This is a genomic window from uncultured Plantibacter sp. (genome assembly GCF_963518075.1).
GTDB classification, from domain to species: domain Bacteria; phylum Actinomycetota; class Actinomycetes; order Actinomycetales; family Microbacteriaceae; genus Plantibacter; species Plantibacter flavus_A.
This window is the reverse complement of sequence record NZ_CAUQHZ010000002.1, coordinates 114,528-172,198: the sequence shown is the minus strand read 5'-3', so window position 1 is coordinate 172,198 and position 57,671 is coordinate 114,528. Positions and strand designations below refer to the sequence as shown.

The 57,671-nt window shown below is 69.5% G+C and carries 51 protein-coding genes and 2 tRNA genes (2 of these 53 cut by a window edge); 13 read left to right on the top strand and 40 right to left on the bottom strand.

Annotated elements, in window-relative coordinates:
- From RWN05_RS04550 to RWN05_RS04530, 5 genes are all read left to right on the top strand, one after another.
- A protein-coding gene (locus tag RWN05_RS04550; protein ID WP_314138713.1) for a helix-turn-helix domain-containing protein crosses the window boundary here: on the top strand, positions 1-1,019 show its 3' portion. The gene continues 226 nt to the left of window position 1, outside the view; the window shows 1,019 of its 1,245 coding nt (coding positions 227-1,245); its start codon lies off the left edge, out of view; its stop codon occupies positions 1,017-1,019.
- A gap of 112 nt (positions 1,020-1,131) precedes the next feature.
- Positions 1,132-2,055: an ACP S-malonyltransferase gene (locus RWN05_RS04545; protein WP_071260780.1), complete on the top strand. Its 924-nt coding sequence runs from the start codon at positions 1,132-1,134 to the stop codon at positions 2,053-2,055.
- A 20-nt stretch (positions 2,056-2,075) separates the two neighbouring features.
- A complete protein-coding gene (locus RWN05_RS04540) occupies positions 2,076-3,080 on the top strand; it encodes a beta-ketoacyl-ACP synthase III (protein WP_064293652.1) in 1,005 nt (334 codons plus the stop codon).
- 59 nt (positions 3,081-3,139) lie between these two features.
- Complete coding sequence (locus tag RWN05_RS04535) at positions 3,140-3,388, top strand: acyl carrier protein (protein ID WP_056006457.1); 249 nt, start codon at positions 3,140-3,142, stop codon at positions 3,386-3,388.
- 139 nt (positions 3,389-3,527) lie between these two features.
- Positions 3,528-4,766, top strand: coding sequence for a beta-ketoacyl synthase (locus tag RWN05_RS04530; RefSeq protein ID WP_071260783.1), 1,239 nt, complete (start codon positions 3,528-3,530; stop codon positions 4,764-4,766).
- 199 nt (positions 4,767-4,965) lie between these two features.
- Here RWN05_RS04530 and RWN05_RS04525 read toward each other — a convergent pair whose 3' ends face one another.
- A complete protein-coding gene (locus RWN05_RS04525; protein ID WP_064293650.1) occupies positions 4,966-5,469 on the bottom strand; it encodes a DUF3145 domain-containing protein in 504 nt (167 codons plus the stop codon).
- 216 nt (positions 5,470-5,685) lie between these two features.
- Here RWN05_RS04525 and RWN05_RS04520 point away from each other — a divergent pair, with 216 nt between their 5' ends.
- Complete coding sequence (locus RWN05_RS04520; protein WP_079002356.1) at positions 5,686-6,588, top strand: ROK family protein; 903 nt, start codon at positions 5,686-5,688, stop codon at positions 6,586-6,588.
- A 127-nt stretch (positions 6,589-6,715) separates the two neighbouring features.
- On the opposite strand, the gene RWN05_RS04515 is transcribed toward RWN05_RS04520, so the two are convergent.
- The 3 genes from RWN05_RS04515 to RWN05_RS04505 all read right to left on the bottom strand — a co-directional run bounded on the left by RWN05_RS04515 (position 6,716) and on the right by RWN05_RS04505 (position 9,214).
- A tRNA-Ile gene (locus RWN05_RS04515) sits at positions 6,716-6,790 on the bottom strand.
- A 40-nt stretch (positions 6,791-6,830) separates the two neighbouring features.
- Positions 6,831-8,111 (bottom strand): glycosyltransferase, encoded by a 1,281-nt coding sequence (locus RWN05_RS04510; protein WP_369821876.1) that lies wholly within the window; start codon positions 8,109-8,111, stop codon positions 6,831-6,833.
- 122 nt (positions 8,112-8,233) lie between these two features.
- Positions 8,234-9,214, bottom strand: coding sequence for a DMT family transporter (locus RWN05_RS04505; RefSeq protein WP_064293648.1), 981 nt, complete (start codon positions 9,212-9,214; stop codon positions 8,234-8,236).
- 70 nt (positions 9,215-9,284) lie between these two features.
- Here RWN05_RS04505 and def point away from each other — a divergent pair, with 70 nt between their 5' ends.
- Positions 9,285-9,851 (top strand): peptide deformylase, encoded by a 567-nt coding sequence (def, locus tag RWN05_RS04500; protein WP_064293647.1) that lies wholly within the window; start codon positions 9,285-9,287, stop codon positions 9,849-9,851.
- 201 nt (positions 9,852-10,052) lie between these two features.
- On the opposite strand, the gene RWN05_RS04495 is transcribed toward def, so the two are convergent.
- From RWN05_RS04495 to dusB, 5 genes are all read right to left on the bottom strand, one after another.
- A tRNA-Asn gene (locus RWN05_RS04495) sits at positions 10,053-10,125 on the bottom strand.
- 94 nt (positions 10,126-10,219) lie between these two features.
- Positions 10,220-11,068, bottom strand: a complete 849-nt coding sequence (locus tag RWN05_RS04490; protein ID WP_064293646.1) for an ATP-binding cassette domain-containing protein — start codon at positions 11,066-11,068, stop codon at positions 10,220-10,222.
- A 101-nt stretch (positions 11,069-11,169) separates the two neighbouring features.
- Positions 11,170-13,044 carry a DNA primase gene (dnaG, locus tag RWN05_RS04485; protein WP_079002354.1) on the bottom strand — a complete coding sequence of 625 codons (1,875 nt, stop codon included), beginning with the start codon at positions 13,042-13,044 and terminating at the stop codon, positions 11,170-11,172.
- Positions 13,045-13,132: 88 nt separating this feature from the next.
- On the bottom strand, positions 13,133-14,380 hold the full coding sequence (locus RWN05_RS04480; RefSeq protein ID WP_079003903.1) for a deoxyguanosinetriphosphate triphosphohydrolase: 1,248 nt from the start codon (positions 14,378-14,380) through the stop codon (positions 13,133-13,135).
- A gap of 25 nt (positions 14,381-14,405) precedes the next feature.
- Positions 14,406-15,566 (bottom strand): tRNA dihydrouridine synthase DusB, encoded by a 1,161-nt coding sequence (dusB, locus tag RWN05_RS04475; protein WP_064293643.1) that lies wholly within the window; start codon positions 15,564-15,566, stop codon positions 14,406-14,408.
- 51 nt (positions 15,567-15,617) lie between these two features.
- Here dusB and RWN05_RS04470 point away from each other — a divergent pair, with 51 nt between their 5' ends.
- Positions 15,618-16,136 (top strand): aminoacyl-tRNA deacylase, encoded by a 519-nt coding sequence (locus RWN05_RS04470; RefSeq protein ID WP_079003902.1) that lies wholly within the window; start codon positions 15,618-15,620, stop codon positions 16,134-16,136.
- Positions 16,137-16,272: 136 nt separating this feature from the next.
- Here the strand turns inward: RWN05_RS04470 and RWN05_RS04465 are convergent, their stop codons facing one another.
- The 3 genes from RWN05_RS04465 to recO are packed head-to-tail and all read right to left on the bottom strand — an operon-like array spanning position 16,273 to position 18,537.
- Positions 16,273-16,953, bottom strand: coding sequence for a DsbA family protein (locus RWN05_RS04465; RefSeq protein ID WP_079002353.1), 681 nt, complete (start codon positions 16,951-16,953; stop codon positions 16,273-16,275).
- A gap of 28 nt (positions 16,954-16,981) precedes the next feature.
- Complete coding sequence (locus tag RWN05_RS04460) at positions 16,982-17,803, bottom strand: isoprenyl transferase (protein WP_079002352.1); 822 nt, start codon at positions 17,801-17,803, stop codon at positions 16,982-16,984.
- Positions 17,800-18,537: a DNA repair protein RecO gene (gene recO / locus RWN05_RS04455; RefSeq protein WP_064293640.1), complete on the bottom strand. Its 738-nt coding sequence runs from the start codon at positions 18,535-18,537 to the stop codon at positions 17,800-17,802. Before recO ends, RWN05_RS04460 begins: the two co-directional genes overlap by 4 nt.
- A gap of 83 nt (positions 18,538-18,620) precedes the next feature.
- On the opposite strand from recO, the gene RWN05_RS04450 reads away from it, so the two are divergent.
- A complete protein-coding gene (locus RWN05_RS04450; RefSeq protein ID WP_064293639.1) occupies positions 18,621-19,289 on the top strand; it encodes a trimeric intracellular cation channel family protein in 669 nt (222 codons plus the stop codon).
- 6 nt (positions 19,290-19,295) lie between these two features.
- On the opposite strand, the gene RWN05_RS04445 is transcribed toward RWN05_RS04450, so the two are convergent.
- From RWN05_RS04445 to hrcA, 15 genes are all read right to left on the bottom strand, one after another.
- A complete protein-coding gene (locus tag RWN05_RS04445; protein ID WP_064293638.1) occupies positions 19,296-20,708 on the bottom strand; it encodes an ABC transporter permease in 1,413 nt (470 codons plus the stop codon).
- Positions 20,705-21,463 (bottom strand): ABC transporter ATP-binding protein, encoded by a 759-nt coding sequence (locus RWN05_RS04440; RefSeq protein ID WP_314138704.1) that lies wholly within the window; start codon positions 21,461-21,463, stop codon positions 20,705-20,707. The genes RWN05_RS04445 and RWN05_RS04440 overlap by 4 nt, the downstream gene beginning before the upstream one ends.
- Positions 21,464-21,572: 109 nt before the next feature.
- The gene (locus tag RWN05_RS04435; protein WP_071260804.1) at positions 21,573-22,262 is read right to left on the bottom strand and encodes a response regulator transcription factor; all 690 of its coding nucleotides are present in this window, start codon (positions 22,260-22,262) and stop codon (positions 21,573-21,575) included.
- Complete coding sequence (locus tag RWN05_RS04430) at positions 22,259-23,443, bottom strand: sensor histidine kinase (protein WP_079002350.1); 1,185 nt, start codon at positions 23,441-23,443, stop codon at positions 22,259-22,261. The genes RWN05_RS04435 and RWN05_RS04430 overlap by 4 nt, the downstream gene beginning before the upstream one ends.
- A gap of 128 nt (positions 23,444-23,571) precedes the next feature.
- Positions 23,572-25,332 carry a 2-isopropylmalate synthase gene (leuA, locus tag RWN05_RS04425; RefSeq protein ID WP_071260806.1) on the bottom strand — a complete coding sequence of 587 codons (1,761 nt, stop codon included), beginning with the start codon at positions 25,330-25,332 and terminating at the stop codon, positions 23,572-23,574.
- Between the two features lie 146 nt (positions 25,333-25,478).
- A complete protein-coding gene (locus RWN05_RS04420) occupies positions 25,479-28,004 on the bottom strand; it encodes a DUF2156 domain-containing protein (protein ID WP_314138700.1) in 2,526 nt (841 codons plus the stop codon).
- Positions 28,004-29,275, bottom strand: coding sequence for an alpha/beta hydrolase-fold protein (locus RWN05_RS04415; protein ID WP_314138699.1), 1,272 nt, complete (start codon positions 29,273-29,275; stop codon positions 28,004-28,006). Before RWN05_RS04415 ends, RWN05_RS04420 begins: the two co-directional genes overlap by 1 nt.
- A 176-nt stretch (positions 29,276-29,451) precedes the next feature.
- The gene (gene era, locus RWN05_RS04410; RefSeq protein ID WP_064293633.1) at positions 29,452-30,360 is read right to left on the bottom strand and encodes a GTPase Era; all 909 of its coding nucleotides are present in this window, start codon (positions 30,358-30,360) and stop codon (positions 29,452-29,454) included.
- Complete coding sequence (locus tag RWN05_RS04405; RefSeq protein ID WP_064293632.1) at positions 30,357-31,661, bottom strand: hemolysin family protein; 1,305 nt, start codon at positions 31,659-31,661, stop codon at positions 30,357-30,359. The genes era and RWN05_RS04405 overlap by 4 nt, the downstream gene beginning before the upstream one ends.
- The gene (gene ybeY / locus RWN05_RS04400; RefSeq protein ID WP_314138697.1) at positions 31,661-32,128 is read right to left on the bottom strand and encodes an rRNA maturation RNase YbeY; all 468 of its coding nucleotides are present in this window, start codon (positions 32,126-32,128) and stop codon (positions 31,661-31,663) included. Before ybeY ends, RWN05_RS04405 begins: the two co-directional genes overlap by 1 nt.
- Positions 32,125-33,138 (bottom strand): PhoH family protein, encoded by a 1,014-nt coding sequence (locus RWN05_RS04395; RefSeq protein ID WP_228501858.1) that lies wholly within the window; start codon positions 33,136-33,138, stop codon positions 32,125-32,127. Before RWN05_RS04395 ends, ybeY begins: the two co-directional genes overlap by 4 nt.
- 76 nt (positions 33,139-33,214) lie before the next feature.
- Positions 33,215-33,568, bottom strand: coding sequence for an HIT domain-containing protein (locus RWN05_RS04390; protein ID WP_064293856.1), 354 nt, complete (start codon positions 33,566-33,568; stop codon positions 33,215-33,217).
- A 50-nt stretch (positions 33,569-33,618) separates the two neighbouring features.
- The gene (locus tag RWN05_RS04385; protein ID WP_064293630.1) at positions 33,619-34,356 is read right to left on the bottom strand and encodes a 16S rRNA (uracil(1498)-N(3))-methyltransferase; all 738 of its coding nucleotides are present in this window, start codon (positions 34,354-34,356) and stop codon (positions 33,619-33,621) included.
- 1 nt (position 34,357) lies between these two features.
- A complete protein-coding gene (gene dnaJ, locus RWN05_RS04380; RefSeq protein WP_064293629.1) occupies positions 34,358-35,479 on the bottom strand; it encodes a molecular chaperone DnaJ in 1,122 nt (373 codons plus the stop codon).
- Positions 35,480-35,533: 54 nt separating this feature from the next.
- Complete coding sequence (gene hrcA / locus RWN05_RS04375; protein WP_064293628.1) at positions 35,534-36,556, bottom strand: heat-inducible transcriptional repressor HrcA; 1,023 nt, start codon at positions 36,554-36,556, stop codon at positions 35,534-35,536.
- 216 nt (positions 36,557-36,772) lie between these two features.
- Between hrcA and RWN05_RS04370 the strand changes: the two genes are divergently transcribed.
- Complete coding sequence (locus RWN05_RS04370; RefSeq protein ID WP_234993956.1) at positions 36,773-37,330, top strand: DUF4870 domain-containing protein; 558 nt, start codon at positions 36,773-36,775, stop codon at positions 37,328-37,330.
- Positions 37,331-37,396: 66 nt separating this feature from the next.
- Here the strand turns inward: RWN05_RS04370 and hemW are convergent, their stop codons facing one another.
- Genes hemW through lepA form a run of 3 tightly spaced genes read right to left on the bottom strand, consistent with a single transcriptional unit; the run spans position 37,397 to position 41,125 of the window.
- Positions 37,397-38,623, bottom strand: a complete 1,227-nt coding sequence (hemW, locus tag RWN05_RS04365) for a radical SAM family heme chaperone HemW (protein ID WP_064295568.1) — start codon at positions 38,621-38,623, stop codon at positions 37,397-37,399.
- A 10-nt stretch (positions 38,624-38,633) separates the two neighbouring features.
- Complete coding sequence (locus tag RWN05_RS04360) at positions 38,634-39,278, bottom strand: DUF1990 family protein (protein WP_229938518.1); 645 nt, start codon at positions 39,276-39,278, stop codon at positions 38,634-38,636.
- Positions 39,275-41,125: a translation elongation factor 4 gene (gene lepA / locus RWN05_RS04355; protein ID WP_064295570.1), complete on the bottom strand. Its 1,851-nt coding sequence runs from the start codon at positions 41,123-41,125 to the stop codon at positions 39,275-39,277. Before lepA ends, RWN05_RS04360 begins: the two co-directional genes overlap by 4 nt.
- A gap of 219 nt (positions 41,126-41,344) precedes the next feature.
- Here lepA and rpsT point away from each other — a divergent pair, with 219 nt between their 5' ends.
- A complete protein-coding gene (gene rpsT / locus RWN05_RS04350) occupies positions 41,345-41,605 on the top strand; it encodes a 30S ribosomal protein S20 (protein WP_064295571.1) in 261 nt (86 codons plus the stop codon).
- A gap of 191 nt (positions 41,606-41,796) precedes the next feature.
- On the opposite strand, the gene holA is transcribed toward rpsT, so the two are convergent.
- From holA to RWN05_RS04300, 10 genes are all read right to left on the bottom strand, one after another.
- Positions 41,797-42,852 (bottom strand): DNA polymerase III subunit delta, encoded by a 1,056-nt coding sequence (gene holA, locus RWN05_RS04345; protein WP_071260815.1) that lies wholly within the window; start codon positions 42,850-42,852, stop codon positions 41,797-41,799.
- A 65-nt stretch (positions 42,853-42,917) separates the two neighbouring features.
- The gene (locus RWN05_RS04340) at positions 42,918-45,290 is read right to left on the bottom strand and encodes a ComEC/Rec2 family competence protein (RefSeq protein ID WP_153303424.1); all 2,373 of its coding nucleotides are present in this window, start codon (positions 45,288-45,290) and stop codon (positions 42,918-42,920) included.
- A 47-nt stretch (positions 45,291-45,337) separates the two neighbouring features.
- Positions 45,338-46,039, bottom strand: a complete 702-nt coding sequence (locus RWN05_RS04335; protein ID WP_079002343.1) for a helix-hairpin-helix domain-containing protein — start codon at positions 46,037-46,039, stop codon at positions 45,338-45,340.
- Positions 46,040-46,202: 163 nt separating this feature from the next.
- On the bottom strand, positions 46,203-46,622 hold the full coding sequence (locus RWN05_RS04330; RefSeq protein ID WP_314138688.1) for a hypothetical protein: 420 nt from the start codon (positions 46,620-46,622) through the stop codon (positions 46,203-46,205).
- A gap of 125 nt (positions 46,623-46,747) precedes the next feature.
- Complete coding sequence (leuS, locus tag RWN05_RS04325; RefSeq protein ID WP_064295574.1) at positions 46,748-49,309, bottom strand: leucine--tRNA ligase; 2,562 nt, start codon at positions 49,307-49,309, stop codon at positions 46,748-46,750.
- Positions 49,310-49,425: 116 nt separating this feature from the next.
- Entirely contained in the window at positions 49,426-50,778 is a 1,353-nt protein-coding gene (locus RWN05_RS04320; protein WP_079002341.1) for an anthranilate synthase component I family protein, read from the bottom strand.
- The gene (gene cydC / locus RWN05_RS04315; protein ID WP_079002340.1) at positions 50,778-52,448 is read right to left on the bottom strand and encodes a thiol reductant ABC exporter subunit CydC; all 1,671 of its coding nucleotides are present in this window, start codon (positions 52,446-52,448) and stop codon (positions 50,778-50,780) included. The genes RWN05_RS04320 and cydC overlap by 1 nt, the downstream gene beginning before the upstream one ends.
- Positions 52,441-54,147, bottom strand: coding sequence for a thiol reductant ABC exporter subunit CydD (gene cydD, locus RWN05_RS04310; protein WP_314138683.1), 1,707 nt, complete (start codon positions 54,145-54,147; stop codon positions 52,441-52,443). Before cydD ends, cydC begins: the two co-directional genes overlap by 8 nt.
- Before the next feature lie 9 nt (positions 54,148-54,156).
- Positions 54,157-55,161, bottom strand: a complete 1,005-nt coding sequence (gene cydB, locus RWN05_RS04305; protein ID WP_064295578.1) for a cytochrome d ubiquinol oxidase subunit II — start codon at positions 55,159-55,161, stop codon at positions 54,157-54,159.
- 9 nt (positions 55,162-55,170) lie between these two features.
- Positions 55,171-56,592 (bottom strand): cytochrome ubiquinol oxidase subunit I, encoded by a 1,422-nt coding sequence (locus RWN05_RS04300; RefSeq protein WP_079003899.1) that lies wholly within the window; start codon positions 56,590-56,592, stop codon positions 55,171-55,173.
- 201 nt (positions 56,593-56,793) lie between these two features.
- Between RWN05_RS04300 and RWN05_RS04295 the strand changes: the two genes are divergently transcribed.
- Positions 56,794-57,474 carry a DedA family protein gene (locus RWN05_RS04295; protein WP_079002338.1) on the top strand — a complete coding sequence of 227 codons (681 nt, stop codon included), beginning with the start codon at positions 56,794-56,796 and terminating at the stop codon, positions 57,472-57,474.
- A gap of 133 nt (positions 57,475-57,607) precedes the next feature.
- On the top strand, positions 57,608-57,671 hold the beginning of the coding sequence (locus RWN05_RS04290) for an App1 family protein (protein ID WP_079003898.1). The gene runs 902 nt beyond the window's last position; 64 of the gene's 966 nt are visible here — the first part of the coding sequence; it begins with the start codon at positions 57,608-57,610; its stop codon lies off the right edge, out of view.

Below are 57,671 nucleotides of genomic sequence, written 5' to 3'. Positions count from 1 at the left end.
TCGGGGCGGCTCCTCGCGAGCTGCTCCGTTCCGTCAGCCTGCAGCAGACGCTGCAACTCATCAAGGTCACCGTCGAGGTGGTCGAGGAACGCGTCGCGTCCGGAAGCGTCGACCTCCGCGAGGCAATCCTCCTCTACTCGCGCGACATCGCGTTCGCCTCGGCCGATGTGTACGCCCGTGCGGCCGAAGCCCGCGGACTCTGGGACGCCCGCCTCGAGGCCCTCGTCGTCGACTCGATCCTCAGTGGCGAGGCCGACGACGAGTTGCCCAGCCGGATCGCCGCCCTCGGGTGGCACGGTCACGGGGAGGCCTGCGTCCTGGTCGGGACGACCCCACGGGTGCTCGATGTCGACATGCTCCGCCGGACCGCCCGACACCTCGACGCCGACGTCCTCATCGGCGTCCAGGGCAACCGGCTCGTGCTCGTCCTCGGTCGCGCCGAGCTGCCCAGCACCGACCCAGGAGACGGTGAGCCCGTCGAGGAGGCGGAACAGGCGGCCGCAGACGCCCGCACGAGCTCACAACTCACCTTCCTCGACATCGCCGCCAAGCTCGAGCACGGGTTCGGTCCGGGGCACCTGGTGCTCGGTCACGCCGTGCCCTCCCTCATCGAGGCGTCACGCAGCGCGAAGGCCGCCCTCGCCGGGTTCGCCGTGGCGAAGTCCTGGCGTCACGCACCTCGACCGGTCGCGGCGGACGACCTCCTTCCGGAGCGCGCCCTCGCCGGCGACAACCTCGCGAAGACCACGCTCATCGAGCGGGTCTACCGCCCGCTCAAGGACTACTCCGGCGAGCTCGTGACGACGCTCTGGTGCTACCTCGACAACGGCCGCTCGCTCGAAGCGACGGCACGCGAGCTGTTCGTGCACCCCAACACGGTCCGGTACCGCCTCAAGCGGGTCTCCGAGGTCATCGGGTGGGACGCGACGGGTGCCCGCGAGTCGCTCATCCTGCAGGCGGCCCTCATCCTCGGTGCCATCGCTGAGCCTGAGCCGTCCCGACGTCGGCTGACCTCCTGACGCTCGCTGGGCCGTTCGACCGGTCCATGTTGTGGAGTCCACACAACACATTTTCCAAAGGTTCGTGGTGTTTCTCCACTGCTCGGCGTCCTCCGGTTGGCAGACTAGAGCGGTGATCGTCATCGCCTGCCCTGGACAGGGCTCCCAAACCCCCGGCTTCCTCGACCCCTGGTTGCAGGACGCCTCCGCGAAGGACGCGCTCGCGCGCTTCTCCGACGAAGCCGGACTCGACCTCGTCAAGCACGGCACCGTCTCCGACGCCGACACCATCCGCGACACCGCGGTGGCCCAGCCACTCATCGTCGCGGCCGGCATCGTCGCCTTGGACGCCCTGCGGAAGGCCCTCCCCACCGACGCCGCGCCGTTCGGCGGCATCGCCGGACACTCCGTCGGCGAGATCACCGCTGCCTATGGCGCCGGCATCCTCTCGGACAGCGACGCCATGAGCTTCGTGAGCGAACGCGCCGTGGCCATGGCCGAAGCCGCAGCCACCACCCCGACGGGCATGAGTGCCGTCCTCGGTGGCGACCAGGACGCCGTCGTCGCGCACGTCCGTTCCTTCGGGCTGGAGCCCGCCAACTACAACGGCGGCGGCCAGATCGTCGTCGCCGGCGCGCACGACGCCCTCGCCCGCCTCGCCGACGAGCCGCTCAAGGGCACGCGGGTGATCCCACTGCAGGTCGCAGGCGCCTTCCACACGAGCTACATGCAGTCAGCTCGGGACTGGCTGGCCGGGGCGAGCCGCACGGTCGAGCCCCAGGACCCGACGCTCCGCATCTGGACGAACCACGACGGCACCGAGGTCACCTCGGGTACGGCGTTCTTCGACCTCCTCATCGGTCAGGTCGCCTCCCCGGTACGCTGGGACCTGTGCATGGACGCGTTCAGCGCCGCAGGGATCACCGGACTCATCGAGCTCGCCCCCGCCGGGGCGCTCACCGGACTCGCACGTCGCGGCCTGAAGGGCGTGCCGACGGTCGCCATCAAGACCCCCGACGACCTGCCGGCAGCCCTCGACCTCATCGCCCAGCAGTAGCGCAGACGGAGAACCAGTCAATGACCACCCCCACCCTCAAGCAGTCGCGCGGTCCCGAGTTCACCCGCATCCTCGGCCTCGGCGCAGCTCGCGGAGACCTCAGCGTCCCGAACGACGACCTCGTCGGTCCGATCAACTCGTCCGACGAGTGGATCCAGCAGCGCACCGGCATCGTCACCCGCACGCGGGCGTCCGCGGACGTCAGCGCCGTCGACCTCGCAGCCGAAGCCGGTGCGGAGGCCATCGCAGCCGCGGGCATCTCGGCCGAGCAGGTCGACCTCGTCCTCATCGCGACGATCAGCAACGTCCAGCAGTCCCCGTCGATGGCGGCCGTCGTGGCCGACCGCGTCGGAGCGAACCCTGCGGCCGCCTACGACCTCAACGCCGCGTGTGCCGGATACGCCTACGCGATCGCCCAGGCCGACGCACTCATCCGATCGGGCGCGGCCCACTACGCGCTCGTCATCGGCGCCGAGAAGCTGTCAGACATCGTCGATCCGACCGACCGGTCGATCTCGTTCCTCCTCGGTGACGGAGCAGGCGCGGCCGTCGTCGGGCCGAGCGACTTCCCCGGCATCTCCCCCACGGTGTGGGGATCCGACGGCTCGAAGGCCGACGCCGTCGGCATGAGCGGCACGCTCACCGAGTTCCGCGACGGCACCGCCGCCTGGCCGACCCTGCGCCAGGAGGGCCAGACGGTCTTCCGATGGGCGGTCTGGGAGATGGCCAAGGTCGCCAAGCAGGCCCTGGAGGAAGCGGGCGTCGAGGCCTCCGACCTCGCGGCCTTCATCCCCCACCAGGCCAACATGCGCATCGTCGACGAGTTCGCCAAGCAGCTCAAGCTGCCGGAGACCGTCGTCATCGCGCGCGACATCGAGACCACCGGCAACACCTCGGCGGCGTCCATCCCGCTCGCCACCCACCGGCTCCTCCAGGGGCACCCCGAGCTCAGCGGCGGTCTCGCCCTGCAGATCGGGTTCGGTGCCGGACTGGTCTTCGGCGCTCAGGTCGTCGTCCTGCCGTAGCAGGACGCCCGACGCGACTACACTCGACTACGGTCAAACCTCACCCAAGGAGTAGAACAATGGCACTGTCCACCGAAGAAGTCCTCGCCGGCCTGGCCGAGCTGATCAACGACGAGACCGGCATCGCGACCGACACCGTCGAGCTGGACAAGTCGTTCACCGATGACCTCGACATCGACTCGATCTCCATGATGACCATCGTCGTCAACGCGGAGGAGAAGTTCGACGTGAAGATCCCGGACGAAGAGGTCAAGAACCTGAAGACCGTCGGCGACGCCGTCGACTTCATCGTCAAGGCTCAGGGCTAGTCCCAGCGCAGTGCTGAAGGGTCGGCCGGCAGTTGGCCGACCGGCCCTTCGGCGTTCGAGGCGGCTCGTCCGTCCGGACACGGGCTCGACCGCCGCAGGGCTCGGATCCCCTCGTCGTCTCCACAGAAGGTTTGACTGAATGACCACCAAACGCATCGTCATCACCGGCATCGGTGCCACCACTCCCCTCGGCGGCAACGCCACCGACTCCTGGGACAACCTCCTCGCCGGCAAGAGCGGTGCGAGCCGTCTCGAGCAGCCGTGGGCTGAAGAACTCGAGCTGCCCGTACGCTTCGCCGCACAGGCCGCCGTCCCCACCGCGGACATCCTCGATCGCCGTGAGGTCAAGCGCCTCGACCCGTCGAGCCAGTTCGCCCTGATCGCCGCGCGCGAGGCCTGGCAGGACGCCGGCGCCCCCGAGGTCGACCCGGAGCGACTCCTCGTCGACTGGGCCACCGGCATCGGCGGCGTGTGGACGCTCCTCGACGCCTGGGACACCCTGCGCGAGAAGGGCCCCCGCCGCGTCCTCCCCATGACCGTCCCGATGCTCATGCCGAACGGCCCGGCGGCGGCGATCGGCATGGACCTCGGTGCCCGAGGCGGAGAGCGCACCGTCGTCTCGGCCTGCGCCTCCAGCACCGAGTCGCTCGCCAACGCCTACGACCACCTCCAGGCCGGCCTCGCCGACATCGTCGTGGCCGGTGGCTCCGAAGCCGCCATCCACCCGCTCCCGCTCGCGTCCTTCGCAGCGATGCAGGCATTGTCCAAGCGCAACGACGACCCCGCCATCGCCTCGCGTCCCTACGACGTCGACCGCGACGGCTTCGTCCTCGGTGAGGGCGCGGCAGCACTCATCGTCGAGACCGAGGAGCACGCCAAGGCCCGTGGCGCCCGCATCTACGCCGAGCTCCTCGGTGGTGCGGTGACGAGCGACGCGTACCACATCACCGCTCCCGACCCCGAGGGTTCGGCTGCGGCCCGCGCCATGCGTGCGGCCGTCGAGAACGGCGGCGCGTCGCTCGACGACGTCGTGCACGTCAACGCACACGCGACGAGCACGCCTGTCGGCGACATCGCGGAGTACAACGCGCTGCGTCGGGTCTTCGGTGCCCACCTCGACGACATCGCCGTGACGGCGACCAAGGCCTCGACCGGCCACCTCCTCGGCGGCGCGGGTGCCATCGAAGCGGCCTACACGGCGCTCGCCCTGCACCACCGGGTCATTCCACCGACCATCAACCTCGACAACCAGGACCCGGAGATCCCGCTCGACGTCGTCACGACGCCGCGTGAGCTCGGGTCCGGCGACCTGCTCGCCATCAGCAACTCGTTCGGGTTCGGCGGCCACAACGCGGTCGTCGCGTTCCGGAGCTACTGAGCCGTCCGCGACGGAGACGACGACGGGTCGTGGTGCATGCACCACTAACCGTCGTCGTCTACTGACCAGGGTGCCGCAGTTTCGTCACCTCGTGTCTGCCGGGAGTGTCACCGACCTCGCACGGTCCACGCCACGTGGGCACCCTGTCGTCTGTGCAGTTGTCTCGCGTGCGCGGTGCCGCCGCGCCGGCGGGGCCGGATCAGCCCACGTTGTGCAGCCAGATGACGGAGGACCCGTCGCCGGCGTGACGGAACGGCTCGAGTTCGTCGTCCCATGGCTGTCCGAGCGCGACGCGGAGTTCGCGCTGGAGTTCGGCGGCGTTCCCGGCGCCGACCTCCATGGCGTACCGGATGCGATCCTCCGGGACGACGACGTTGCCGATGCTGTCGGTCTGTGCGTAGAAGATCCCGAGGTCGGGCGTGTGCATCCACCGGGCACCGTCGACGCCCTGGGCCGGGTCTTCGCTCACCTCGTAGCGGAGGTGCTCCCAGCCGCGCAGGGCTGAGGCGAGTGCGGCTCCGGTGCCGTGCGGGCCTTCCCAGAAGACCTCGGCACGCTGCGCACCGCGGAGGATCGGCTGGTCTTCCCAGTCGAAACTGATGGCACGGCCAAGAGCGCGACCTGCCGCCCATTCGAGGTGCGGGCAGAGCGCGCGAGGCGACGAGTGCACGAACAGTACACCCTTCGTCATCGGTGTCGACATGATTCCTCCACTGCGTCCGGGTGCGTCTTCCCCAACGACCCATGCAGTGTGATCCATGTCGGTGTCCGGCTGACCGGACCTCCGTGTATGCAGTTGTTCGACTCGCGCCGATACGAGCATTATGCCCCATGACCTGGAGGAATGACAACCGTGTCGTTCCCAGTACGCTGGATCGGGAGCCGGCCCGGACCGAGGGCCATCCAGGATGGAGCGGTGATGCACGAGGCCCTGGCGATCGACATCGGCGGCACGAAGGTCGAAGCGGCCGTCGTCGACGCCGAGGGACGAATCATGCCGGGCACTCGGTTCCGCGGTCCGACGGGCGCCGCGGCCACCCGCGAGGAGCTCGCGGCGTCGATCCTCCGAACCGCCGAACGGAGCGTCTCGGCCCATGGCGGGCCGGTGTCCGGAGTCGGGATCGGTTCGGCCGGCCCCATCGGCAGGACCGACGGCACCGTCTCGCCGATCAACCTCCCCCGACTCGCCGACTTCCCCGTCGTGGCGGAACTCCGGCGCTTCACGTCCGGTCCGGTGGAACTCCGCCTCGACGGCACCTGCATCGCCCTGGCCGAGCACTGGCAGGGCGCACTCCGCGGAACCGAGAACAGTATGGGCATCGTCGTCTCCACCGGGATCGGTGGCGGGATCATCCTCGGATCCCGACTCGTCCCCGGCACCTCGGGCAACGCCGGCCACCTCGGACAGATGCAACTCCGCCGACGCGAGCCGGATGCCGTCGGCACACCCTGGACGTTGGAGGGCATCGCGTCAGGCACCGCGACGGTCGCCTGGGCGCGCGCCCAGGGATGGACCGGCGCGACGGGCGAACAGCTCGGGGCCGACTACGCGACGGGAACGGAGATCGCGATCCGCGCAGTCCGACGTTCCGCCGAGGCCGTCGGCGAAGCCCTTTGCAGCATCACCACCCTGCTCGACCTGGAACGCGTCGCGATCGGCGGCGGCTTCTCGCGGGTCTCGCCCGACTACCTCGACCTCGTCCAAGAGGCTGCGACCGCGGCTGCGCTGCACGCCTACGCCCGTGAGCTGCGCGTGGTCCCGGCCGGGCTCGACGCCGACGGGCCGCTCATCGGCGCTGCCGCCCTCGTCCTCGCGGACTGAACGCGCACGTCCCGATCCGGAACGCCACCGGTCCCCGAGCCGCCCCATCCCGGTCCCTGAGTAACCCCGCACCGGTCCCTGAGCTTGTCGAAGGGCCCCTTCGACAAGCTCATGGACCGGATATCGGTAGGGCGGGTGGGACTTGAACCCACGCATCGTTCGGTTATGAGCCGAATGCCTTCACCAGCTTGGCTACCGCCCCGTGCGGAACCCAGTGTACCGAGTGGCCCGCCGGGCGGGAGTCAGTCGCGGGATTCCTGGCGGTCTGCGGTCGCCGTGTGACGCTCGGTCGTCGGGTCGACGACCTGCTCGCCGCGGTAGAGCGCTTCGAAGGTGTCGAGCGTGCGCTCGATGTCGTGTGCGGAGACGAGCTCCAACGATGCGTCCTGCATCCGGCGGTACTCCTCGGGCGAGGCGCTGAGTACCGTGGCGAGCCGCTCGGCCAGGGCGTCGACGTTGCCCGGCTCGAACAGGTACCCGTTGACCTGATCGTGCACGAGGTGGGGCAGCGCCATGGCGTCGGCCGCGACCACCGGGAGACCGGAGGCCATGGCCTCCATCGTCGCGATGCTCTGCAGCTCGGCGATGGACGGCATCGCGAAGACGGTGGCGTTCGTGTAGGCCTGCTTCACCTCATCGTCGGACACCTTGCCGAGGAATCGGACGCGGTCACCGATGCCGAGCTGCTGGGTCAGCTGCTCGAGGTTCTTCGCCTGGTCGCCTCCACCGATGACGTCGACGTGGGCGTCGAGTTCCTTCGGGAGTTTCGTGAGCGCGCGCAGGAGCACGTCGATCTGCTTCTCGCTCGTGATGCGACCCACGAAGAGGATGGTGTTCCGCTTCCGCGGTTCGAACGACGGCGTGTACTGTCCGGCCTCGATCCCGCAGGAGATCGCGTGCACACCGGTCAGGCCCGTGAACTGCTCCAGGAAGTCGGCGGCCTTGCGCGTCGGGGTCGTCACGGCGAAGGCACGATCGAACACGCGTCGGGCGGCAGCCCACTGCGTCCGGACGAGCCACTCCTGGGTGCGCTTGGGGATGACGGTGAAGTCGAGGATGTTGTCGGGCATGATGTGGTTCGTCGCCACCATGCGGATGCCGCGTTGCTCGGCCTCGATCGAGAGACCACGGCCCACCACGATGTGCGACTGCAGGTGCACGACGTCGGGCTTCACGCGGTCGAGGATCTTCCGGGCGTTCCGTCGCATCGACCACGGCATCGCGAAGCGCAGCCAGTCGTGCGGGTACCACCGGAGACTGAAGAGGCGGTGCGCCGTCATCGTCTGACCCTCGTGGGTCTCCTTCCACGTGCCGAACTTGCGCGAGCCCGCGGGCGCGACGATGTGGACGTCGTGGCCTCGGCGGACGAGTCCGGCCGCGAGGCGCTCGGCGAAGCGTGCGGCGCCGTTCACGTCGGGCGAGAAGGTGTCGGCGCCGATGACCACCCGCAGCGGCTTGTGGGTGTCGGCGCTCGGCGTCGTGCTGGACGCCTTCGCGAGGTGCTGGTCGTCGGGAGAAGTCAAGGTATCGGTGATTCCTCTGTGCTTGGCCAGTGATGTGAGGGGTGCGGGCGGTCGCTCACGACCCTGATGCGGCGCGGAACGCCATGCTCAAGCATACCTGCAGCCCGTTCGGGCTCCAGGGCTCAGGCGGGCGCGTCGCCGGTCGCGAGGGCCTTCGCAGCTGCTGCGGCCGCCGGCGTCTGGCTCACCTGCGGGTGATGGCGAGCGAGCTGGAAGACGCCCCACACGGCGATCGCGCCGGCCACGACGAAGCCGAAGCCCGCCCAGAACGGTGCGTTGCTCGCCTCCCCCAGCACGATGATGCCGATGCCGACGGCGATCATCGGGTCGATGACCGTCAGACCCGCGATGACGAGGTCGGGAGGTCCCGAGGAGTAGGCGGTCTGCACGAAGTAGCCGCCGAGCGCACTCGCGGCGACGAGGCCGAGCCCGCAGAGGACCGTGAGCCAGTCGAACTCGCCCTGCTGCAGCCGTCCGATGATGACCTTGGCGAGCGTCGCGACGAAGCCGTAGAGCACGCCGGTCCCGACGATGTAGAAGATGGCCGTGAAGCGGGAGCGGAACACCATGAAGCCGAGCCCGAACACCAGGAGTACGACGCCGAGCATCACCAGGATCGTGACGAGCTCGGCCTCGGTGATCCGGTGCTCGCCCGTGAAGACCGCGGCGATCGTCACGAACAGGCCGACGCCGCCGACGCAGGCGACGATCGCGACGACCGATCGACGGTTCAACCGGACGCCGCTGATCCTGCTGTTCACCACCGCCGTGATGACGAGCGCGACCGCACCCAACGGCTGGACGAGGGTGATCGGTGCGAGGGACAGGCTGCCGAGCTGGAGCACGATCGCGAGCCCGAGCATCACCGTTCCGGTCACCCAGGACGGCCGACTGAGCAGCGCCAGGAGCTGAGCGACGTTGAGCCCCGATGTCGCGTCGGTGCCGCTCGACGACTCGACCTTCGCCACGCCCCGGTGCTGCAGCTGCGCGCCGAGCGAGAGGAAGACCGCGCCGAGGAGCGCGAACGGGATGCCGAGGAGCTGCGAGGGGTTGCGGGTGAAGTCGTCCGCGAGGTCGGCGATGTCGATGGCGGAGGGGATCACCCGTCGAGGGTACCCCGCAGCCCCGCCGATCCCGGCGCGGCAGGCCGAGCCCAGCGGATAGGCTCGAGCAATGGCAATTCTCGAGATCCACGTGACCGGTGACCCGGTGCTCCATTCCGTCGCCCGACCGGTCACCACCGTGGACGACGACCTCCGGCGCCTCGTCGCCGACATGTACGAGACCATGGATCTCGCTCCCGGGGTCGGACTCGCGGCTCCGCAGGTCGGGGTCCCGCTGCGCCTCTTCGTCTACAGCTACGAGGACGACGACGGCCAGCCGTGGCGTGGCGTCGCGATCAACCCGGTGCTGTGGATCAGTCCCCCGCCGGTGGGCGAGCTCGACGAGGAGGCCGAGTCGGAAGGCTGCCTCTCCGTCCCAGGCGAGCGGCACCCGCTCCGTCGCGCGGAAGCAGCCATGCTCATCGGGACCGACCTCGAGGGTGATCCGGTCGAGCTGCGGGTCGTCGGCTGGCGCGCACGCATCCTGCAGCACGAGTTCGACCACCTCAACGGCGTGCTCTACGTGGACCGCCTCGAACTGCCGCACTCGCGCCGAGCGGCGAAGGCGATCCGCAAGGCGGGCTGGGGCGTACCCGGGATCTCCTGGCTGCCGGGTCGCGACGACCTCGAGGGCTGAACCACCTCGACGGGGACACGACGCCGGCACGATCGATACGGCGTCACCTCGACAGGCGCAGGGTGTCCGGACATGCAACGAGGCCCGAAGAGTGGAGTCTTCGGGCCTCGTTGTCCAGTCTACGGCGTCCCCGTCGATTTCGTGAAACCGACCTCGAACGACGAATCCCCCGGTCCGTATGGACCGAGGGATTCTGTACAGCTCCTCGAGTTGGACTCGAACCAACAACCTATCGATTAACAGTCGATTGCTCTGCCAATTGAGCTATCGAGGAATACGAGCTTCGACCGGCCGGACGTATCCGGCCTCTGCGTTGCAGCGCGTATCTACTGTAGCAAAGGATTCGCAGACGCCAAATCGACACGCGATCAATCGATGCCGACGGCCTCGGGCGTCTCGTACTGGGTCTCGGTGCCGCCCGACTGGGCGAGCGCCGCGAGGAACTCGTGCGGCGGATCGGCGAGCATCGCGTCGATCGGGCCGTAGCCCACGACCCGCGACTGGTGGAGCGCCAGCACGTCGTCGGTCACCTCGCGGAGCATGGCGAGATCGTGTGTCACGACGATGACCGTACCGCCGTCGCGTCGGAACCCGTCGAGCAACTCGGTCACCGTGTGCCGGACCGTGATGTCGATCCCGGCCGTCGGTTCGTCGGCGATGAACACCTTCGGGCCGAGGACGAGGGCGCGCGCGATGGCGATCCGCTGCCGCTGACCACCACTCAGCTCGTACGGGTACTTGTCGAGGCTGGAGAGCGGCATCTGCACGGCGTCCAGCAATGTGGCGACCCGGACGCCGAGCGCCTGCTCGCTGAACTTCTTGTCGCGCGCCAGGACCGGTTCCGAGATGAGCTCCGTGACGGTGAGCTCGGGCTTCAGGTGCGCACCGGCCTCCTGCTCGAGCAGCGACACCTCGAACGTGAGCTTCGTGAGTTCTCTGCGGCCCACCTTGCGCATGGAGCGACCGAGCGTGCTCACGTCGCCGCCGGACACGAACGGACGGGAGTCCGCTCCGGTCAGGTGGCGTCCGGACAGCACCCGCAGGAGCGTGCTCTTCCCCGATCCCGAGCTGCCGATGACCCCGAGCGAGCCGCCGACGGGCAGCTCGAAGCTGATGCCGTCCAGGGCTCGGTTGCTCGGACTCACGCCGTGCGCGGCGTAGTCGACGCTCAGATCACTCGCCCGGACCGCGGGTCCGTCCTGCTCTGGGTGCTTCATGAGACCTCTCCTTCCGGTGCACGGGAGCCACCGGATCGCCATCGAGTGTATCCGGCGATCCCGGCGGGGCCACGTGCCACGCTCGGTGGAGGTAGACCGCGTCAGGCCTCGGCGCGGAGCGCTCGCCGTTCCGCCTCGACGTCTGCAAGCTGCCGGGTGATCTCCCGATGCGACTCGTCGCGGGGGTCGGTGCGACGCAACGACCCGAGCAGCGCCGCCTTACGACCGAGGAGGTCGCGGTCGATCAGCGCCCGCGCGATGTCCCGGACATAGCTCGGCAGCTTCTCCTCGTTCGTCTCGGGCAGTGGGGACACTCCGAGCTCGCGTACCAGTCCGTCGAAGCCGGGTGGGACCTGTGTGATGACGGTCTCGAGCCAGGCGTTGGTCCCGAGGTGGTCGAGGCTCACACTCATGGCGTCGCGCACCACGGCGAGGGAACTGTTGGCGACCGAGCTCTGGACCGCGCGCTCCAGCATGGGACGTTCGAGGTGTTGGGGCAGCTGCAGGATCGCTCGGAGGGCGTCCTGCTCGAGGCGCGTCGACGGGTCCTTGGGCAGGTCGTTGAGCGAGGCCTGCCGCTCGCGCGGCGGCTCGGTGCCCGGTGCGCCAGGGCCTTGCAGGCGGGCGTCTCGTGCGGAGTTCTGCGAGCCTCCTGCGGCGGCACCGCCGGCGGCCCGCACGGCGCGGGCCACCTCGTCGAGTTCCATGCCGAGCTGCTTCGCGAGCACACGGGTGTACCCGGGACGGAGCGAGGGGTCGCGGATCTCGGCGACGACCGGCGCGGCCGCCCGGAGTGCGCCGACGCGGCCCTCGACCGTCTCGAGGTCGAAGCCCGCCAGCGTCCGCCGGATGATGAACTCGAACATCGGCTCTCGGCCGTCGACGAGTTTCCGGATGGCGCCGTCGCCGCGGTTGAGCCGGAGGTCGCAGGGGTCGAGGCCGTCGGAGGACACCGCGACGTACGTCTGGGCGGAGAAGCGCTTCTCCTCACCGAACGCACGCGTCGCGGCCTTCTGCCCCGCCTCGTCAGGGTCGAAGGTGAAGATGACCTCGCCGGTGGCGGAGTCGTCGCCCATGACGCGGCGGATCATCTTGATGTGGTCGACCCCGAACGAGGTCCCGCAGGTCGCCACCGCGGTGGTCTCCCCCGCCAGGTGGCAGGCCATGACGTCGGTGTACCCCTCGACGACGACGACCCGCTTGCCGCGCGAGATGTCGCGTTTGGCGAGGTCGAGGCCGTAGAGGACCTGCGCCTTGTGGTAGATCGCCGTCTCCGGGGTGTTGAGGTATTTCGGCCCCTTGTCGTCGTCGCGGAGGCGCCGGGCTCCGAAGCCGAGCACCTGCCCGGTCGTATCGCGGATCGGCCAGATGAGGCGTCCGCGGAACCGGTCGTAGACACCGCGGTCGCCGCTCGACACGAGACCGGCCGCGAGCATCTCCTCGTCGGAGAATCCGCGGGACCGCAGTGCCTTCATGAGGTGGTCCCAGCCGGCAGGCGCGAACCCGATCCCGAAGTGGTCGGCGGCGGCGGCGTCGAAGCCGCGTTCGCCGAGAAACCGCCGCCCGAGGTCGGCGTCGCCGTCGTGGAGCTGCTGCTGGAAGTACTCGGCGGCAGCCTGGTTGGCGGCGAAGAGCCGCGCCCGGTTGCCGTGGTCGACCTTGCCACCGCCCTCCTCGTAGCTGAGCGGGTACCCGATGCGCTGCGCGAGACGTTCCACCGACTCCGCGAACGTCACGTGGTCCATCTTCTGCAGGAAGCTGTAGACGTCGCCGCTCTCGCCACAGCCGAAGCAGTGGTACAGCCCGACCGTGGGGCGCACGTGGAAGCTCGGGCTGCGTTCGTCGTGGAAGGGGCACAAGCCCTTCAGCGAGCCGACACCGGCGGACTTCAGCGAGACGTAGTCGCCGACGACGTCGCCGATGTTGGTGCGTGCCTTGACCTCTTCAACATCGCTCTGTCGAATCCGTCCGGCCATGCTTCGATCCTAGTCTCGTGCGTCCATCGTCCATCCCTGAGGGCCTCCGCGCAGCGGAGTCCGACTCCCGCTCCTGTGTGGAGGAGCGTCAGGCGCCGACATGCCGTTCGTGCCAGGAGAGGGCGCTCTGATCGGTCAGGCTCGCGATCTGATCCACGACGACGCGACGGCGTTCCGCGTCGGAACCGGCTGCGCGCCAGTCCGCCGCGAAGCCGACGTCGAGGGCCGACTCGCCGAGCGCGAACACCGCGTCCGACAGTTCGATGAGGATCTCCCGCTGCCGGACGTACAGCGGCTGGCGGGAGTCGCTGTACATCACGAACGCGGCGACGATCCCCTTGAGGAGGGCGATCTCGGCCTGGATGCCATGGGGCACCACGACGTCGGCCCCGAACCGCACGAGGCTGGCCTGCGGGAAGGCCTCCCGGGTCGCCGCGGTCGCCGCACCGGCGAACCGACCGATCATCTGGCTCGTGAAGTTCTTGAGCCGACCGAGGTCGCGCCGGGAGCCGTCCCACGCGGTGATCCAGGTGTGCGAGGACTGCAGCCGGTCGAAGGCGGCGGCGAGGTCGTCGTGGGTGAAGTCGTCGCCGGCCCAGGACAGCGCGGTGTCGATGAGGCGATCGTGTCCTGCGCGCGCGTTCAGGAACGCCGGGTCGATGTACTCCCCGACGACGGCATCCTCGAAGTCGTGCACGGAGTAGGCGATGTCGTCCGCGAGGTCCATGACCTGCGCCTCGACGCAGCGGACGCGCTCGGGAGCGCCGGCTCGCAACCAGCGGAAGGCCGCGGAGTCCTCGTCGAAGAACCCGAACTTGGCGCGACCACCGGGATCCGGCACCGACTGGGCGGCCGGCCACGGGTACTTGCAGCTGGCGTCGAGGCTCGCGCGGGTGAGGTTCAGACCGTACGGCTCGCCGTCGGAGCCGAAGACCTTGGATTCGAGGCGCGTGAGGATCCGCAGGGTCTGGGCGTTGCCCTCGAACCCGCCGATCGCGGCGGACCAGTCGTTGAGCGCTCGTTCGCCGTTGTGACCGAACGGCGGGTGACCGAGGTCGTGTGCGAGGCACGCCGTGTCGACGACGTCCGGAGCGAGGTCGAGGCTGGCGGCCAGCTCTCGACCGACCTGAGCGACCTCGAGCGAGTGCGTCAGCCGGTTCCGGGCGAAGTCGACACCGCTCGTCGGGCTGAGCACCTGGGTCTTTGCGGCGAGTCGCCGCAGGGCACTGGAGTGCAACAGCCGTGCACGATCGCGCGCGAAGTCGGAGCGTCGCGTCGAGTGGTGCTCGGGCATCCAGCGTTCTTCGTCGTGCAGGCTGTAGCCGTCCCGATCCATGGAGACGCTCCCCTGCTCGATGATGCTATCCGCCACTGTGGTCCAGTTCCGCTCCCGCGATCTCGGTCTGCTCGTCGGCGCCCAGCGACTGCGAGTCGAGCCAGCCGTAGGGCAGTGCCGGTCGTTTCGGCGTGCCCGCGCGTCCGCGCTGGCCTTCGGCCGCGGCGCCCGGGTAGGGGGCCGTCCAGTCGAGGGTCGCGAGGAGGTCGTCGAGCTGGTCGAGCGACTCCACGGTCGCGAGGCTCGCGCGGAGGTCTCCTCCGACCGGGTAGCCCTTGAAGTACCAGGCGACGTGCTTCCGGATGTCGCGGCAGCCGCGCTCCTCGCTCTCGAAGAACTCGGCCAGGAGCTCGGCGTGACGCCGGAACGCGGCCGCGACGTCGCCGAGAGACGGCTCCGCCTTGCCGCCCTCGCCCGCGAACGCCGAGCTGAGGTCGCCGAAGAGCCAGGGGCGACCGAGGCAACCGCGGCCCACGACGACGCCGTCGCACCCTGTCTCGTCGACCATCCTGAGGGCGTCCTCGCCCGACCAGATGTCGCCGTTCCCGAGGACCGGCACCGAGGTGACCGTCTCCTTGAGCTTGGTGATCGCCGACCAGTCCGCGTGTCCGGAGTAGAACTCGGCGGCGGTCCTGGCGTGCAACGCGATCGACGCCACACCGGCGCCCTCGGCGATCCGACCGGCCTCGAGGTAGGTGAGGTGGTCGGAGTCGATGCCCTTGCGCATCTTGATCGTGAGCGGGACGTCGCCTGCGGCACGGACCGCGCCCTCGACGATGTCGCGGAAGAGCCCGGTCTTCCAGGGCAGCGCCGCTCCCCCGCCCTTGCGGGTGACCTTGGGCACCGGGCAGCCGAAGTTGAGGTCGATGTGGTCGGCGCGATCCTCGGCGACGAGCATGGTGACGGCCTCTGAGACCGTCTTCGGGTCGACACCGTAGAGCTGGATGGAGCGGAGCGTCTCGCTCTCGTGGTGCTGGATGAGCCGCATGGTCTCCGGCGTGCGTTCGACGAGCGCGCGCGAGGTGATCATCTCGCTGACGTACAGTCCGGCACCGTATTCGCGGCACAGTCGACGGAACGCCGTGTTGGTGATCCCGGCCATGGGGGCGAGCACGACCGGCGAGTCGAGCACGATGGGCCCGATCGCGAGGCTCGGGCGCTGCGAGAGCGTGGTAGGAAGAGACATCACCCTCGATTCTCCCAGATGATCGGCGCTCCCGCGCCCAGTGAGGACCACATGCCAGACGCCGTCCCGCCCGCCGACCTCCAGCCGTCCGGCCGCGAGCGCGTCCGAGCCGCGGCCGCCGCACTCGGTCTCGACGTGGAACTGGTCGAGCGACCGCCCGCGCGCAGTCTCCACGAGGCGGCGGAGCTGCTCGGCATCGAGCCCGCGGACATCGTCAAGACGATCGTCGTGAAGCGTCGCAGCGGCGACTACCTCTTCGCCCTCGTGCCGGGCGGCCGCAAGATCTCCTGGCCGCCGTTCCGCACGCTGCTCGGCGTGAACAAGCTCGCGATGCCCGACGCGGCGACGGCGTTCCAGGCGACCGGCTACGAGCGCGGCACCATCACCGTCCTCGGCGCGAGTGCTCCACTCCCCGTCTACGCGGACGAGCGCATCCTCGAGCGCGGTGGGCGCATCTCGATCGGCGCCGGGGAGCACGGGTGGAGCGCCTTCGTCGATGCGGCGGAGTACCTCGCCGCCATCGGCGCCGTCACCGCCGACCTCACCGAGCCGGAGGACCCTCAGTCCTGAGCCGGCTCCGACGGGAACACGAGGCAACTGTCGCCCTCGCAGACGACGGCGTCGCCCCCGAGGAGTCGGAGCGCCGGCCGGACCGTCGCGGGCTGTCGATCGCCGACGCTGCGCTCAGGCGACGTCGTCTCCGTGCTCACGCCTGCACCGGCTCGGTGCTCGCGCGTTCCGTCCAGACCTGCTCGAGGACCTGCGTGAACGCGGCCGCCTCCTGCGCCCCGGACACCCCGTAGGCACCGTCGATGACGAAGAACGGGACGCCCTGGATGCCGTACCCCTGTGCCGTCGCCTGGTCCTCGCGGACCGCCTGCGTGTACTGGCCGGATTCCAGCGCCGAGACCACGGCGGACCGGTCGAGCCCCACCTCGACGGCGAGGTCGGCGAGGTCCTCGATGCGACCGACATGACGGCCCTCGGTGAAGTAGGCACGCAGGAGGCGCTCGGTCATCTCGAGCTGCTTCCCCTCCGCCTTGGCGAGGTGCAGGAGCTCGTGCGCCTTCACCGTGTTCGTGTGCTGGAGGATGCCGAAGTCGTACTCGAGACCGGCGTCCGAGGCGATCCCCGTCACCCGATCGAGCATCTGCTGCACCTGGTCGGCCGGCATGCCCTTGTGCTTCACGAGGAAGTCGATCTCGGTGCCGTCGAAGTCCACCGGGGTGTCGGGTGCCAGCTCGAAGGAGTGGTACTCGACCTCGACCTCGCGTCCGTCGCCGAGCTGTGCGAACTCCGCCGCACCCCGCTCGAACTTGCGCTTGCCGATGTAGCACCATGGGCAGGCGATGTCGGACCAGACGTCGATCTTGATGGGTTCACTCATGTCAGGGCCAACCACCGACACCCGTCGCTCATTCCCCCGAGGGCGCCGGGGCGTCTGGCACGTCGCGCGCCCCGCCGAAGCGGCGGTCACGTCCGGCGTACCGCTCGACGGCCTCCCAGAGCTGACGCCGCCCGAAGTCGGGCCAGAGGGTGTCGAGGAAGACCATCTCCGCGTAGGCCGACTGCCACAGTTGGAAGTTGCTGGTGCGCTGCTCTCCGGAGCTCCGGACGAAGAGGTCGACGTCCGGCAGGTCGGGCAGGTAGAGCCGGCTCTGGACGAGACGCTCCGAGACGGCCGACGGCTTGATGCGGCCGGCGGCGACGTCGTCGGCGATGCTGCGGACCGCGTCGACGATCTCGTTGCGCCCGCCGTAGTTGACGCACATGGTGAGCGTCAGGCGGTCGTTGCCGCGCGTCAGCTCCTCCGCCGTCTGGAGCTCCTTGATGACGGAGGTCCACAACCGCGGCCGACGCCCCGACCAGCGCACGCGGACGCCCCACTCGTTCAGTTGGTCGCGCCGTCGATGGAGCACCTCGCGGTTGAACCCCATGAGGAAGCGGACCTCGTCGGGTGAGCGCTTCCAGTTCTCCGTCGAGAACGCGTACACCGACAGGTGCTTGATCCCGAGTTGCAGGGCACCGGCGACGACGTCGAGAAGAGCGGCCTCGCCCGCCTTGTGCCCTTCGACCCGCGTGAGCCCGCGTCGGTTCGCCCACCGGCCGTTGCCGTCCATGACGATCGCGACGTGCGACGGCACCTCACCCTTGGCGAACGATGGCGGGACCTCCCCCGTCCAATCGATCGGTTTGAACGGCACCGCGTCGCGGTGGGTGTAGGGCTTCGGGGTCACCCGCGGCTCCGATCCTGTTCGAGGTGCGCGAGCGACCGCAGGCCGCGCTCCAGATGCCATTGCGCGTAGGCGGCGGTGAACCCGCTCGCGCGTGAAGCCGTCTGCTCGGCGGCGGCCTCCGCGTACTCCCAGTCACCGGAGAGCAGTGCTCCGAGGAGCGAGAGGGTGTCGGCGTCCAGCCGAGGGCTGCCCGAGGGCGCGCAGTCGTCGCAGACGACCCCGCCGAGCTGCACGACCACGTGTGAGTACTCGCCCTCCGTGCCGCACCGCGAGCAGGCCCCGAAACTCGGCGCCCAGCCGGCGAGCGAGAACGCCCGGAGCAGGTAGGAGTCGAGCGTGAGCCGCGGACCGTGCTCGTGCTTCGATAGCGACCGCAGGGCGCCGACGAGGAGCAGGTACTGCTGGAGGGAGCCCTCGGACTCGGTCAGACGATCGGCCGTCTCCACCATCGCGCTCGCGGCCGTGTAGCTTCCGTAGTCGGCGCTGATCTCGGCGCCGTACGAACCGAGCGACTCGGCCTGGGTGATGGTGTCGAGACTACGGCCCTCGTAGAACTGCACGTCGGCGACCATGAACGGCTCGAGCCGGGACCCGAACTTCGAGCCCGTCCGACGGACACCCTTCGCGACCGCCCGGATCTTGCCCCTGCTGCGTGAGAGCATGGTGACGATGCGATCGGCCTCGCCGAGCTTGTGGGTCCGCAACACCACCACTTCGTCTCGATATACCGGCACGCATCGATTATCCCGCCTCGCACCGACAACGTGACCCGGGAACCGCCGTCGGGGATCGAAGGAGCGCCTGGAGAGATGAAGCCGTGAACGAGGTCCTCTTCGTCGTTCCGCTGTGGGTCGACCTCTCGGCGGTCGCGATCGGCGCCGTCCAGGGTGCCATGTTCGCGGCCAGGTTCCAGGATCGTCAGCTCGACTGGCTCGGCGTCGCCATCATCGGCGTCGTCGTCGGACTCGGTGGAGGTCTCATCCGCGACATCCTCCTCGGACAGGTGCCGGCGTCCCTCCAGAACAACTGGTACCTCCCCGTCGCCTCGGGAGCCGCACTGCTCGGCATGTTCCTCCTGCGCACCATCACGAGGCTCGGGCCCGTCATCATCGGTCTCGACGCCCTGACGATCGGCATGTTCGGAGCGATCGGCTCCACCAAGGCCCTGGCAGCCGGTCTGCCGGTCATCCCGGCGATCTTCGTCGGCACCGTCTCGGCCGTCGGTGGATCGGTCCTCCGCGACGTGATGCTCGGCGTCCCCGTCGCCCTCATGCACGTCGGGTCGCTCTACGCCGTGGCGGCCGCGGTCGGGACAGCCCTCCTCGTCCTCGCCGTGACCTTCGGTGCGCCGCTCGGGGTCGCGGCGATCGTCGGTGTCTCCTCGACCGCGGTGATCCGCCTCCTGGCCGTCCGGTTCGGATGGACGTTGCCCGAGCAGCGCCAGATCGGCGGATGGCGGATCTGGCGCCGCTCGACGCGCGGCTGAGTCGGCTCAGTCGACCGCGAGTGCCGCGACGGGTGCGATGCGGGTCGCCCGACGTGACGGGGCCACCGAGGCCGCGGCCGTCAGGAGTGCGGCGAGCACGACGATCACCGCGACGATGGCCCATGGGATGACCGGGAAGATGAGGCCGGGCGAGCCGTTGATCGCGCCGAGCATCGACTGAGCGCCTGCCCACCCGTAGAACGTCCCGAGGACGAGGCCGACGACGACGGCCGCGATGGTCAGCTGCGCCGCCTCGATCACGATCATGCGACGGATCTGCGCCGCGGAGAACCCGAGGGCGCGGAGCAGTCCGAGTTCGCGAGTGCGCTGCAGGACGCTGAGCGAGAGGTTGTTGACCATCCCGACCGCGGCGATGAGCGCGCTCAGTCCGATGAGGGCGGAGAAGACGCCGACGGTCGTCGCGACCACGGCCTGCGTGCCCTCGTAGACCTCCGGATTCGCGGCCTGTGCGTTCAACACGAACTCCTGGAAGTTGGCCGCGGCGACCGCGAACATCGTCACGAGGGTCACGCCGATCACCAGTCCGATCGTCGTGCGTGAACTGCGCTCCGGGTAGCGGACGGCGTTCTCGGCGGCGAGTCGAGCCGTCGCGGAGGTGCCGAACAGTCGGCCGACCAGCCGCAGTGCCGGCGGCATCACGAGGTGCGCACCGAGCACGAGGCCGGAGAAGGAGACGATCCCGCCGACGATACCGATGAGCACGCCGAGCGGCGACACGAGCCCGACACCGACCCCAGCGAGCAGGAGCAGGACACCGACCACGAAGAGACCGATCGCGACCGCGTTCCGGGCGGGCCGGGCGGTGGCCTCCTCCCGACTCAACTCCTGCGATCCTCCGATCGCCTGCATCGGGGTGACCGTCAGGACGCGACGCGCGCCGATCCAGGACGCGAGCCAGGTGGTCAAGACGACCGCGACGACCGGCAGGAGCACGGCCGGTTCGACGATCGCGTACGGCAACTCGGGCAGCACACCGGTCGCGACCCCGATCCGGACGAGCGCGAAGGTCGCGAGGAGCCCGACGAGCAACCCGGCTCCCCCGCCGAGCAGGCCGACGACGACGCCCTCCCTCGCGACGGCGCGACGCTGCGATCGCGCCGTCGAACCGATCAGGCGCAGCAGCGCGATCGTCCTCGTCCGCCCGGCGACGATCGTGGCGAAGGTGTTCGCCGTGACGATCGCGCCGACGTACACCGCCAATGAGACGAACACGGCGGCCGCGAGGATGAGCATGATCACCACGGTGCCGCTGGACCCGGTCACGTCGTCGGCCAGGATGAACGTGGAGAGCACACTCGTCACCATGAGCAACAGGACACCGAACGAGGCGCTGAGCGTCGCGACGAGGAGGCTCGCGCGATGCTCGCGGGCCCGGGGCCCGAGATCCGCCCGGCTCATGCCGCACGCTCCATGCCGAGCATGAGCGCCGAGATCTGCTCGGGGGTCGATCTGGGACGGTCCTCGACCACCCGGCCGTCCGCGAGGAACACGATCCGGTCCGCGTAGCTCGCGGCGATCGGGTCGTGCGTCACCATCGCGATGCTCTGCCCGTATTCGGTGCTGGCCGCCGCCAGCAGGGCCAGGACGCTCCGCCCAGTGCGGGAGTCGAGGTTGCCGGTCGGTTCGTCCGCGAAGAGCATCTCGGGCCGCGTGGCCAGGGCACGCGCGATCGCGACGCGCTGCTGCTGTCCACCCGAGAGTTCGTGCGGACGGTGCCCGAGTCGGGACGCGAGTCCGAGCGTGCTCACGAGCACGTCGATCCAGCTCTGCTCCTCACCGGTCGGACGGCGGGCGTCGAGTTCGAAGGGCAGCCGGATGTTGGCCGCGACGTCGAGCGTCGGCACCAGGTTGAACGCCTGGAACACGAACCCGACACGACGCCGACGGAGGATCGTGAGCTGCCCGTCGTCGAGGTCCGTGATGTCCTGGTCGCCGAGACGCACCCGCCCCGCGGTGGCCTGATCGAGGCCCGCCATGATGTGCATGAGCGTCGACTTGCCCGAGCCGCTCGGGCCCATGATGGCGGTGAACCGGCCCCGTTCGATCTCGAGGTCGACGCCGTCGAGGGCGACGACCTGGTTGTCGGCGGGTCCGTAGCTCTTCCTGAGTCCGTGGACGCTGGCGACGACGGACGGCTGTGCTGAAGTGGTCATACTCCGAAGCTACGGAGCGAGGTGCCGGGTGCGCGTCGGGCGCACGAGCGACCCGGGTACATCCTGGGGATGATCCTCGATCAATCCGCGGTTGCCCGTTGGACCGCCGTCAGACCAGGCCGTGTTCGAAGGCGAACACGACGAGCTGGACCCGGTCGCGCACCTCGAGCTTCGCGAAGATCCGGCTGATGTGCGTCTTCACGGTCGCCTCGCTGAGGAACTCGGCGGCGGCGATCTCGGAGTTGCTCAGTCCGCGCGCCGCGAGGAGGAAGATCTCGCGCTCGCGCGCCGTGAGCTCGGCATAGCGCTGCGGTGCGGCCGGAGCGGCCGGCGCCTGCTGGAAGTGCTCGAACAGCTCGCGGGTGGCCGACGCGGCGATGACCGCGTTCCCGGCATGGACGGTGCGGATCGCCGCGAGGAGGAATTCCGGCTCCGCGTCCTTGAGGAGGAAACCGCTGGCACCGGCTCGGATGGCCGTCGCGGCCGCCTCATCGAGGTCGAAGGTGGTCAGCACGACGATCCGTGGACGCTCGCTCCCGCGCGCATCCGCCTCCGCCAGGATCGTCTTCGTCGCCTCGATCCCGTCCATGACCGGCATCCGGACGTCCATGAGGATGACCTGCGGACGTGTCCGTGCGGCCAACTCGACCGCTTGACGCCCGTCGGAGGCCTCGCCGACGACGCGCAGGTCCGGCTGCGAACCGATGAGCATCCGGATCCCGCCTCGGAAGAGCGCCTGGTCGTCGACCAGCGCGATCGTGATCGCCCCCGCTGCCGTCGCGTCACTCGGATCGGTCATCTCGTCACTCCCACCGTCGCGTACGGGATCGATGCGTAGACGGTGAAGAGACCGTCCACCAGGGTCGTCCCGAACCTGCCGCCTGCCAGCGTAGCGCGCTCGTTCATCCCGGCGAGGCCGTGCCCCATGCCGGCCTTCGGCGGTTCGAGCTTCGCCCGGTTGACGACCCAGAGCTGCAGCTCGGGTCCGGTCCAGTCGAGATGGACGTCGATCGGCCCACGATGGTCGCCGTGTCGGAGCGCGTTCGTGAGTGCCTCCTGGATGATGCGGTACACGGCGAGCTGCGAACCGGTCGCCACCGGTCGTTCCTGACCGTGGTTCTGGACCACCACGTCGAGTCCGGCTCCGCGCAACTGCTCGTAGAGCCGCTCGAGGTCGGCCATGACCGGCTGCGGGCCTTCGGTCTGCTGGAACCGCAACTGCGCGAGGAGCACCCGGACATCGGCGAGGGCCTCTCGGGAGATGCTCGAGATCGTCCGCAAGGCCTGGTCGGCCGAATCCGGGTCCGCGGCCAGCGCATACCGGGCCCCGTCGGCCTGGGCGATGACGACGGCGAGGGAGTGCGCGACCACGTCGTGCATGTCGCGCGCGATCCGGTTGCGCTCCTGTTCCACGGCGACGTCGCGCTCGGCCAGGAGTTGCGCCTGGCGGCTTTCGCGGGCGAGCCGCCACGTGCGCATGAGGACGCCTGCGGTCCAAGCGAGGCCGAAGAAGGCGGCGAACGCGAGGAACATGAACAGTCCGACCGTCACCTGCGCGACCGGTGTCATGTCGTTCGCAAGGCCGAAGGTACTGATCTCCGCGCCGATGCCCGTGGTCCAACTCGGGACGACGATCACGTAGAACGCGATGAGCGCGGCACCGACGAACGCGGATGCGAAGGAGACCCATCGCACCACCCGGCCGCCGTAACTCGCCGCGGCGTAGAGCACGACCGGGATCGCGAAGTTCGCGGGATCCGGCGCGAGCAGGAGGATGAGCTGCAGCAGAGCAGCGGCCCAGGCCACGGACAGCGCGATCGCCGGAGCGAGCCGGCGGAGCGCCAGTGCACCGCACATGCCGAGCAGGACGATGGTGTACCCGGCCGGGCGCGTCGTGTACGCAGCGGCGGTGAGGATGAACAGCACCGACGGCAGCGCGATGTCGAGGGCCAACTGGCCGGGCCGGAGCGTGCGGAACATCCTCCAACCGTACGACCTGACCGCTGACGGATCGGTCGTCGCCCGGAAAGATCATCCTCCCGGCGTACGCCGCGGAGCGAGACGCCGCGCCCGGCCGACCCGAAGGCGGACCCGGCGCGGCGGCGTCGTCAGATGGAGGCCAGTTCCCGCGCCTCGACCTGCGTGCGCACGGCACGGTTGACCGCCGAGACCACTGCCTTGAGCGAGGCCGTCGCGATGTCGCCGTCGATGCCGACACCCCAGAGGCGCTGGTCGTTCACCTGGAGCTCGACATAGGCGGCCGCCTCGGCGTCGCCTCCGGCGCTCAGCGTGTGCTCCACGTAGTCGTACAGCGTGACCTCGATGCCGCGTCCGGAGAGCAGGTTGAGGAAGGCCGCGATCGGTCCGTTGCCGGTCGAGGTGCGCTCCTCGACCTGCTCGCCGTCGCGAAGGGCGACCTCGAGGACCACGGTGCCGGTGAGGTCGCTCGACGTCTTCGTGGACTGCAGTTCGAACCGACCCCACTTCGCGTCCGCGACCGTCGCCGGCAGGTACTCGTCCTGGAAGATCGACCAGATCTGGCCGCTCGTCACCTCGCCGCCCTCGGCGTCGGTCTTCGCCTGGACGACGCCGGAGAACTCGATCTGCAGGCGACGCGGCAGGTCGATCGCGTGATCGGTCTTGAGGAGGTAGGCGACGCCGCCCTTGCCCGACTGGGAGTTCACGCGGATGACCGCCTCGTAGCTGCGCCCGAGGTCCTGCGGATCGACTGGCAGGTACGGCACGGCCCATTCGAGGTCGGCGACGTCCTTGCCCTGGGAGACGGCGTCGACGGACATCGCCTCGAAGCCCTTCTTGATCGCGTCCTGGTGAGAACCGCTAAAGGCCGTGAAGACGAGGTCGCCCGCCCACGGGCTCCGCTCGTGCACCGGGAGCTGGTTGCAGTGCTCGGCCGTCCGCTTGACCTCGTCGATGTCGCTGAAGTCGATCTGCGGGTCGACACCCTGCGTGAACATGTTGATGCCGAGCGCGACGAGGTCGACGTTGCCCGTGCGCTCACCGTTCCCGAAGAGGCACCCTTCGATCCGGTCGGCGCCGGCCAGGTAGCCGAGCTCGGCTGCCGCGATCGCGGTCCCGCGGTCGTTGTGCGGGTGCAGGGAGATGATGATGTTCTCGCGGTTGGCGAGGTTGCGGCTCATCCACTCGATCGAGTCGGCGTAGACGTTCGGCGAGGCCATCTCGACCGTCGACGGCAGGTTGATGATGACCTTGCGGTCGGGCGTCGCCTCGAGGACCTCGACCACCTGGTTGCAGATGTCGACGGCGAACTCGAGCTCGGTACCGGTGTAGCTCTCCGGCGAGTACTCGTAGTAGATCTGCGTTCCGGGGACCGTCGACTCCATCTCGCGACACTTCCGGGCGCCGTGGAGGGCGAGGTCGATGATGCCCTGCTTGTCGCTACGGAACACGACGTCGCGCTGCAGGACGCTCGTCGAGTTGTACAAGTGCACGATCGCCTGCTTCGCGCCGCGCAGCGACTCGTAGGTGCGTTCGATGAGGTGGTCGCGGGCCTGGGTCAGCACCTGGATGGTGACGTCCTCGGGGATCGCTCCTTCGTCGATGAGGCTGCGGACGAAGTCGAAGTCGGTCTGGCTCGCGCTCGGGAACCCGACCTCGATCTCCTTGTAGCCCATCTTCACGAGCAGGTCGAACATGATGCGCTTACGTTCCGGACTCATCGGGTCGATGAGGGCCTGGTTGCCGTCGCGGAGGTCGACGGCGCACCAGCGCGGGGCCTCGGTGATCCGACGGTCGGGCCACGTGCGGTCGGGCAGCGAGACGCTGAACTGGTCCTGGTAGGCGCGGTAGCGGTGGACCGGCATGCCTGATGGGGTCTGGGTGTTCTTCATGATCCTGGGATCTCCTCGTGGGATTGGGGGTGAGCCAACGACGAACTCCGCGACGAGTGAGGCCTGGAACTAGGACTCGTCGCGGCAGCTAAGGAGGAGCAGACCGGAGAACACGTCGTCAGCATAGCACTCCCCCGCGCCGCCGGTCAGGTGACCAGCGAGGCGAGGTCTCGCACGGACACGTCCGGGAGGTAGGCGCGACCGACCGCGATGCCGATCGCCGGGAGGGTCAGCGGGTCCGCGTAGCCGAGCACGAGCGGACGCTCCTCCGGCTGGAACTTCCCCTTGAAGGCCAGGAGCGAGCGGAACCCGTACACGGGTTCGAGCACGTTCCCGAGGTACGTCAGGACCCGGTCGATCCCGTCCGTCTCCGGTTGCTCGGTGCTCCTCGAGCGCGCGAGCGGAGCCCCGGAGAGGCTCATCTCCTCGATGCCGTCCTCCTTGAACCGAGCGGCGGCTTCGGCGATGAGGAACTCCATGACGCCGTTCATGCCGTCCGTCCGACGCCGCATGAAGTCGAGGGTCCAACCGACCAGTTGACCGTCGCGCCGCACCGGGAGCCAACTCGTGACGCCGTGCAGCCGTCCTTGCTCGTCGACCGCGAGCAGAAGCCGGACCTCCTCGTCGACGAGCTCGTCGATCCCACCGAGGGTGAACCCCATCTCGGGCAGCTTCCGCTCGGCGACCCACTCCTCGGAGATCTCGGCGATCTGCGCCGCGAGCCCGACGCCGAGCGCCCCGTAGGTGGACCAGACGGCGGTGATCCCCGCGCGGTCGGCCCGGTTGACGGAGGATCTGATGTCCTGCCAGCGCTTGCCGACCATGCTCCAGCCCTGCGGGTGCAGGACCGTCTCCTCGGCGACCTGGACGGTGCGCCAACCGATCCGGTGGAGCGCCGCTGCGGTCTCCTCGTCCACGCTGTACAACGCCACCGCCAGGCCCGAGTCCTCGCAGTGCTCGATGAACCGCTCGAGGACCCCCTGTTCGTGGCGGTCCCTCCCGAAGAAGCCGCCCGTGGTGACCGCGACCCCGGCGACGATCCGGTAGGCGATGCCCGCGCTGCGCTGCGGGTCGAACCAGGTGAGGTTGCCCGGCCAGGTGGCCATGTGCCCGATGGAGTCGCTACCCTCGGCCAGGAGCTCGCGCAGCCGGCGCTCGTCGGCCGGCGCGATGGCGTTCGCGACCCGGCTCAGCGGCCAGACCGCGCCGAGCAGGATGATGCTCCACCAGACGGGTCCGACGGCGTGGAACACCACGCCGGTGAGCGGGGCGACCGGTACGAAGCCCGGAAGGACGTTCCGCAGGTACGCGGCGGGGACGAAGCGCTCCGGCGCCGCACGGAGGACCTCCCACACGTCGGACCTCGGCGAGAATCCTCCAGGCTGGAGCAGGGCGACGACCACGAAGAGCGCGGCGAGCACGACCCACGACGCGCCGACCAGGGCGAGATACCCCAAGGCGCTGCGTCGGGTGGCCCGCACGGGGAACCCACGACGGAGCACGACCAGGAGCGCCGCCACGACGAGCGGCAGCAGGATCGCCGCCCACAGCGCGATCGCGATCTCGACGGACCGCTGCTGCGCGCCGTGCCCCGTCCCGAGCAACGAGGAGGGGTGTCCCGTCGGGTGGAGTCGCACCCCCGCTCCGAGCGACAGCGCACTCAGGACGGCGAAGGACACCATGATCGCCGTGGCGAACCAGACCGCGAAGCGTCTGCCGCGGAGCAGGCCCCACGCTGCGAAGAGCAGGGCGATCATGGGGACCACCGAGAGGAGCACCGCTCCGAGGCCGTCGACGCGTACCAGCGTGAGGTCGCGCAGGCACTGTGCTGACACGCCGACCGTGCGGCATTGGCCGATGACCCGTCCGGCGTCCGGGATGTTCTGTTCGAGCAGAAGCACGAGCGGCGCGAGCGGACCGAGGTGCCGGCCGGAGAGGAAGGTGATGAGCGGTCCCACGCCCATCATCGCGACGACGGACGCCAGGAGCACCCGGGTCTCGTGGTGCGAGCTCCGCACGCGTCGCACCGACGGGCTGGCCCCGGCGAGCACGACCCCGAGCAGGACGCCGACCAGCGCTGCGAACAGTCGTGCGAGATCCTGCGGGAGTCCCGAGTACAGCAGCACGATCAGGGCACCGACGACGACGAACGCGCGGATCCGTCGACGCCAGAGCGGCCCGTGGAACGCACTCGACGCGGCGAGGGCGCCGAGGGTGCCGGCCACCGGGTCGAATGCCACGATGCGAGCGACCTCGCCGCTCCAGAACTCGCCGCCGAGCGTGCCGAGGAGTTGGAGCCCGATGGCGAGCGCGTTCCCGGCGACCGCGGTCACCAGCACCGCCAGGAGCGTCTTGACGGCGCCGAACCGTCGCTCGGCGAGCACCAGCGCGGGGACGCCGATCAGCAGGAAGGCGAGGAGCCCGAGCACCCCGTCGGTTCCCAGGGCACCGGTCAGGAGCGCCCACCAGTGTCCGTCCACCACGACCTGCTCGTACCCCACGCCGGCCGCCTCACGGATCGCCGACCGCCAGGCGGGCGTCGCCACCGGCGGCGTGCGCCACACGAACGCACTGACGACGAGCACCAGCGCCGTGATCCCGATGCTCATCGGCACCGACCGGAGCACGCTGGTCACGAGTCGGCCGAACGGCGTCGCCCTCCCCGCGCGCATCAGGCGAGCCCGAATCGTGCGGCGATCACGGGGAGCGCCCGCTCGAACACCGTGTGGACGGTGTGCCAGTCGTGCGCGGTCCCGTCGGAGACGAAGGTCGTCGTCCGCATGCCGGCGGCCGAGGCCATCGCGGCGACCCGCCGGACACCAGGACCATAGCGGCTGTCGTCGCTGCCGTAGCCGAAGACGCCGACGGTGTCCGCGTACGGGGTGTGTGCGGCGAGGATCGCCGAGGGGGCCGCAGCCTCGTACGCCGTCGCCGACCCGCTGAAGCCCTGTGCGATCGTCGTCGGTCCGATGGACGGGACGACCTCCCCCGAGATGTCGAGGATGCCGCCGTAGCGTCCGGGGTGCGCGGCACCGAGCTGGATGGAACAGGTCCCTCCCTGCGAGAACCCGGCGATGAACCAGTCCGTCCGCGATGCGGACACCGGGAGGTGCGCCGAGATCCACGCGGGGACGTCGACCGTGAGGTAGCTCGCCGAGTTGCCGAGCGGTCCATCGACACACATCGGGTTGCGGTCTGGAGCGCCGAGCTGGTCGGGCACGACCACGATCGGCGCGAGACCCGCATGCGAGGCGGCGAAGCGGTCGAGGATCCCCGCGATCCCAGCCGAGGCGAACAGGTCGGCAGGCTCTCCCGGCTGACCGCTGAACGCCTCGATGACGGGCAGTGCCGGCGGGTGTGCGGTCAGGGCGGCCGGTGGCAGATAGACGAGCGCGTCCCGGTGGGCGAACCCAGAGGTCGTCGCCGGGATGTCCACGTGTTCGACCCGCCCGCCGCTGGGCAGGTCGGCGGGTCGCTGCCACGTCGTCGTCGTCCCCAGGGCGGCCGGCAGGGCCGAGAACGACTGGTACGGGCTGATCCCCAGCGCCGCCCGCACCGTCGCGAACTCACCGAAGTCCTGGTTCACGCCGATCGCCCCGATGAGCAGGAAGGCGGGGATGGCGAGGCTCGCCACGACGACCCGCCACGCGCGGGTCCGCACGATCGCCGCGATCGCGAGGGCGGCACCGGCGAACCCGACCGCCGCCCACGCACGGGTGACCGGCGTCAGTTCGATCCCGAAGACGTCGAACACGTCACCGAGCAACCAGGCAGTGGCATAGGCGAGGAGCGCTCCACCGCTCGCCACGAGCAGCATCGTCAGCCAGCCGCGAACCGTTCGGCGCCCGGTCAACAGGACGATCGCCAGGAGAACGGCGGCACCGCCGACCCAGACGAGGAGCTCCGGACGATCCAGCCTGATGGCCAGCAACCAGTCGAACACTCGGACTCCTTCTCGCGACCCCGAGGACCAGTATGTCCGCGGGCCCGCGAGCCTGTCGGCCAGACGACTGGTTCCACAGCGGGCCCAAAGCAGACACGCAAGTCACGTTCAGGTAACGGAGAACTCCCGCGCAGACCCGCGCGGGCGCACGGCGCCGACGGTCGACCGGATCCCGGTCAGAATCCCAGGCGACCGAGCAGTTTCGGGTCGCGCTGCCAGTCCTTCGCGACTTTGACGCGGATGGAGAGGAAGACCCGAGATCCGACGAGCGGCTCGATCCCGGCGCGGGCCCGGGCACCGACCTCTCGGAGCCTGGAACCGCCCTTCCCGATGATGATCGCCTTCTGGCTGTCGCGCTCCACGAACACGTTCGCGTAGATGTCGAGCAGGTCGGTCCCCTCGCGCGGGATCATGTCGTCGATGGTCACCGCGAGCGAGTGGGGCAGCTCGTCTTGGACGCCCTCGAGCGCGGCCTCGCGGATGAGCTCGGACACGCGGTCGATGACCGTCTCGTCGGTGGTGGCCTCGGTCGGGTAGAGGCGTTCCGACAGCGGCATGAGCTTCGTGACCTCGGTGACGAGGATGTCGAGCTGGTCGTCGGTCACCGCTGACAGCGGGATGACCGCGTCCCAGTCTCGGAGTTCCGAGATCGCGAGCAACTGCTCCGCGATCGTCGTCCGGCTGGCGGTGTCGGTCTTCGTGACGATCGCCACCTTCTTGGCGCGCGGGAACCCGTCGAGCGACTCGTTGATGAAGCGGTCGCCCGGGCCGAGCTTCTCGTTGGCTGGGATGCAGAACCCGATGACGTCGACGTCGGAGAGCGTGGACTGCACGAGGTCGTTCAGTCGCTGGCCGAGCAGGGTGCGCGGGCGGTGGATGCCGGGGGTGTCGACGACGATGAGCTGGCCGTGGTCGCGGTGCACGACCCCGCGGATCGCGCGACGCGTGGTCTGCGGCTTCGAACTCGTGATCGCGACCTTCTCGCCGACGAGGGCGTTGGTCAGCGTGGACTTGCCGACGTTCGGACGCCCGACGAAGGACACGAACCCCGCTCGGAAGTCGGACGGAGGGGTGGTGTCGTTCATGGGTGCTCCCGATGGTCGGTGGACGCCTGCTGGGCGTCCTGCAGCTGGTCGTCGCGCTGGGCGATGACGGTGAGGATGCGTCCCCGCCGCCCCTCGACCCGCTCGGCGGTGAGTTCGAGGCCGTTGGTCGACACCGTCGATCCGACCACGGGCAACCTTCCGAGGGCCTTCGCGAGGAGCCCGCCGACGGAGTCGACGTCGTCGTCGTCGAGTTCGAGGCCGAACAACTCCCCCAGCTCGTCGACCGGCAGGCGGGCGTCGACCCGGAACCGTCCGTCGTGCAGATCGGTGATCTCGGGGGTGTCGGTGTCGTACTCGTCGGAGATGTCGCCGACGAGTTCCTCGATGAGGTCCTCGAGGGTGACGAGACCGGAGATGCCACCGTACTCGTCGACGACCATCGCGATGTGGTTGGACTCCTTCTGCATCTGCTGCAGGAGCGAATCGGCCTTCTTGGACTCGGGTACGAAACTCGCCGGCCGCAGGAGCGGCTCGATCGAACCCACCTCGGTGACGCCGTCGCCACCGAACATCGCGCGCACCAGGTCCTTCAGGTACAGGATGCCGACCAGATCGTCGATGTCGCCGTCGCTGACGGGCGCCCGCGAGATCCCCGTCTCCAGGAACACCTCGAGCGCCTCGCGCACGCTGAGATCGCGCTGCAGACTGACGAGGTCGGTGCGCGGGATCATCACCTCGCGGACGAGCGTCTCGTTGAACTCGAAGATCGAGTGGATGAGCTCGCGGTCGTCCTCTTCGAGGACCGAGTGCGCGGCGGCCTCGTCGACCATGCTGAGCAACTGCTCCTCCGAGGTGAAGGAGACCGAACGGGGCAACCCCGGGGTCACCCGGTTGCCCAGGGAGACGAGGACGTTCGCGACCGGGCCGAGGACCACCCGTGCGGCACGGATGGCGGGGGCACTGAAACGCAGCACTCCGCTCGCGTGGGTCCGTCCGACGCCTCGCGGGCTCGCACCGACGAGCACGAAGGAGGTGCCGGTCATGATGACGACCGCGAGGACGAGGACGAGCCACAACTCGTCGATCGACGAGGCCAGTGCGAGCGTGACGAGGACGGCGGCCGTGGTCTCGGCCAGGATCCGGATGAAGTTGATCGCGTTGACGTGCGCACCCGGATCGGCCGCGATGGCGCGGAGCGCGGATCCCGAGCGGGCGCCCTCTGCGAGGTCGAGGATGTCCGCACCCGACTGGACGCCGATCGCGGCGTCGGCTGCGGCCATGAGACCCGCGAACGCGACGAGCAGGAACGCGACGATGACGAAGACGGCGACGAGGGACATCAGCGGCTGCGTCGTCTCTCCTGGAGCGCGAAGGCGAGGAGGATGTCCCGCTGGATGCCGAACATCTCCTTCTCCTCGTCGGGCTCCGCGTGGTCGTACCCGAGCAGGTGGAGCACACCGTGGCAGGTGAGGAGCTGGAGTTCGTCCATCGTCGAGTGCTTCGCGGCGGCCGCCTGCGTCTCGGCGACCTGCGGGCAGAGCACGATGTCGCCGAGCAGCCCGGGCGGCGTCGGGTTCTCCTCGGTGCCGGGACGGAGCTCGTCCATCGGGAAGCTCAGGACGTCGGTCGGTCCCGGCTCGTCCATCCACTGGACGTGCAACTGCTCCATGGCGCCCTCGTCGACCAGGACGATGGCGAGCTCGGCATCGGGGCTCACATGCATCGCGTCGAGCGCGAACGACGCCAGGGCGAGGATGCGCGATTCGTCGACGGCGACGCCGGACTCGTTGTTGATCTCGATGGTCATGAGCGTCCTCGCTTCGGCTGGTGGTCTCTGGCGGCGCCGCGACGCTCGGCGCGGTTGGCGAACTCGGCGGCCTGCTCGCGCTCGAACCGCTGCGCCTGTCGGACGGCGTCGTACTCGCCGTAGGCGTCGACGATCCGACCGACGAGGGTGTGGCGGACGACGTCCTCGCTCGTGAGCTGGGCGAAGTGGATGTCGTCGACGTCCTTGAGCACGCGGGTCACGAGTCGCAGACCGGACGCGCCGGTCGGCAGGTCGATCTGCGTGACGTCGCCGGTCACGACGATCTTGGACCCGAACCCGAGCCGGGTGAGGAACATCTTCATCTGCTCCGGCGTGGTGTTCTGCGCCTCGTCGAGGACGATGAACGAGTCGTTGAGGGTCCGGCCGCGCATGTAGGCGAGCGGGGCGACCTCGATCGTGCCGGCCGCGAGGAGCTTCGGGACGATCTCCGGGTCCATCATCTCGTTGAGCGCGTCGTAGAGCGGACGCAGGTACGGGTCGATCTTGTCCGTCAGCGTGCCCGGGAGGTACCCGAGTCGCTCGCCGGCCTCGACGGCCGGGCGCGTCAGGATGATCCGGTTGACCTCCTTGCGTTGCAGCGCCTGCACCGCCTTCGCCATCGCGAGATACGTCTTGCCGGTACCGGCCGGGCCGATGCCGAACACGATCGTGTTCTCGTCGATCGCGTCGACGTACGCCCGCTGCCCGACGGTCTTCGCCTTGATCGTCTTGCCACGCGAGGTGAGGATGACCTGCCCGAGCACCTCCGACGGGGAGGCCGAGCCGTCCTGCCCGAGCATGCGGGCGGAGGTGCTGACCTCCGCCGGCCCCGGGTCGTGTCCTTCTCGGACCATGGTGATGAGTTCCTCTACGAGTCGTCTGGCGGCGTCGGCCTGCGGCGCCGGGCCGGTGATGGTGATCTCATTGCCGCGCACGTGCACCGAGACACCGGGGTGTTCGCGCTCGACGGTCGTCAGGAGTCGGTCCTGTGGGCCGAGGAGACGGACCATGGCGAGCCCGTCCACCAGGAGGACGTGCTCGACCTCCTCCGGCCGAGCGGCGGTGGGGTGGTCTGGGTTCGAGGACTCAGGCTCCGCCAAGGGTGCCCTCCTGCAGGGAACCGCCGAGGACATGCGCGTGCACGTGGAAGACCGTCTGCCCGGCGGACTCGCCGGTGTTGAAGACGAGTCGGAACTCGCCACCGGTGTGCTCCTTCGCGAGCGACGACGCCACCTCGACCATCTCAGCGAGCAAGGAGGGGTCTCCAGCGGCCAACTCCACGACGTCGCGGTACTCGGCGGTCTTCGGGACGACGAGGAGGTGCACGGGCGCCTGTGGTGCGATGTCGGCGAACGCGATCACCCGATCGGTCTCGGCGAGGAGGGTCGTCGGGATCTCCCCCGACACGATGCGGCTGAATACCGACGGTGCTTCACTCATGTCCACCAGTCTAAGGTTCGTGGCGGCCTCGTGCGCGGGCTGGTGGATCGTCACCACCGACCGAGCAGCACGTTGAGCGCGGCGATCGCCGCAGGCCCTGCCGTCGAGGTGCGCAGGACGCCCGAGCCGATCCGGACCTCGATCGCGCCGGCCGCTTCGAGCCGCTCCCGCTCCGTCGGCGAGATGCCGCCCTCCGGACCGACGACGAGGACGAGCTCCTCGGCGAGCAGTGCCGACGGGTCGAGCTCCGAGAGCGCGAGTGCCGCGCTGGGTTCGAGGACGAGGACGGTCCGGCCGGCGACGATCGCCGCGAGTCCACGGGTGTCGACGACCTCGGCCACCTCGGGTACCCGGGCGCGGATCGACTGCTTCGACGCCTCGCGCACGATGAGCTGCCAGCGCGCACGGCCCTTGACCGCTTTGTCGCCCTGCCACCTGGAGATGCTGCGCTCGGCACCCCACGGGACGATGCGGTCGACACCCAGCTCGGTCGCCGCCTGGATGGCGAGTTCGTCGCGATCGCCCTTGGCCAGCGCCTGCACGAGGACGAGCCCGGGACGGTTCTCCGGATGCACCACGACCGATTCGACGCGGATCTCCAACTCGCCCGGCTCGCTGCGCACGACCGGTCCGGTCGCGATCAGGCCACGACCGTTGCCGATCGACGTCGTCTCGCCGACCCGCAGCCGACTCACGGCGACGGCGTGCTTCGCCTCGGGCCCACGGAGGGTCACCGAGTCGCCGACACCGGTCGATTCGAGGTCCTCGCGGAGGTACAGCGAACTCATCTCAACCGACGCCGTGGAAGCGGTCGCGGATCTTCGCGAACAGGCCCTGCTGGAACTGCGCGAGCGCCGGAGCACCCTGGCGTCGTCCCGAGGCGAAGCTCTTGATCAGCTCGCGTTCGCGGTGGTCGAGCTTCGTCGGGGTGACGACCTGGACGCCGATCTTGAGGTCACCCCGGCTGTTCCCGCGGAGGCGCGTGACCCCGCGGTCCTTGACCGTGATGACCTCCGAGCTCTGAACGCCCGGTCGCAGCTCGACCTCGACGTCGCCGTCGAGCGCGTGGACGGTGACCTGGCGGCCGAGGATGGCGTCGGTCATCGGGACTTCGAGCGTGCACAACAGGTCGTCGCCGTCGCGGCTGAAGACGTCGTGGTGCTTGACCTTCATCTCGAGGTAGAGGTCGCCGTTCGGGCCGCCTGCCGGGCCGACCTCGCCGCTCCCCGGCATCTGCAGACGCAGACCGGTGTCGACACCGGCCGGGATGTCGACCGAGACGGTGCGGCGGGCACGGAGCCGGCCCTGACCCTGGCAGGTGACGCACGGGGTCGCGATGATCGTGCCGTAGCCGCGGCAGGTGCCGCAGGGCGCCGAGGTCATGACGTTGCCGAGCAGCGAGCGGACGGCCCGCTGGATGGAGCCGGTGCCGTGACAGATGTCGCAGGTCACCGGTGAGGTGCCGGGCTGGCAGCAGGAGCCGTTGCAGGTGCTGCAGAGCACGGCGGTGTCGACCTCGAGGTCGCGGTGGGTGCCGAAGATGACCTCGTCGAGGTCGAGTTCGACGCGCAACAGGGCGTCCTCGCCGCGTGCGCGGCGGGACTTGGGTCCGCGCTGCTGGCCACCCCCGCCGAAGAAGGTGTCGAAGATGTCGCCGAAGCCGCCGAACCCGGCGTCACCTCCGCCGAACCCACCCGCCTGCGGACCGAGGTCGTACTGCTGGCGCTGCTTGGGGTCGCTCAGCACGTCGTAGGCGTGGGTGACCTCTTTGAACCGCTCTGAGGCGTCGGAACCCGGGTTCACGTCGGGGTGCAGTTCGCGAGCGAGGCGGCGGTACGCCTTCTTGATCTCTTCGGGCGTCGCCTCCTTGGCGACACCGAGTGCTGCGTAGTGGTCGGGGTAGTCAGCCACTGAGGGCCTTTCGTTCGAGGTGCGGAAGGTGTTGGAGGACGCGACGAGGATGCGTCACTCGGCGTCGAGGATGCGCGAGAGGTACCTGGCGACGGCGCGGACCGCAGCCATGTTGCTCGCGTAGTCCATTCTCGTGGGGCCGAGGACGCCGAGCCGGGCGATTTCGCCACCAGAGGAACGGTAGTTCCCGGCGAGGACGCTCGTGGTCTCGAGGCCGAACGACGCGTTCTCGCGCCCGATGCTGGCGACCACGCCGTCGCGCTCGGACTCCATCTCACCGAAGAGCCGGAGCAGCACGACCTGCTGCTCGATGGCGTCCAGGACCGGATAGATGCTGCCGGGGAAGTCGTCTTCGGTGCGGGCGAGGTTGGCGGCGCCGGCCATGACGAGGCGGTCCTGGCGCTGCGCCGAGAGCTGTTCGCGCACCGCGTCGACGATGCGGACGGCCGCCGCGCGGTCGAGATCGGCGATGTCGGCGGGGACGTCGCCGATCGCGTCGTGGGCGTCGAGGAGTGGACGGCCCGCGACCGCCTCGTTGCACAGCGAGCGGAGACGCGAGATGAGGTCATCGTCGACCGGGCTCTCCGTCTCGATGAGCCGCTGCTCGACGCGGCCGTTGTCGAGGATGATGACCGCGAGCACACGGTTCGGGGTGACGCTCACCAACTCGAGGTGCCGGACGCGCGCCCGGGAGAACATCGGGTACTGGACGAGCGCGACCTGGTTCGTCAGCTGCGAGAGCAGCCGCACCGTGCGGTGCAGGACCTCGTCGAGGTCGCCGGACGCACCGAGGAAGGTCTCGATCGCCGTCCGTTGGGCGTTGTTCAGCGGGCGGCGGTCGGCCAGGTGGTCGACGAACATCCGGTAGCCCTTGTCGGTCGGCACCCGGCCGGAGGAGGTGTGGGGGGCGGCGATGAGCTCTTCGTCCTCGAGCTGCGCCATGTCGTTGCGGATGGTGGCTGCGGAGACCCCGAAGGAGTGGCGGTCGACGATCGTCTTGGACCCGACGGGCTCTCGCGAGGCGACGTAGTCCTGCACGATGACGCGGAGCACTTCGAGACCGCGATCCGACACCATCTCGATCTCCTCCCGTCATCCACCTCGGAGCGCCGACCATCAGCACTCGAAGACCCTGACTGCCAATCATATCGTGGCCTCCGCGCAGCCGTCCCTTGCGCGGCCCCGTGCCGCGGGAATACCGTTGGCCGCAGGCGTGGGTCCCTGATGAGCGACACCTGGTGCGATACGCTCAGCTGGACCAATTGAATATCACTCTCCGTGAAAGGTGCGAAGATGTCCGATCCGAACGCTCAGCCGCCCGTCGACCCAGCGAAGGGCGGGTCGGTTCCGCCTGCAGGAGATGGCGCGACGCCCCCTCCCGCAGCTCCGCAGCAGCCGCCCGCAGGCGCCTACCCGCCCCCGCCCGCCGGTGGCTACGCGCCGCCGCCGCCCGCTGCCGGCTCCTACCCGCCGCCGCCCGCAGGCGCCCCGCAGTACCAGCAGCCGTACGCCGCCGCTCAGCCCATGAGCCCGTCGGACGAGAAGCTCTGGTCGACGCTCATCCACATCGGCGGGATCTTCTTCGGATTCATCCCCCCGCTGATCGGCTACCTGGTCCTCAAGGACCGCGGCCCGTTCATCAAGGCGCACACGCTCACCGCGCTGAACTTCCAGCTGACGATGCTGATCGCGCTCGTGGTCGGCTCGATCCTGACGATCGTCGTCGTGGGTCTGTTCATCATCATCGCCGTCTACGTCGTCGTGATCGTGTTCAGCATCATCGCCGCGATCAAGGCGAACAAGGGTGAGCTGTACAGCTACCCGCTCACGATCCAGTTCATCAAGGCCTGATCCGTCGAGTACGAGCACAGCCCCGTCCGGTCCGCCGGGCGGGGCTGTTCTGCGCCTCGGGCAGGGTCAGTCGCCGACCAGACGCCGGACGACCGCGTCGGCGAGGAGCCGTCCGCGGCGCGTGAGCTCCAGCCGTCCGAGCAGGGCCTGCCGTGCGTCGACCAGTTCCTCGGCGATGAGCCCGGCGACCGCCGTACGAGCCTCGGGGGCGAGCGTCCGGATGGGGATGCCGTCCCGCGTGCGGGTGAGCAGCAGGATGCGTTCGAGTTCCCGCGTCTCGTCGTCCAGGGTCTCCCGCCCGGCGGCCGGCGACTCCCCCGCCGCGATCCGCTGGGCGTACGCCGCCGGGTGCTTGACGTTCCACCAGCGCACCCCGCCGACGTGACTGTGCGAGCCCGGGCCGACACCCCACCAGTCCTCGCCGGTCCAGTAGGAGAGGTTGTGCCGGGAGCGGTGCGTGTCGTCCGTCGCCCAGTTGCTGACCTCGTACCAGCCGTACCCGGCTTCGGTGAGGAGATCGTCGGCGAGCTCGTACATGTCGGCCTGCAGGTCCTCGTCGGGGGTCCCCACCACGCCCGAGCGGATCTGGCGCGCGAGTTTCGTCCCGGGTTCGACGATGAGCGAATAGGCCGACACGTGGTCCGGTGCGCAGGCGATCGCCGTCTCGAGTGAGACGCGCCAGTCGGCCAGGGTCTCCCCCGGCGTCCCGTAGATGAGGTCCAGGCTGACGCCGAGGCCGGCTTCGCGAGCCCACTGCACGACGAGCGGCACCCGAGCCGGATCGTGCGTGCGCTCGAGGGTGGCGAGCACGCTCGGCACCGCGGACTGCATCCCGAAGGACACCCGGGTGAATCCGGCTTCGGCGAGCGTGCGGAGGTAGGCGGCGTCGACGGAGTCGGGGTTCGCCTCGGTCGTCACTTCGGCGCCGGGCGCGAGGTCGAAGTTGTCCGTCACGCCACGGAGCATCCGGACGAGGTCGTCAGCAGGCAGGAGGGTCGGCGTGCCGCCACCGAAGAACACGGTCGAGACCGGTCGGTCGGGGACGGTCGATGACGCCAGGACGGACTTGCCGAAGCGGAGTTCCGCGACCGCCTCGTCGGCGTAGTCCGATTGCTTCGCGCCGCGGAGCTCGGTCGCCGTGTAGGTGTTGAAGTCGCAGTAGCCGCATCGGACCCGGCAGAACGGGACGTGCAGGTAGACCCCGAAGTTGCGCTCGTGGGCACCGACGGCCGCCGTCTCCGGGAGGAGTCCGTCGGACGGGGCCGGATCGGCGAGTGGAAGGGCGCTCGGCACGGTCCGTCGCTCAGACGCCGCGCGACGGCAGGAGTGCGCGGAGGTAGGCGTCGTTCATGGTCTTGCGGCGACGCTTGGAGCCGACGAGCTTCGCGGCACCCTTCGTCGGGCGGAAGAACGAGCGCACGACGATCCAGACGGAGTCGTCCTCGCGCTGCTCGATCGTGAAGGACTGCTCACCGCTCTCCGGATCGCCCTCCATCGTGCCGATGGCCAGGCTCACGTGACCCGGCTCCTCGGTGACGGAGATGACGCGATGCGGTCCGACGAGCGGTTCCCCGCCGACGGTGCCGGCGAAGACGACCGTCGTGCCCGGCGTGATGAACGGCGTGCCGTCCTCGGCGAAGCGCTGCTCTTGGTGCGTCTCGATGGGTTCCAGCGGCGTACCGTCCTCGGCGAAGGCGATGCCGCCGTACTGCACGCCCGTGCCGGGGTGCACCTCGGAGATCTCCACGCCGCTCGAACGGTGCAGTCCCCAGGTGAGGAGGGCGCTGCTCGCGAGGGCGAACCGCTCCTCTCCGCTCCCGAGGCGGAACTCGTCCTCCGACGGCACGTAGCCCTCCGGCGGGTACTGCATGAGGTCGGTCCGCTGGGTGGCGCCGACGGCCGCGTAGTCGACCGCTTCGTCCTCGAACGAACTGCGTCGTGCGTTCACTTCTTGTCCTTCGTCTCCACGTCCCCGGACAGCGCTGCGATGAACGCCTCCTGAGGCACCTCGACCTTGCCGACCATCTTCATCCGCTTCTTGCCCTCCTTCTGCTTCTCGAGGAGCTTGCGCTTGCGGGTGATGTCACCGCCGTAGCACTTGGCCAGGACGTCCTTGCGCATGGCACGGACCGACTCGCGGGCGATGATCCGCGCACCGATGGCGGCCTGGATCGGCACCTCGAACTGCTGGCGCGGGATGAGCTTCTTCAGGCGCTCGGTCATGAGCACACCGTAGGCGTACGCCTTCTCGCGGTGGACGATGGCGCTGAACGCGTCGACCTGGTCGCCCTGCAGGAGGATGTCGACCTTCACGAGGTCGGCTGCCTGCTGGCCGGAGGGCTCGTAGTCGAGCGACGCGTACCCCTGCGTGCGGCTCTTCAGGTGGTCGAAGAAGTCGAAGACGATCTCACCGAGCGGCATCGTGTACCGCAGCTCGACGCGGTCCTCGCCGAGGTACTCCATGCCGAGCAGCGCACCTCGACGGCTCTGGCAGAGTTCCATGATGGTGCCGACGTAGTCCTTGGGGGCGAGGATGCCCACCTTGACCATCGGCTCGGACACCTCGAGGATCTTGCCGGAGGGGAACTCGCTCGGGTTGGTGACGGTGACGACCTGCTTGTCCTCCGTCTTCACCTCGTAGGTGACCGACGGCGCTGTGGCGATGAGGTCGAGGTCGAACTCGCGCTGCAACCGCTCGGTCACGATCTCGAGGTGCAGGAGGCCGAGGAAGCCGACGCGGAACCCGAAGCCGAGGGCGACGGAGGTCTCCGGCTCGTAGTTGAGCGAGGCGTCGGAGAGCTTCAGCTTGTCGAGCGCGTCGCGGAGGATCGGGTAGTCGCTGCCGTCGATCGGGTACAGACCGGAGAAGACCATCGGCTTCGGGTCGGTGTAGCCCGGGAGGGCGTCGGTCGCCGGCTTCACCGCGGTCGTGACGGTGTCGCCGACCTTCGACTGCCGGACGTCCTTCACGCCCGTGATGAGGTAGCCCACCTCACCGACGCCGAGGCCCTTGGTGGGCGTCGGTTCCGGCGAGCTGACACCGATCTCGAGGAGGTCGTGCACCGCGCGCGTGGACATCATCTGGATACGCTCGCGCGGACTCAGCTGGCCGTCGATCATGCGGACGTAGGTGACGACGCCACGGTAGGTGTCGTAGACGGAGTCGAAGATCATGGCGCGCGTGGGTGCGTCCGGGTCGCCCACGGGGTTCGGGATGCGTCCGACGACGCGGTCGAGGAGGTCCTCGACACCCATGCCGGTCTTGCCGGACACCCGCAGGACGTCTTCGGGCTCGCCGCCGATGAGGCTCGCGAGCTCCTTCGCGTACTTGTCGGGGTCGGCCGCCGGGAGGTCGATCTTGTTGAGCACCGGGATGATCTCGAGGTCGTTCTCGAGAGCGAGGTAGAGGTTCGCGAGCGTCTGCGCCTCGATACCCTGAGCGGCGTCGACGAGGAGGATCGCGCCCTCGCACGCGGCGAGCGACCGCGAGACCTCGTAGGTGAAGTCGACGTGCCCGGGGGTGTCGATCATGTTGAGCGCGAAGGTCTCGCCGTTGAGCGACCACGGCATGCGCACGGCCTGGCTCTTGATGGTGATGCCGCGCTCGCGCTCGATGTCCATGCGGTCGAGGTACTGCGCCCGCATGTCGCGGTCCGAGACGACGCCGGTGATCTGCAACATGCGGTCCGCCAGGGTCGACTTGCCGTGGTCGATGTGGGCGATGATGCAGAAGTTCCGGATGAACGCCGGGTCGGTCGATGCCGGCTCGAGGGCCTTCACTGCTTGGGGGCTCACGCGTTCCTCGGGGTCAGGGGTGGAATCGGGCAACCCTCATTGTCCCACGGCGGGGAGCACCCGCGCTGCGGTACCCTGGATTGCCAGAACTCAGCCCGACTGGTAATGTTGCCTGTTGGCTTGCGTGTGAGTTGAGACCACACGAGAACTCGCTTGAAGACGCCCTCTTCCGTCCGACGGCACCGAACATCATTTCCTCGAACCGAAAGTTGACCCAACGTGGCAAACATCAAGTCGCAGATCAAGCGCATCGGCACCAATAAGAAGGCCAACGAGCGCAACAAGGCCGTCAAGAGCCAGCTGAAGACCGCCATCCGCGCAACCCGTGAGGCCGTCGTCGCCGGCGACAAGGCTCAGGCCGAGTCCGCTCTCAAGCTCGCCTCGAAGAAGCTCGACAAGGCCGTGAGCAAGGGCGTCATCCACGAGAACCAGGCAGCGAACCGCAAGTCGGCCATCGCCAAGCAGGTCAACGCGCTCTAAGCGACACCAGCTGCAAGGCCCCGGCGTTCCTCGGAACGTGCGGGGCCTTTCGCGTCCCCCGGGCACGCCGGTCCCTGAGCGCACAACCGGTCCCTGAACGCGCACTGGTCCTTGAGCGCACACGGGTCCCTGAGCTTGTCGAAGGGCCGCCCGCCACCACGGCCAGCTCGACGTTCTACCGCCTCGACGGGTTACCGCTCTGAGAGATCGACCCCGCGTGCCGCGATGACGCCGACGAGCCGCTCGAGCGCGAACACCGGGTCGCGGCTCGCGCCCTTCACGCCGGCGTCGGTCTCTGCGAGCATCTGCACCACGCGGCCGATGCCGGCGTCCGTCCAACCGGACAGGTCCCGACGGGCGCGGTCGACCTGCCACGGCGCGAGACCGAACTGCTGGGCGATCTGCCCGGACCCGCCGCGTGCCGAGGACACCTTGGCCATCGTGCGGATCTTCATCGCGAACGCGGCGACGATCGGCACGGGGTCGGCACCGGAGTCGAGCGCCTGCCGCAGGGCGAGCAGCGCCTCCCCGTGACGCCCGGCGATCGCGGCATCGGCGACGTCGAACGCGCTCGTCTCGAGTCGACCGCCGTAGTACTTGTTGACCGTCTGCTCGGTGATCTCCTCGGACGCGTCGGCCATGAGCTGACTGCACGCGGCTGCGAGCTCGGCGAGGTCGTCGGAGAAGGCTCCGACGAGTGCCCGGAGCGCCTGGGGCGTGATCCGCCGACCGGCCGTCTTGAACTCAGCCGCGGCGAAGTCGGCCTTGTCGCTGTCCCGTTTGAGTTCCGTGCAGACGATCTCGACACCGCCACCGGTGCCTGAGCGGATGGCGTCGAGCAGCTTCTTGCCGCGCACGCCTCCGTTGTGCCGCAGCACGAGGTAGGCGCCCTCCGGCGGTGCTTCGAGATACCGGATGGCTTCGGTGAGGAACTGGTCGGAGCACTTCTCGACCTGGCTGACGCGGACGAGCCGGGGCTCACCGAAGAGAGACGGGCTTGCCACCGTGAGCAGCTCGCCCGGGGCGTAACTGTCGGCGGCGACGTCGTTGACCTCGAGCGAGGGGTCTTCGGAGACGAGGAAGTCGCGCAGCCGGCGGATCGCCCGGTCGGCCAGGAAGGACTCCGTGCCGGACACCAACACGATCGGCGCCGGGCGGATCTCGGACCAGCCGAGTTGCGGGATCGCCGCCGAGGCCTTGGCCGCCGTCTTCGCCTTCCCGCGACCGGCGGAACGTGGTGCAGCCACAGCGGCTCCTCTCGACCGTCCGAGTCTACCGGCGACCGCCGACGCCAGGCGGGGCGGTCGGCGGCTCACCCGCCGCGCTCCGACCACACGCGGAACCCGCCACCGTCGCCCGGGCCGAGGACGATGGTCCCCGACTCGTCCGTGCGGAGGACCTCGGCACCGGTGGCCTCGTAGAGCTCGAGCGCTGAGCGCGTCGGATGCCCGTAGCCGTTGTCGGCCCCGACGGAGACGAGCGCCACCGTCGCGCCCACCCGGCGCGCCAGGCGGTCGCTCTGATCGGCCGAACCGTGATGCGACACCTTGACGATGTCGACCGCGTCCCCGAGCGTGTGCCGACCGAGTAGCCGGTCCTGTGCCTCCTCACCGAGGTCGCCGAGCAGCAGCACCGATGCGTCGAGGAGATCGAACCGGACCACCACGCTCGCATCGTTCCCCGGTTCGACGCTGCCTGCCGCGGGGTCCGGCCACAGGACGCGCCATGGCGCCGCGCTCTCCGGATCCCCCAGCACCCCCTGGTCTCCGGCGCCGGCCTGTCGCACCTCGGCACCGGCCGCTCGGAGCACTCGAGCGATGCGCTCGTCCTCCGGGTCGTCGACCGGCCCGAGCAGCACCTCGTCGACCCTGCCGACGACCGCGTCGAGGCCTCCGACGTGGTCGAGGTCGTAGTGGGTGAGGACGAGCAGCTCGATGCGTGAGACCCCGAGCGCGTCCAAACACGCGCGGAGCGGTTCTGGGTCGGGCCCGACGTCGACGAGCGCGGTGGCGGTGCCCTGTCGCAGGAGGACCGCGTCGCCCTGACCGACGTCGCAGGCGGCGACGATCCAGTCGCCCGGCCGGTGCAGGGCCGGGCCGAGTCCGTCCCCGACCGCCCGACCGCACAGTGCCACGAGCGACACGACCACCGCCACCCCGATCGTCCTCGACCACCGCGGAGGCAGATCCCGACGGAACAGCAGGAGCGTGGCGATCAGGGCCGTCGGCACGGTGACGAGCACGACGCCCAGCGGCCCCTCCGGCCACGGCACCCGCGCAGCAGGGACGCCCTCGAACCACCGGGCCACCGCGGCGATCCAGGTCGCGGGCACCCACCCGAGCCACGCGACGAGCAGTGCGAGTGGTGGTGCGAACGGGACCAGCACGCAGGCGAGCAGTCCGAGCATGGTCGCGGGCGCGGCGGCCGGGCCCGCGAGCAGATTCGCCGGGACACCGCCGAGCTGGATCGCGGGGTCGAGGAGGACGAGCATCGGCTGGCAGGCGAGCTGGGCGGCCGCCGGGATCGCGATGAGGGCCGCGATCCCCCGGGGCAGCCACCTACCGAGCAGGTCCGTGAGGGGTCCGCTCAGGAGCAGGAGACCGCTGGTGGCGAGCACCGAGAGTCCGAAACCGTACTGCCCGGCCAGCCAGGGGTCGGCGACGAGGAGCACGACCACCGCCAACGACAGCGCGGCGAGGCCACGGATCGGCCGCCCGAAGCCGCCCATCACCAGGACGAAGGCAGCCATGAGTGCTGCCCGCTGCACGCTCGGTTGGGGCGTCACGAGGACCACGAAGGCGGCGAGGCACAGTAGGGCACAGGCGATCCTGAGCTTCCGCCCACCGCCGAGTACCGCGACCGCGGTGCTGACGAGCCACACGATGACCGCACAGTTCGCGCCGGACACGGCCGTCAGATGCGAGAGCGAACTGCGCTGCATCGACTCCGTGACCGCGTCGCTCACCTGGCTCACATCGCCGATCGCGAGGCCGGGCAGCAGCTCCCCACCCGGGCCGGGCAAGGTGGACGCGACCCCGACCAGGCCGGAACGCAGTGACGCCGACCAGTCGAGGATCGCCGGTGGCTCCCCCAGCAGCTCGGGTTGTTTCCGTGCGAACAGCAGCGCTGCCCGCGCATCACCCGGTGCATTCCATCGGAGGGGGCCATCGACGCGCCAGCGCTCACCGATCCTCGGCGCCCGATCCGCCGGCACCGGTGCGAAGACGAGGACCGGGACCGAGAGGCCCTCCGGTGCTCCCCCGTCGTCCGAGACCGTCACCAGGTCGGCCGCGAACCGAACCGTGGGTGCAGCCGTGACCGAACCGGTGGGCACGGCGTCGCCGGTCACCACGACCTCGGCGGTGACGGGCGTGCTCCCGAGCGCTTGCAGCGCCTCCGGCTGCCGATCAGGCGCGCGTGCGGCGATCGATGCGGCGACCATGCCGAACAGCGCCGCAGCACACGCGCAGAGCAAGAGTGTCGTGATGACGACAGACCCTGTCCGGCGCTCGCCCGGGCGATACTCTGCACGGCGACGCCGGACGACCGTGCTGCACCCGAGGCAGGCGGAGGCGACGACGAACGCGACCAGTACCCCACCCCAGGCCAGCGTCGGAGCCGCGCTGCAGACGGCCGCACCGACCCAGGTGACCGCCGCCGGGATGAGGAGGCGTGGGAACCGCATCGCGCGCTCACCTCGCCCGGACGTCGGTCCGGCGGCCGCGTCCGCGGTCACACCGTCGCCGCCGCGCGAAGCCCCTCGAGGGTCTTCGCGCCGATGCCTTCGACCGCGCTCAGGTCGTCGAGGGTGGCGAACGGCCCGTTCGCCTCCCGCCAGGCGACGATGCGTGCAGCCAGGGCCTCCCCGATCCGCGGCAGTGCGGTGAGTTCGGCCGCGGATGCCGTGTTCACGTTGACGAGCTGCGAGCCGGACGGGCTCCCGGCAGCCGACCCGCTCGCGCCTCCGCCAGGTGGCACCTCGCCGACCACGGGGACATAGAGCTGCTCGCCGTCGTTCACGAACCGTGCGAGGTTCACGGCACTGGTGTCCGCTTCCGGTAGGAGGCCGCCGGCGGACGCCACCGCATCGAACGCACGTGATCCGTCCGGCAGCCGATAGACACCAGGGGCCGCGACCGCTCCGAGTACATGGATGAACAGCTCTCCCGCCGCCGAGCCGGCGGGCGTGGTCGATCCCGGTGTGGCGGCGGGCACGGCGCTCGCGTCAGCCGACAGCTCCACCCCACCGATCGTCCTGACCGCCCCGCCTGAGGTGAACAGCGAGACGAGGATGGCGACCACGAGCGCCGCGATCACCAGCACGACGACCGCCCCGGCGCGGAACTCCGGGCGCGGTAGCTCACCGAGCACACGGCGCGTGGACGAACGCCTGGACGGCACCGGGTGGGACGTGGGTTCCGGTTCGATGGTCATCCTCGAACGCTACGAGCCCGGACGCCCCGCACCACACGCTCGCCGTCGCCATGGGCACCGACCGCACCGCGACGACCCCTGTGGAGCGCGTTCGCCTGGGATGCAGAATGCAGTCAGCTCACCGAGCGCCTCGGTGTTGACTGGTCGTCTTCCGACCGGGGGGTCAGGCCACTCTGGCTGGCTCAGCCCCCTCTCGCGTCGAAGACTGCCCGAACCAGATCCACAGCGGGCGAGCGGTCACGACGATGAGCACCGCGAACAGGCTCTGATTGATGACGCCGAACCACGAGAGTCCGCCGAGCAGCACGAAGACGGTCCAGTTCACGGCGATGTCGGCGACGATCACCGCGATACCGAGCACGATGCCGGAGCGCCGTCGAAGGACGATCAACACAGCGGTGATGGGGTCCAAGACCGTGAGTGTCACCCAGAACAGCCGGACGCCGGGCGGGAAGCCGCCGTAGACGTCCAACCCGCCGAGGATCAGATCCGCGGTGTGCGTCGTCGTCCCGACGAGGAAGCCGACCACCCACAGGATCTGGAACACGCGGAGCGTTCGTACGGCTGGGGCGGGAGCGATCACCCGGTCATGCTACCGAGGAAGCAGGGCAGACTGCCGCCGGATGGGACAAGCGGATCGGACTCGAGGGTGGCGCCCAGCGCTCCGAGCGTGTTCGGGACGGGCCACAGGGCCCGCCCCGAACCGCATCAACCCTTCGTCGCGATGCTCACCACACGCGGGGCACGCACCACGACGTTGACGATCTCGCGGTCGCCCACGGAACGCTGCACTGCCGCACTCGCGCGTGCGAGCTGCTCGAGCTCCTCGCCGGAGATCTTCGGCGACACCTCGAGCCGTTCGCGGACCTTGCCGTCGACCTGGACCACCGCGGTCACCTGGTCCTCGACCAACAGCGACCGGTCGGCCTTCCGCCACGGCACCAGCGAGACGGACGGCTGGTAGCCGAGCTTGGCCCACATGTCCTCGGCGGTGAACGGTGCGAAGAGGTCGAGCGCCATGGCCGTGACCTCGGCGGACTCGCGCACGGCGGGGTCGCCCGCGCCGGGCCCGGCGTCGATCGCCTTCCGCGTCGCGTTGACGAGCTCCATGAGCCGTGCCACGACGACGTTGAACTTGCCCGCCTCGATGAGCCCTGGAGCCTCCGCGAGGAAGTGATGCGTGACCTTCCGCAGCTTCTCGTCGCCGTCCTTCCAGGCGACGTCGGGCGAGCTGGTGACGTCGTGCGCGACCCGCCAGGCGCGTGCCAGGAACTTGGCCGAACCGGCCGGCGAGACGTCCGCCCAGTCGATGTCGTCCTCCGGAGGACCGGCGAACGCCATCGTGACGCGCAGGGCGTCGGCGCCGTACGACCTCAGCTCCTGAGCGAACTCCACCAGGTTGCCCTTGCTCTTGCTCATCTTCGAACCGTCGAGGATGACCATGCCCTGGTTGAGGAGCGCGCTGAAGGGCTCGGTGAAGCCGACCTTGCCGAGGTCGAACAGGACCTTCGTGATGAACCGCGAGTAGAGCAGGTGCAGGATCGCGTGCTCGACACCACCGACGTACTGGTCGACCGGGGCCCACTTGTCGGCCTCCTTCGGGTCGAACGCGATCTCGTCGGAGGTCGGGTTCAGGAACCGGAGGAAGTACCACGAGCTGTCGACGAAGGTGTCCATCGTGTCGGAGTCGCGCTTCGCAGGCTTCCCGCACGAGGGGCAGTCCACGTTGATCCAGTCCTCTGCCGCCGCGAGCGGGCTCATGCCCTTCGGACGCAGGTCGAGACCCGCGGCGTCCGGCAGCCGCACGGGGAGCTGGTCCTCGGGGACCGGCACCTCGCCACAGGCGTCGCAGTGGATGATCGGGATCGGCGTGCCCCAGTAGCGCTGTCGGGAGATGAGCCAGTCGCGGAGGCGGTAGTTCTTCGTCTTCGCGCCGAGGCCGCTCGATGCGAGCGCCGCAGTGACCTTCGGGATCGCGTTCGCCTTGCTCAGGCCGTCGAACGGGCCGGAGTTCGTCAGGCGACCGTCGCCCGTCAGCGCGACACCCGTCTTGGCGGGATCGATCGACGGGAGGTCCTCCGGCAGCTCACCGTCGACGATGATCGGGATGGCACCGGTGACGGGCTGGGTGGTGTCCACCACGACACGCACGGGCAGGTCGAACGCCCGCGCGAAGTCGAGGTCGCGCTGGTCGTGCGCGGGAACCGCCATGATCGCCCCGTGACCGTAGTCGGCCAGGACGTAGTCGGCCGCCCAGATCGGCAGACGCTCGCCACTCAGCGGGTTGATCGCGTAGCGCTCGAGGAACACGCCGGTCTTCTGGCGGTCGGTCGCGAGCCGTGCGATCTCGCTCTCGCCCTTGACGCTGTCGAGGTAGGCCTGGAAGCGCCCCTTGACCTCGTCGGAGGTGTCGGCGACGAGCTCGGCTGCGAGCTCGGAGTCGGGCGCCACGACCATGAACGTCACGCCGTACAGCGTGTCGGGGCGGGTCGTGTACACGGAGACCGGCTCGGCACGACCCTCGATGGAGAACGAGACGTCCGCACCGTTGGATCGACCGATCCAGTTCCGCTGCATGCTGAGCACCTTGGCCGGCCAGGTGCCCTCGAGCTGGTTGAGGTCGTCGATCAGGCGGTCCGCGTAGTCGGTGATGCGGAAGTACCACTGGGTGAGCTTCTTCTTCGTCACCTCGGCGCCGCAGCGCTCGCAGTGTCCGTCGACGACCTGCTCGTTCGCGAGCACGGTCTGGTCGTTCGGGCACCAGTTGACGGGGCTCGCCTTGCGGTACGCGAGGCCCTTCTCGAACAGCTGGAGGAACAGCCACTGGTTCCACCGGTAGTACTCGGGGTCGCTCGTGTGGAGCTCGCGGTCCCAGTCGAACGAGGGGCCGTACTGACGGAAGCTGGCCTTCTGCTGCGCGATGTTCGCGTAGGTCCACTCGCGCGGGTCGACACCGCGCTGGATGGCCGCGTTCTCGGCGGGGAGACCGAACGAGTCCCAGCCGATCGGGTGCAGGACGTTGAAGCCCTGGTGACGCCAGTACCGCGCGACGATGTCGCCGAAACCGAACGCCTCGGCGTGACCCATGTGCAGGTCGCCCGAGGGATACGGGAACATGTCGAGCACGTACTTGCGCGGACGTTTGTCGGCAGGATCTCCTGCTGCGAAGGGCTTCAGCTCGTCCCAGACGGGAAGCCACTTCTCCTGGATCGCCTGGAAGTCGTACCGCTCGCCGTCTCGGCGGTCGTCGGTGTTGCGCTCGTCTGACACGTCACTCTCAATCACTGCAGGTGCTGGGGGTGGAATCCCGTGGGTTGCTCGCACGGCGCTCGGCCGCAGGATGGACGGGCTGGAGCGCACGACGGCGCTCCGTCCAACGGTCAAGCCTACCGGGATTCGGCAGGCGGACGTCCGACGCCGAGTGCTGCCAGCGGGGCCGCCGCCTTGGTCCACGTCTCCTCGAGCTCCTCCCGGGCGTCGGACAGCGCCGTGATGCCACCACCCGTGCCGATCGACGCACCCTGCGGATCGATCACGATCGAGCGGATGACCATGGCGAGGTCCATCGATCCGTCCGCGGACAGCAGGCCGAAGGCACCGGCGTACACCCCGCGCGGCCCCGCTTCGAGGTCGTACAGCAGCTCCATCGCCCGGCGTTTCGGGGCCCCGGTCATCGATCCGGCCGGGAACGCGACCTCGACGACGTCGAGTGCATCCAGCCCTGCGCGCAACCGTCCCTCGACGGTGCTGACGAGTTGGTGCACCTGCGGGTAACTCTCGACGTGGTGGAGCGCCGTCACCGCCACGGAACCCAGCTCGCAGACTCTGGAGAGGTCGTTCCGCATCAGATCGACGATCATGAGGTTCTCAGCGCGCTCCTTGGGACTCGCGAGCAGATCGGCGCGCTGACGGGCGTCCTCCTCGGGATCGGCGCCTCTCGGCCGGGTCCCCTTGATCGGCTTCGTCCGGACGCGGCCGTCGGCCGAGACCTCGAGGAACTGCTCCGGAGACGCGCTCGCGAGACTGATCGAACCGAACCGGAGGAAGCCGCCGTGGTGCGTGGGGCTCGTCCTGCGCAGCAGCAGATAGGTCGCGAGCGGGTCATGGACCCCGTCGACGCGCAGGTGGTTCGTCAGGCACAGCTGGTAGGCGTCCCCACGGGTGATGTGTTCCTGGCACCGCTCGACGAGCCGCACGTATGCGGCGTCGCTGTGGCGAGGCGCGCAGACCCCGCCGGCAGCCTCGGCCACGGGAGGAGGCTCGGCCGCCGTGCTGAGCCGCTCGACGGTCGTCGCGATCCAGTCGGGATCGTCCGACGAGATCGTCACCGTCCGCGCCGCATGGTCGAACCGCACCTGATCGTCGAGGCGCAGGAAGAGCGCATCCGGGGTGGCGGCCGCGTGTGCAGGAACCCCGACGAGCCCTGCCCCCGACTCGTAGCCGAACCACCCGACCCAATCGCCCGGGTCGCCCTCCGCACGCACGGTGCGGAGGGCGTCGAGGATCGTCGTCCGGTCGACCGAGGCTGACACCTGGCTGACGCGCTCCACCGTGCCGAGCCGGACGTCCGCGACGAGGCGTTCGGTCCCGCGTCCGATGAGACTGACGCCGGTCCGGGCGCCCTGGCCCGAATCCAACCAGGCCGCCCAGGGCTCGTCAGCGAACACGCGGCGGTAGACGTCCTCCGGCTCGGACCAGGCCGGGAGGACGACCTGCCGGCGTGCTCCGGTGGATCGCATCAGCCGACGGCCGCGATCGGCGGCGCGACGATCCGGAGGCGACCGGTCACGAGCTCGTCGGGAACCGGCGTGTGCGAGATCACGATGACCGCACGACCCTCGGATCCCGCGACACCGAGCAGATCCTCGAGCAAGGCGGTCGCACGCTCGGGATCGACGTTGGCCGTCGGCTCGTCGAGCACGAGCACGGGGAACTCGCGGAGGAGCGCACGGGCGAGGGCGATGCGCTGCGCCTGCCCCCCGGAGACGAGCGCGCCGTGCTCCCCCACCGGGCGGTCGAGTCCACCACGCTCGGCGAGCCAGGACGAGAGCCCGACCCGCTCGAGTACGGCCTCGAGCTCCGCGTCGTCGGCCGTGTCCCTCGCGAAGAGGAGGTTCTGGCGGATGTCTGCGTCGAAGAGGAACGGACGCTGCTCGACGAGCCCGATCGACTCGCGCAGCGTGTCCGGACGGAGGTCGCGTGCCTCGACGCCGCCGACGCGGTACCCACCCTCGTACTCGAGGAAGCGGACGAGGGTGTGCGCCAGGGTGGTCTTCCCGGCTCCGCTGTCGCCTTCGACGAGCAGTCGGTCGCCGGCCGACAGCCGGAAGCTGATCGGTGCGAGCGCCGCCGCCGTACTCCCGGGCCAACGTGCGCTGAGGTGCTCCGCCTCGAGCATGACGCCGTCGAAGGTCGGCGTGAGGATGCTGCCGGAGTCCTCGTCCGGGATCTCGCGTGGGCGCTCGCTCGGGACCGCGTCCGCCACGCGCTCAGCACTCGCGACCGCTTCCCGCCAGGCCCCGAACGCGAGCGGCACCATCGCGCAGACCTCGAACACGGCGAGCGGGACGAGGACGATCACGGTGAGCGCCGGGCCGCCGATCGTTCCCAGTGCAGGCATGCCTGCCCAGAGCGCCGCGACGACGGACGCCCCGGAAGCCAGGGAAAGGACGGCGCCGGCCACCCCAGCGCCCGCGGCCCGCCGCACCATCGCGCGCGTGAGTGCCGCGTCGGCATGTTCGATCCGTGCCCGCGCGGCATCGACCGCGCCGTAGGCGGTCAGCACGTCGAGACCGGTCACGAGCTCGAGCAGGGCTTCCGACAGCGCACCGCGCAGCGGCGCGAGTTCGCGTTCGGCGCGCGCCGCCACCCGACTCACGAGCAACCACGAGACGAGGAATGCCGCGACGAGGCAGACCGCGAGCGCGATCCCGGCGGCCGGGAGCAGCGCGGTCGTGAGGATGACGGAGGCTCCGGCGACGACACCCGACACCACCAGTGGTTGGACGACCCGCAACGGCACGTTCTGCAGCTCGTCCACATCGGTCACCAGGCGGGTGAGGAGGTCGCCCCGCCCGGTGAGCTGCAGTCCGTCGGGAGCCACCGGGATGACGCGTTCGATGATGCCGGCGCGCAGCTGCGCCAACTGACGGAATGCAGCATCGTGGCTCAGCAGGCGTTCGAGGTACCGGAAGGACGCCCGGGCCAGCGCGAACGCGCGCACCCCGACGACGGCGACACCCAGCTCGACGATCGAGGGCTGCTCGGCGGCCTTCGTGATGAGGAACGCGCTCGAAGCGAGGAGCGCTACGGCGGCCCCCGCGGAGAGGATGCCGGCCAGGAGTCCAGGGACGAAGCGGCGAGCCGGTGGCTGCGCCAGTCGGATGATCTGTCGGACGCGCTCATCCATGGAGCATCACCTCGTCGTCCTGGACGCGTTCCGACCGCACGCGGATCTCGAGCACGGCATCCGCGTGTTCGACGATCGACGGTCGGTGGGTGATGACGATCACGGCCGCCCCGGCCCGAGCGGCGTCGCGCGCGGCCTCGATGACGAGCGCCTCGGACGCGGCGTCGAGCGCCGAACTCGGTTCGTCGAGCAGCAGCACCGGCGTTCCGGCATCCGCCGGGGTGCGCCGCAGCCGGTAGAGGGCCCTCGCGATCGCGATCCGTTGCGCCTGCCCACCGCTCACGCCGTCGCCGACCGCGCCGATGGGGTGTCCGAGCGGCAGCGCGGACAGCCCGAGTGCCGACAACGCCTCGACGATGAGCGCCTCGTCAGGGGCGCCGTCGCCCAGCGCGACGTTGCTGCCGACCGTCCCGGCGATGAGGACCGGACGCTGCGGCGCCCACGACAGCCAGCGTCGTCCGCCGGGCGTGGGCGGCACGCGTCCGCCGTCGTGCAGGATCGATCCGGTGGCGTCCACGAATCCGAGGATCGCGGACGCCATGCTCGTCTTCCCGGCTCCGCTGGCGCCGACGACAGCCGTCAACACGCCGGCCGGGAACGTCGCGTCGAGGCCGTCCAGCACCCGCAGCTCGTCGTACTGCACGCCGAGACCGTCGAGTACCAGGCCAGACGTCGGGCGAGCGGAGTCGCCGACCGTTGCAGAATCGCCGACCTGATCAGGAGCCGACGGCGATTCGCGCACGGCCTTCGCTTCGTCGAGGATCTCGAAGACCTCGTCGGCGGCGGTGACGCCCTCCGCGGCCGCGTGGTAGTTCGCACCGACGTTCCGCAGTGGCAGGAAGGCCTCCGGGGCCAGGATCAGCACGAAGAGCCCGGTTCCGAGGAGGAGCGAGCCGTCGAGGAGCCGCAGGCCGATGCCGACCGCGACCACGGCGACCGCGAGACTCGACAGCAGCTCGAGGGCGAAGCCGCTCACGAACGAGAACCGCAGGACCTTCATCGTCTCGACGCGGTACTCCTCGGTGACGGTCCGGATCCGCTGCACCTGCCGGTGCTGCCGTCCGAACAGCTTGAGGGTCGCCATGCCCGCGACGAGCTCCAGGAACCCGCGCGACAGGTGGGCCAGGGTCTCCCACTGGCGCCGCTGCACCGCCTGGGTCGCGAATCCGATGAGGATCATGAAGACGGGGATGAGCGGGAGCGTCACGATCACCGTGATGCCGCTGAGCGGGTCCTGGACGAAGATCACCGCCGCGATGATCGGCATGGCGATCGCCGTGAGGATGAGCTGCGGGACATAGCGACCGAAGTACGCGTCCAGGGCGTCGAGCCCGCGGCCCGCCACGGTCGTCAGTGCGGCGGAGTTCCGACGCGAGACCCACCCCGGCCCGAGCGTCTCGAACGCACCCGCGAGGGCCCGCCGCAACTGACTGCGGACGATCGCGGAGCCACGGGCGTTCACCGAGTCGGATGCCAGGACGGTCCCGGCACGCAGCACCACGATGCCGATCAGCAGCCAGAGCGACGGCAGGAGCTCCTCGACCGGATCCCCCGCGATCGACCGGGACACGAGCTGGGCGACGAACCAGGCGAACCCGAGCGTGCAGGCGGTCTGGACGAGCGCGATGACCGCGCCGAGTCCGAGGACCGACCGGGCTCCGCGGGCATAGCGGAGCAGTCGCGGATCGAGGGGGCGCACGATGACAGGTTAGTGCGCGGCGGCTTCGATGTGCTTCCGCGTGATGCGCTTGCGGAACACCCAGTACGTCCATCCCTGGTAGGCGAGGATCAGCGGCAGGAAGATCAGGGCGGTCCACGACATCACCGTGAGGGTGTACTCGGTCGAGGAGGCGTTCGCGATCGTCAGGCTGTTCGCCGGGTCGTTGCTCGCCGGCATCACCGCTGGGAAGAGCGCGGTGAACAGGGTGAGCACGGCCGCCGCGACGGTCACGGCCATGAGCGCGAACGCACGGCCCTCCAGCCCTCGGCTGTTCGCGAACCAGGCGCTGATGAGCGAGACCGCGGCGATGGCGGCGAGGATCAGCACCGGGAGCGAGAAGTGCGCGAGGACGGTCCAGCCGAGGAACGACGCCGCGAGGAGGATCGCGACAAGCCCGGCACGGCTCGCGAGGCGGCGGGCGCGCTCGCGGATGTCGCCCTCGGTCTTCAGCGAGGCGAACACGGCTCCGTGGGCGAAGAAGAGCACGAGCGTCGTGAGACCACCGAGGATGCCGTACGGGTTGAGCAGGGTGAAGAGCGTGCCGGTGAAATTGTGGTCGGCGTCGAGCGGGACGCCCTGGACGATGTTCGCGAAGGCGACGCCCCAGAGGAAGGCCGGCAGGGCCGAGCCGACGATGATCATGAGGTCGAAGCGCCGTTTCCAGGAGGCTTCCGGCCGCTGGTGCCGGTACTCGAACGACACCCCTCTGATGATGAGCGCGAGCAGGATGAACAGCAGCGGGAGGTAGAAGCCGCTGAACAGGGTCGCGTACCACTCGGGGAAGGCGGCGAAGAGGCTCGCACCGGCGACGATCAGCCAGGTCTCGTTGAGGTCCCAGACCGGCCCGATGGTGTTGATGAGCATCCGGCGGTCGGTCTCGTCCTTCCCGAGGAAGGGGATCGTCATGCCGACGCCGAAGTCGAAGCCGTCGAGGACGAAGTAGCCGACGAACAGTGCGGCGATGATCCAGAACCAGAGAATCGTGAGGTCCATGATGCGCTCCTAGTAGACCGTGGTCGCGGGGGCGGCGGGCTTCTGCACGCCGTCCTCGTCGGGTTCGGACAGCTCGATCGGGTCGGGCCCGGCCTTGATCGTCTTCTTCAGGAGGCCGAACTCGACGACCAGCAGCGATCCGTAGACGACGGTGAAGGCGATCAACGAGATCAGGACGTCGAGGCCGGTGGTGTTCGGCGAGACCGCGTCCTCCGTCTTCAACAGGCTGAAGACGATCCACGGCTGGCGGCCCATCTCGGTGAAGACCCAACCCATGGTCATGGCGAGGAACGGCATCGGGACGGCCCAGACCGCAACGCGCCACATCCAGCGCTTCGGCTCGCGGCCCTTGCGGGTGAACCAGAGACCGGCGGCCGCGACGAGCATCGAGGCGAGGCCGAGACCGATCATCCAGCGGAACGCCCAGTAGGTGACCCAGATGACGGGCGAGTAGTCGCCCGGACCGTAGAGCTGGGTGTACTGCGCCTGCAGGTCGTTGATGCCCTCCACCGTGCCGTCGAAGGTGTGGGTCGAGAGGAACGACAGGAGGTACGGGATACGGATCGAGAAGAGCTCGTGGACGCCGTCGGGCGTGCCGAGGGTGAAGATCGAGAACGAGGCGTCGGCACCGCTCGCCGTGTTGTACATCGCCTCCGCAGCCGCCATCTTCATCGGCTGGGTCTCGACCATGGCGAGGCTGAGCTGGTCGCCGGCGAGCATGGTGGCACCGCCCGCGAGGAGCATGCTCCACGCTCCGACCTTGAGCGCCGGGCGCATCGCCTCGACGTGCTGGCCCCGGGCGAGGTGCCAGGCCGCAGCGGTGATGATGACGGCTGCGGAGACCATGAAGCACGCGAAGATCGTGTGCGGGAAGGCTGCCAGGGCGACCTTGTTGGTCAGCAGCTCCCAGATGTTCGTGAGCTCGGCGCGACCGCGCTCCTCGTTGATCCGGAAGGCGACCGGGTTCTGCATGAAGGCGTTCGCCGCGATGATGAAGTAGGCCGAGAGTACGGTGCCGAGCGCCACGATCCAGATGGTGGCGAGGTGGAGCTTCGGTGACAGCTTGTCCCAGCCGAAGATCCAGAGCCCGATGAACGTCGCCTCGAGGAAGAAGGCGAGCAGGCCCTCGAGTGCCAGCGGTGCGCCGAAGACGTCGCCGACGAACCTGGAGTAGGTGGACCAGTTCATGCCGAACTGGAACTCCTGGACGATGCCCGTCACGACGCCCATGGCGAAGTTGATGAGGAAGATCTTCCCGAAGAATCGGGTGAGCTGCAGGTAGTGCAGCTTGCCGGTCCGGACCCAGGCGGTCTGGAACCCTGCGACCGTCACCGCCATGCCGATGGTGAGCGGTACGAAGATGAAGTGGTAGACGGTGGTGAGGCCGAACTGCCATCGGGACAGCAGTAGCGGGTCGAGAAGGTCGTTCACGATGAACACTCCATTTTTCGCGGCATCCAGGGAAGGCGGCGCAGGTGCGGCCCGATCGGGGTGGTCATCCCCGTGGCTTCGATCCATGTCGTCGAGATCAATGGTACAGGACTTCACGCCTGTGGTCAGACCACACATCCAAGGGTGTCCTAACAGGCGTTTCCGAGCCGCTCCCACAACCGCGGCAGTAGGCTCTGAGCCGTGAACGACGTGCTCGGCTGGCTGCTCGACCTGGTGCAGAGCGTCGACCCCGTGACGCGCACGATCCTCGCCGGCGTCGGCATCATGCTCGAGACCTCGGTCCTCGTCGGCCTCGTCGTCCCGGGCGACACGGTCGTCATCGTCGCCAGCACCGCCGTCGTCGGACCCGTCCAGTGGATCTCGATGATCCTGGCCGTCATCACCGGCGCGCTCATCGGTGAGTCGGTGGGCTTCGCGCTCGGCCGCTGGTTCGGCCCGCGCATCCGTGCCAGCAGACTCGGCCGCCGGATCGGCGAGCGGCACTGGGCCCGGGCCGAGCGCTATCTCGACCGGCGGGGCGGCATCGCCGTCTTCATCTCGCGGTTCCTCCCGGTCCTGCACTCGCTGATCCCTCTCACGGTCGGGATGAGCACGATGAGCTACCGACGCTTTATCTCCTGGACGCTGCCCGCCTGCGTCATCTGGTCCTCGGCCTACGTCTCCGTCGGCGCACTGGCCGCGGGCAGCTATCGCGAGCTGTCGGACCGACTCCATTGGGCGGGCTACGTCTTCGTCGGCATCATCGTCGTCTTCGCCGTCGTGGTCCTCGTCGTGAAGCGACTCCTCCAGCGGAGCGAGGAGCGACACATGCTGGCCCAGGAGGACGCGACACCACCCGACGACGACTCGACGCCCCAGTAGCAGACGACCGTCATCGCCGCGAGACGGCGGGCCGGACGCACCGGCATGACAGACTGAACGGGTGAAGGCATCCGACGATCGTCCAACGGCCTCCTCCGACGCCGCCGAGCAGATCCGGCACTTCGCCGCACGGATGGAGGACGCCGTCCAGTTGCGCCGCCAGCGTCGTGCGAGGCGGCACGGACGCGAGGCGGCGG

Excerpts from the sequence above, each read along its gene's own strand:
- RWN05_RS04540 (WP_064293652.1), top strand. The coding sequence starts at position 2,076 with ATGACCACCCCCACCCTCAAGCAGTCGCGCGGTCCCGAGTTCACCCGC.
- RWN05_RS04535 (WP_056006457.1), top strand. The coding sequence starts at position 3,140 with ATGGCACTGTCCACCGAAGAAGTCCTCGCCGGCCTGGCCGAGCTGATC.
- RWN05_RS04530 (WP_071260783.1), top strand. The coding sequence starts at position 3,528 with ATGACCACCAAACGCATCGTCATCACCGGCATCGGTGCCACCACTCCC.
- RWN05_RS04525 (WP_064293650.1), bottom strand. The coding sequence starts at position 5,469 with ATGTCGACACCGATGACGAAGGGTGTACTGTTCGTGCACTCGTCGCCT.
- RWN05_RS04520 (WP_079002356.1), top strand. The coding sequence starts at position 5,686 with ATGCACGAGGCCCTGGCGATCGACATCGGCGGCACGAAGGTCGAAGCG.
- def (WP_064293647.1), top strand. The coding sequence starts at position 9,285 with ATGGCAATTCTCGAGATCCACGTGACCGGTGACCCGGTGCTCCATTCC.
- RWN05_RS04490 (WP_064293646.1), bottom strand. The coding sequence starts at position 11,068 with ATGAAGCACCCAGAGCAGGACGGACCCGCGGTCCGGGCGAGTGATCTG.
- dnaG (WP_079002354.1), bottom strand. The coding sequence starts at position 13,044 with ATGGCCGGACGGATTCGACAGAGCGATGTTGAAGAGGTCAAGGCACGC.
- RWN05_RS04480 (WP_079003903.1), bottom strand. The coding sequence starts at position 14,380 with ATGGATCGGGACGGCTACAGCCTGCACGACGAAGAACGCTGGATGCCC.
- dusB (WP_064293643.1), bottom strand. The coding sequence starts at position 15,566 with ATGTCTCTTCCTACCACGCTCTCGCAGCGCCCGAGCCTCGCGATCGGG.
- RWN05_RS04470 (WP_079003902.1), top strand. The coding sequence starts at position 15,618 with ATGCCAGACGCCGTCCCGCCCGCCGACCTCCAGCCGTCCGGCCGCGAG.
- RWN05_RS04465 (WP_079002353.1), bottom strand. The coding sequence starts at position 16,953 with ATGAGTGAACCCATCAAGATCGACGTCTGGTCCGACATCGCCTGCCCA.
- RWN05_RS04445 (WP_064293638.1), bottom strand. The coding sequence starts at position 20,708 with ATGAGCCGGGCGGATCTCGGGCCCCGGGCCCGCGAGCATCGCGCGAGC.
- RWN05_RS04440 (WP_314138704.1), bottom strand. The coding sequence starts at position 21,463 with ATGACCACTTCAGCACAGCCGTCCGTCGTCGCCAGCGTCCACGGACTC.
- RWN05_RS04435 (WP_071260804.1), bottom strand. The coding sequence starts at position 22,262 with ATGACCGATCCGAGTGACGCGACGGCAGCGGGGGCGATCACGATCGCG.
- RWN05_RS04430 (WP_079002350.1), bottom strand. The coding sequence starts at position 23,443 with ATGTTCCGCACGCTCCGGCCCGGCCAGTTGGCCCTCGACATCGCGCTG.
- leuA (WP_071260806.1), bottom strand. The coding sequence starts at position 25,332 with ATGAAGAACACCCAGACCCCATCAGGCATGCCGGTCCACCGCTACCGC.
- RWN05_RS04420 (WP_314138700.1), bottom strand. The coding sequence starts at position 28,004 with ATGCGCGCGGGGAGGGCGACGCCGTTCGGCCGACTCGTGACCAGCGTG.
- era (WP_064293633.1), bottom strand. The coding sequence starts at position 30,360 with ATGAACGACACCACCCCTCCGTCCGACTTCCGAGCGGGGTTCGTGTCC.
- RWN05_RS04405 (WP_064293632.1), bottom strand. The coding sequence starts at position 31,661 with ATGTCCCTCGTCGCCGTCTTCGTCATCGTCGCGTTCCTGCTCGTCGCG.
- ybeY (WP_314138697.1), bottom strand. The coding sequence starts at position 32,128 with ATGACCATCGAGATCAACAACGAGTCCGGCGTCGCCGTCGACGAATCG.
- RWN05_RS04395 (WP_228501858.1), bottom strand. The coding sequence starts at position 33,138 with ATGGTCCGTCTCCTCGGCCCACAGGACCGACTCCTGACGACCGTCGAG.
- RWN05_RS04390 (WP_064293856.1), bottom strand. The coding sequence starts at position 33,568 with ATGAGTGAAGCACCGTCGGTATTCAGCCGCATCGTGTCGGGGGAGATC.
- RWN05_RS04385 (WP_064293630.1), bottom strand. The coding sequence starts at position 34,356 with ATGAGTTCGCTGTACCTCCGCGAGGACCTCGAATCGACCGGTGTCGGC.
- hrcA (WP_064293628.1), bottom strand. The coding sequence starts at position 36,556 with ATGGTGTCGGATCGCGGTCTCGAAGTGCTCCGCGTCATCGTGCAGGAC.
- RWN05_RS04370 (WP_234993956.1), top strand. The coding sequence starts at position 36,773 with ATGTCCGATCCGAACGCTCAGCCGCCCGTCGACCCAGCGAAGGGCGGG.
- RWN05_RS04340 (WP_153303424.1), bottom strand. The coding sequence starts at position 45,290 with ATGCGGTTCCCACGCCTCCTCATCCCGGCGGCGGTCACCTGGGTCGGT.
- RWN05_RS04335 (WP_079002343.1), bottom strand. The coding sequence starts at position 46,039 with ATGACCATCGAACCGGAACCCACGTCCCACCCGGTGCCGTCCAGGCGT.
- RWN05_RS04320 (WP_079002341.1), bottom strand. The coding sequence starts at position 50,778 with ATGCGATCCACCGGAGCACGCCGGCAGGTCGTCCTCCCGGCCTGGTCC.
- cydC (WP_079002340.1), bottom strand. The coding sequence starts at position 52,448 with ATGGATGAGCGCGTCCGACAGATCATCCGACTGGCGCAGCCACCGGCT.
- cydB (WP_064295578.1), bottom strand. The coding sequence starts at position 55,161 with ATGGACCTCACGATTCTCTGGTTCTGGATCATCGCCGCACTGTTCGTC.